The following is a 57671-nucleotide window of genomic DNA, read 5'->3' on the forward strand; positions in this document are numbered from 1 at the left end:
GTCTGATTCAGCGCCTCATCCTGCAAGGTGGTCGTTGAACCATTGGTGCTGGGTGATCGTCCATAGGTTCGTGTGCCGTCCGTTGTGACACGGCTGAGTGATCCCGTGGTGCCATCGGCATTCAGACCGTTGCCGTTGCAGCCGCCTGAATAGGAATAGTTGATGGTTCCGCCCGTTGGCAGAGTGACTGAAGCAAGTCGTCCGGTTACGGCTCCGCTTACACCAGATGTGTTTTCATAACTGAACTGGTAGAAGGTGCCGTCAGCCAGAGTGATGCGGTCAACAAGATCGTTGGCCAGTGGACCGTATTCTCCGATGCCGCTGCACCCGAAGTTTGTCTGCACGGTATATGTGACATAGGAGACGGTCGCATTTGCCGTGGTACTTGAATCAGCTTGCTGGGCAACGTTGTATGTTAATGTCCGAGGGCTGCTCGCTGTACCATTTCCCCCAACAGTTAACGCTGTTGTACCTAAGGTATCGGTAAATACCCCATTTCCATTTGTCGTGATCTGGTTTCCGTTAGTATCTGTAACCTCGCCACCACCGCCGGTTATATTGACGGGAGGGACAATTGTTTTCCCGGTTGGGCCAGTGATAATGATGTCCGTGTAATTCGTAACGGAGATCTTGTATCCAGAACCGTCGGTAGCGGTCGCAGTCAGATTTGGCTGGTTTAGCCCTGACTGTCCGTGACAATCCCGGTTGTCGTTCGTTTGTCCCACAAAAGTATGAGCGACACCGAAGGTGTCCATATACACAAATGGTTGATACGTGTAGTTAGTGCAATTCAAATAGTATTCGTTGCTACCCACTCTGTAGGTGTATACCTCTGGATCATCCTCGGTTTCATACGTTACATATCCCGTCACCGTCGCTGTGTCCGCCAGCCATCCGAAGCTCTGGGCAGGCGTCCACGTTGTCGTTCCAGTAGCACTGGAGGCAGTCCAGAAGAGACTGTCGTATGACAGGTTGTAATGAAACGGCATACCGCGCCCCTGCTTCGACAGAATCGGGACGCTGAAATGAACATTCAGGTTGCCGATGTTGACCGAATCGAATCCACGGTTATCGAAGGAACCGAAGGAATACAGACCAGTAACTTGAGCGGATGCGGAAGTCGCAAAAAATAGAGCGAAAACAGACAGCAAAATAAGCCGACGCATAATCTCTACCTTTTCTGTGGATGGGGCTTAGTTTGTAATGCGCGCTTCGGAGACACGGATTTCTAGCTGCAATGCACCATTGACATACCTCTGTATGAGGAATGGCAGTTGCGTGTCCCCAATTCTTCGATAATCTGAGAACCGAGTCTCGAACGCTATGATCGCAATAGAATTAGAAGCCGGAAGAGAATAGCGATAGCTCAGCGGCAGCAGCGAGTTGGGTTCAAGCTCAAGTTTTACGGGCTTAGCGGATGAGCGTACCGTTGTTGTCGATGCGACTGATGCGTCGACTGTTGAACTGGAGAACTGTATCGCCAGAGTGCGACGCGGGTTATCTCCGCTATTAGTCCCAAGATCAGAAACCGTCAGCCCTTGGCTCAATACATTTGGAGCCTGTAACGTCATCATCGGGAGAAACCAAACCAGCGGTGTCTGGCAATGGCGGCCTCTGGTCTTATGTTCGATCCCATCGGATTTCTGCCAAATACAAGTCATCATCGGCGTAGTGGAATCCTGCGATTCAACGCTCTCGCCCGAGGTACGGAGATTCAGTTTGAGTTCTGTCTTTCCTTTGGTATCGGCAGTGAGCGTGACGCTACCTTCATCTGGAGGCCCACCTTGATGCACTGTTGCTGTTCCAACCAGGTCGATTGAACTAATGGGTTTGTCCGCCGAAAAGGCTTGAATGGCTTGGGAAAGGATCGGGCTTGAAGTTGGTGCCGGAGATTGGGCAATTGCCGTGGCGGTTAGGGCGATACTGGAAAGCCCTATTAGAGCGCCCTTACAAACCCCAAGGCTGAGGCCGCTTGTACTACGAAGTTGGATTGACATCGTACAGTCCCTTTCAGCGGACAGGGACCTGGGGGAAAGAACTTCAGCATCGGTCGGACTCTATTTTTGAATGCCCTCGCAAAGTAAGGCTAATCGGGAATTACGTCAAGAAAAATCTTGTGAATAACGCTTTTCATGGCTCACCATCAAGAGCCGTTATGCCAGTGGACGCCGCTACAATCCCCAAATTACGAAAATCGTCCACTAAGGCCGACCATTTACTTGCAACCATTTAGAGAACGTTGCATCGGCCACGGAGCCTGCGGGCAACTTCCAGCAGAATTCCCCGTGCACTCAGCACAAAGCGAGCTGAAGACTGACCCGCTGATGTTCGCAGCCCTCGCACGGACATAGATATCTAACTTCAAATTAATCTCAGAAATTCAAATAGATAGGATTCCCCAAAACTAGCAGTCTGCCATCCTGAGCCCGAACATTGACGCGCAGCCAGTGCCTACTACCATCTGCAACCTGCACCGCGTGCCATTCCTCATGACCCGACTGAACAGATACGCGGTCGCCAAACGGCAGAACTTCTCCATCGCGAATCAGCTCCACATGCGCTCCTTCGAGATTGTTCAGGGTCAGCGATAGGTTGATGCTGGCGCCGCCGGAGACAGTCATAGGGTCCCCCATCGTTGCCATCTGCGCGCCGGCCTTTGCAACGAAAGCAATCGCACGATCTCGTGTCCCTTCCACATCGACAAAGACATGTCCTGCACGCATACCGTCGAGAATAGCGCGCTCTGAAAGATTCGCCGCGTAGACAACCGTCGTGGGTCTGCCAATGGCCGCTTCGTGATCCGGTTCATAGGACGCATTATGGTTATCGCTTCCACCAATCGCCGTCACACGCAGGCCGTCGTTCAGCCTCTGCTGCCAGAAAGGAACACCTGATAGCGGGCCCTCTGCGTTATCGCCGTTGATTGCCTCGATGACGAGAACGCGTTTGAAGTCGGTGTCCTTCACCGACCAGCCGCATCCCATGCAGGCACTCCCCGTAGGAAGACCGGGATGGTTGATGGAGAGAAGAGCGTGCTTCCTTTCTACCTCGTCCAGCAAAGTAGAAAACGTCGGCACATACTTGCTCGTCAGGCGAAAGTCGATAAACTCTGTCGTGCCGAAGACATTTGCGTGCCCCTGAAAGGTCGTGATCTCCCGGCCCGGTATAAACAACATCCGGTCGAAATAAGGCGCAAGCTCCCGCTCTGCATCGAAGTGCGAGATGGTGTTGTGGTCGGTGATCGCAATGAAGTCGAGACCGCGCGCGGCAGCCGCTTCAACCGTCTTATAGAGCGGGCAGGGGACCTTTTTTCCGGTCTGGCTGTCGCACGAGCCGTCGCTATGCGCATCGTGCATATGAAGGTCGCCACGAAACCATGCCGGCCCTTGACGCACTGGCTCAGCCTCAAAGGTCGAGATCGCAGCAGGTTCGCCAGCGCGGCCGAAGTAGATCTTCGCGACATACTCAGAACGAACACCCTTGCCTACACTCGGCACACCGAGCAGCAGCTTCCACACCCCCGGCCGCACGGGCCCCGGAAGATACGACGGCGTAGCATCGCTCTCCGAAACCGTGAACGCATTCTTGTTGCCTCCGCTCCAGCCGCGGAACCTCTCATTGTCGAGAAGACCAAGATCGATTGTGGTCTGGTGTTCGTGTTCAGTGTAAGCAAACTCTACGCTGACGCGCACGACTCCCGCAGGCACCTTGAACGGAACCTCGACATAGGACTCGCGATTGGCTTCAGTAATCGTCCCGCGAAGAACCAGGTCCGGCCGGCGCGGCTGCTGTGCGCGGCACCGGACCGGCCCAAGCCCCATTGCAAGAGCGACCAGCATCACAACCAACGAAAAGGCAGGTATTCGAATCGCCGGCTCCTTATTTAAGCAAAGAGAATCAGAGTAAATAAACACGCCAACACTAGACACAACATTTGCGACATTGCGGCTAAATCGTCAGATTGCGGACTACGTTGAGGGAACGGCTTCACCCGGCTTCTGCTCTCCGTTGGCTGCTTGTCCCTTCCGTATCTCCTCGCCCAGCAGGATCGCCTCGGAAATCTCAAGCATCGATTTTCGCCGCTGACGGCTCTCTCGTTGCATCATGCGATACGCCTCTTCCTCTCCTATTTGCATATCGCGTTGCAGAATTCCCTTCGCCCGCTCGACTGCTTTGCGCGCCTCAAGCCTGCCCGCAAGCTGCGCATTTTCATTCTCAAGGCGTGCGCGCTCTACCTCTGCGCCTACTAGATACCCGATCGTGGAGAGCAGACGCACCTCATTCACTGTGTGCTGATAGGAGTGACGATGCTGCAGATTGATGACTCCTACCACCCTTCCCGCACACAGGATCGGAGTCGAAAGCAGGGCCTCAAAACGGTCCTCGGGCAGGTTCTTGAAGAGTTTGAAGCGGGAATCCTCCGAGGCATTTGCCGCCAGCGCAACTGGTTCACGATGCTCGGCAACCCAACCAGTAATTCCCTGCCCCAGCTTGATCCCCAGATGATCGATGACATCCGCGTGTGGGTTCTTCGATGCCCTGAGAACAAGTTTTTCCCCTTCGAGCACGTAGATAAAGCACGAATCGCAAGGAACAACTGTAGTCACAAAGTCGACGATCCGTCCCAGTACGGCATGAAAAGAATCGGCCGAAGCAATACGGCTCGTAATCTCATGTAAGAAGTCGATAGGAGCAATCGGGGGAGCAACTGCCGCGGCCGTAGCCACCGGGGGATCCTGTTTTGCCTTCAATGTAATCTCACGTAGTCCGGTCTGGCGCGCGCTCATGCTTCGAGCGGGAGCATTTTTCCTTTCAACCAGGCCCCGTGACTGCTGCGCCGCCTCATTCACCAGGAAACCCATCTTAGGATGCGATGGCTGTATATCGGGAGTTATGCCATGCTGCGACAGCTCCTCAGTCGTGGTCGGCCCAATGGAAGCCACTACCAGGGACCGCAAAGCTGCGCGAAGCTCCTGGACGGAATTCATCTCCGATGCAATCTTGAACAGGTGCACAACCTGTGCTGCCGTCGTGAACAACACAACATCCACGCTACCGTTCATCAACCCAAGCACCGCTTCGCGCAAAGGCCGAGTATCTTCAGGAAGCGCCCACTGATAGACCGGAACCCTGACGACCGCAAGACATCGCCTGGTCAGCGCTTCGAGCATCTCAGGGTTGGGCACCCCATACTCCTGCACAGCGACGCGTAGAGACGATAGGGACTCTCCCAGCTTTTCATCCAACGCGGCTATCATCTCGTGCCAGGTGTTCGGCTCAGGAGCAGCCACTGTGATCGAGACATCGAGTTCTTTCAGCGCGGCAACGGATTTGGAGCCGCGCGCCGCAACCTTCACCTTCCGTAATGCAGCAACGAAGCCTTCGCGCTTGCCTGCCTTCTCTGCGATCGCCAACAGGGCACCAATGCCTACGCCCGTCATGCAGACGAACAGGTCCAACTTGCCCGCAATCAGGTCATCGACAAATTCAACCGCGTGTTTGTTTGACTCAAGCGGCACCTCACGCATCGCCGGTACCACCAACGGCTCTCCGCCGTAGGTGCGGACCAGTTTCGCCATCTCATTCGCCCGCCTTGACTCAAGCGATAAGACTCTTAGCCCATCGAAACCCGCAATTGCCATCCCGTTCTCCAGCGCTTTCGAGCTAAATTGATACGGAAACCATTACCTATTGGCGTAAATGGTCTGATTTTCCTAAGGGAAGTTCGCTTCTGCTTCACATTCTACAGAGGTTGCCGGTCTAACAGAAACCTCATGCTAACGTGTTCCTATACTAGAGCCATCGCCCGGCATTGAGGAGCGGCCTCGCTCTTGCGCAACACCCTTGACGTCATGAGAGAAGTCACGCCACTCCGCTGCCTCCTCGTCATCTGTCTTATTTGGCTGTCTTTGCCTGCTTGTCTCGCCTCAGCACAAAGCATCTCAACCACATGTGCACTCATCCGGGGCAGGGCAAATCCAGGCCCGGTCAACAACGTATCGTCCGGCCTGGTCCCTTCCTTAGGCGGCCCATATGCCGATTCTGAACTGGAGGCCCGCCTGGCCACTGCATACCGCCGGCTTTCTGAACGGCCAGGCTCGGCCACGATGCAAACGCTGAAGAATAGCGTAAACCTGGCGAAAGAGCGCGTAAACCCATGCGCTGAGGCCCTTGCCGCCTATGCCCTTGGGGTTGCAACCCGAAACAACAACGCCCAGGCCTCCCAGATGTGGTTCCAGCAAGCGGAGATCGGATTCCATGCTGCCGGATCCAGCACCGGTCTTGCACATACCCACTTCGAACTCGTCGCTGCCACAAGCAAAGTTCGACCTGTCGCCGAGGTTGCCTCATCCTTCACGGCCGTCGCCGAAGAGTTCGACCGGATCGATGATCCTCGGGATGCGCTTACTGCGCGTATTCTCGCCGTCAACCATCTATCGGCCGATCCCGCAAAGGAGTTGGACCCGTTGCTCGATCAGGCACGAGCGCTGCATAGCACGTCGCTTGAAGGCCGCATCCACCAGGCGTGGGGAGAGATTCTCTTCAACCGCGGCGAGTATGACGGGGCCATGCGTCACTACACAACTTCGGATGAACTGTTTGCTGCATGCAGATGCGACCTCGACCAGCGCGCCTACCTTCAGACAAGCATGGGCAGAATTGAACGCACACAGGGCCGTCCTGAAGCTGCAATCCCACACTACCGGCTTGCTTTGAAGTTGCAGCAGCAAGCGCGGGACGAATCCTTCATCCCGCAAACCCTTAACGCCATCAGCGTTGCCTATCAGACGATGCGCCAATACCCTCTTGCCATTGCATATGTGCAAAAGGCCCTTGTCTTTGCAAGAAAGATCCGTTCTCGGCAATTCACCGATTTCCTTGAAGCCAACCTGGGGGCGTTGTACTCACAATCGGGCCAACCGCAACTCGGCCTTCCACTGTTGCAGCGCGCGACAAAAAACCTTGGCAATGACTATCAGCGATGCACACGCTACTCCCAACTGGCCGACACTTACATCGCGCTGCACAAACTGAATGAAGCAAATACTTCGATCGATGCGTCTATCGATGCCTGTGAGCGCGAAAACGATCGACGCAATCTGGCCGACGGCCTAGAGACACGCGCACGTATCCGCATGAAACGTGGAGATCCGCTTGCCCTTGCACTCGCCGATGCGCGTCGTTCACTGTCGCTGATCGAGGAGATTCGCTCCCATGTCGTTCCTGAGGACGCTCATAAACGCGGTTACAACCAGCAAACCCTTAGTACCTATGAGACGACCATAGCGATCCTGGCACGCATGAATCGATATGCCGAGGCTCTCGACGTTACCGAGCAATCGCGCGCACGAGCGTTTCTCGACCTCCTGAGCAGCCCACGCACCGCATCCCAGGGAACAAGTACGCCGGCGCTTCATCCAGACTCCAGAGGTCGCCGGACCAATCGAGGAACCATCACCCAATCCTCGTCACCCGCAGGCCTTCTGCTTGAAAGCGAGGCCCGCTCCTCCGCCATGCAGGGTCCCGAGATTCTGGAACAGGTGCGTCGTCTTCACACCACCTTGCTAGCCTTCTGGGTAACGCCTGAACGCCTGTACACCTGGGTGGTATCTTCCAACACGGAAAAGGGTGATGACGCCATCTTTGGCATCTCACAGCCCATTCGAGCCTCGGAGATCGAGACGCTCGTTCAGTCGACTGATCCATACAACACCAGCTATCCCGGGCAGCTCCGCGCATGGAGCAAGCTGTATCGGATACTGATCGCTCCCGTGGCCGCGCATCTTCCCACCGAGACGGGATCCCTCATCACTATCGTCCCGCATGGGCCTTTGTTTCGCCTGTCCTTCGCGGCCCTGGCCAATCCAACCCATCATTATCTCGTCGAACGATATGCTCTCAATACGATCCCGGCCGTGGGACTGCTTCGCTATACAAGCAGAAATAAGGCCAAAGCCGAAGCCCTGCCTCCGCACTACACTCTACTCGCCGCTCCACAAGACATGCCTCGACTCGACGGAGCTGCCCTGGCGCCCCTGCCCGGTACCGCTGAAGAGGTCGCAGCGATCGCAAAGACGCTGCCACCTGGCGAAACCAGCCTTCTAGAAGGCGCTCACGCAAATGCTACCGAACTCTTGCGCGAGCTTCCTCATGCCACTGTGGTTCACTTTGCAACCCACGCCATCGTTAGTGGTACAGACCCTTTCGGGTCCTTCCTCGCACTAGACCGGGAGCCTGAAAATAAGGGGCTGGCCTCAGATGGATTGCTCACCTCGGCTTCGATCTACTCGCTTCGTATGCACGCACGTATGGTTGTGCTAAGCGCGTGCCGCACCGGCCGTGGGCCTGTAAGCGCGGATGGCGTCGCTGGCCTTGCCCGCGCCTTCTTCTATGCAGGATCGGAATCGATCGTAAGCACCCTTTGGGATGTAGCCGATCAACCAACTGCCATTCTGATGCCTCTTTTCTATGGACGGCTTGCAAAAGGAGAATCGCGAGCACAGGCCCTGCGGTCGGCCCAACTCGATCTGATCGAGCAGCTACGGACGGGCCGGATACGCGTAAACATCATGGGAACCAGCCGTCGGATACCTGAGCGACCGGCCTACTGGGCCGCATTTTCCCTCGCCGGAGAGCCCTGAATCCGTATTCCCTGTCGAAATCTTTAGCCGGATGATCTACTCTATACCCCGATATACAAACGATCTACGGCCACAGACTCTACAAAGAAGCAATAAGGCTGCAAACCGGTTTATTCTTTTTTCCCGGCCCATACGATGATCTCAGTAGATGAATTTAACAGCATCTATCACCGGCACGTTGATGCCGTCTTTCGCGTTTCGCTGCGCACCGTAAGCCGCCGCGAGATCGCCGAGGAGATCACAAGCGAAGTGTTCCTTACCCTCTTCCAATCCGCCGACGCCATAACGCGGGAACAACTGCCCGCATGGCTGTTTACGGTCGCCAAACGTCGCGCCGCAGATTATTGGCGACGCTGGTATCTCGAACAGCGATGGGCAGACTCGACCGCCGACTCCGATGCCGGGTCACAATCGTTCTCGCAGCCTGAAATTCCGTTCACGGACCTGCTCTCGCGCTGCACAGCATTGAAACCCGTCCATCGCGCCTGCCTCATCCTCCGCTTTGTGCAGGGAATGACCCGCGAAGAGATCGCGTCGCAGACCGGGCTTTCGGAACTACAGGTAAAGGGCCACCTGCAATACGCATTGAAGCTGCTCCGCGACACGATGACAGGGTATCAACAGGACTTTCCCCCCTCTGAGGAGCTTCCTGCAAATGCCTGATCTTAAAGATAAAGAACGGCTACCTGACGGCGTTCGCGCGCAGGCGGAGTGCCCTCCGGTTGCATTGGTTCGCGCATGGCAGGAAGGCGCCCTGCCGGATGAACTGATCCGGGATGTCGCAGCACATATGTCGGACTGTGCGCTATGCCGGACTCTGCTGGCGGACCTTGATCAGATATCGCAGCCGGCCATCACCTCGGCTGAACGTGATCGCATCCGCCGCAGACTTCCTGTGATCGCCTACACTGCAGAACACAGTACCGGTTGGCACTGGTATGCTACCGCCTCGGCAGCGGCTGCACTCGTTATCGCAGGAATCTTCCTTACGGTTCGCCTTGCAGAACGTCCGCACGTGGCGCAGAACGAAATACTGGTAACGCCTCCAGCACGCCAGACAGCAGCCCCGCCTCAAATTCCAGCACAGGTCGACGCGCTCTCTGCCGCTGGAATTCAGATATCCAAACTGGCTCCGCCGCTCGATCTATCTCCGGGGCTCATCTTGAGAGGTGAGGCATCATCGACGGAACCGACGATGATGCAGCTCACACCCGCATTCCGCGCATACAACTCTGGAGACTATGCCCTGGCCACGCAACTCTTCTCGCAGTTGGCAAAACAGTTTCCTCGCTCCGGAAGGCCCTTTCTTTATCTCGGCGTAACCCAGTTATTGACCAATGACAATGCGGCCGCCCTATTCAACCTCAGACGCGCCGAAGAATTTGTTTCTCCATCTGAAAAGGATGCAGCCTCCTGGTATCGCCTTGCCGCCTCCGCCCGTACGCAGGCCTCCGATACGGCGCAGCTTGCGCACGCGCTCTGCAATCGCAATGGCTCAACCTATGCTCAACAGGCGTGCCAACTGGAAAAAGCGCTACCTCGAGGTAACGACTGAGGCTATCCCAGCATCGCGCTCTTCATCGAGCGGCCTGAAGCCTGCCAGCGCTTTACAGTCTCGTAAACAAGCACAGTCGTGAAGGTCACTGTCACCCACAGAACAGTCTCCTCTATGGGGATCCCTGCCCACGCGGTCACTCTCAGCCCAATCATCTGGCGCCCCTGAAAACCCCACCAGCCATAGGGCAGGGCAAGCGTGACCTCCCACATGAGGCTTGTCAGCAGGATCATGTACGCAGCCAGGCTAAACGCCCTCCAGTTCACAAACGCCTTCGCTGAAGAATAGAGGACCGACGATGGAACCAGCGCTCCCAGCACAAGAAAAATCCAATAGCCGGGGAACCCCTCCCTCTCCGCCGAGAATTGATACTTGTACGTCAGCGCGGCCGCGATCAATACAGCACCGAGGACTGCAGAGCTGGGATGAAATCTGAACAGCCGGTCAAATTCCACTCGCTCCGGCGCATCCTCTCCAACGCTGTACGCTTTCAGCCAATACCCATCCAGCCAGATGTAGATCAGAAGTACAGCAACGAATCCCAGAAAATAAAAAAGATACTCTTCGACGGGCACCCCGCCATGGAGCGCAGGCGCTCGCCAACCAAGCGTTGCCTGTGGATTGGGGAAGGTGAAGAACAGATGCGCGAAGAAAAAATCGAGAGCGGCACCGATAGGAAAGAGCAGGCCGATCGTCCACCAGAACGACTTCTTCGAGATGCGGATACCCTCCTCCGGCACAAGCCAGAATGCAATGCCGGCTATTGGCACTGCAAACAAAAGTAAGCTCACTGTATATCCAAACGGAGAAGGGTTTTTCGTTGAAAGGTCGACGACGGACGAGATGCGCACCGTGCGCAAAGTCAGCGCTGTAGGCACCGCCAGCATAGCGATCATGACAGCTACAGTTCCGAAACCAGCCACCGCACGGCTTTTGATCGGACCACGCAAGCTCCACCTCCAAAACGGGGCCCATCGAACCATGGAAAGGATGAGGCAAACCGACGCCTTGAAAGCGATGGCACCTACAGACAGTAGGACCCAGCGCAGTGCAAGTCAAACTGCGGCTTGCTGAAAACCATGCGAAGGCAACCCTCAGGGTCTACAATCGCATTCGGAGCGGCTCGGCCTGCTCCGCGAGGTCTTCGTCCGTGACTGTCAATCCTGTCGCCATTCTTGTCGTCATCGTCCTGCTCTACCTCATCAGCTCCATCAAAATACTCAAGGAATACGAGCGAGGCGTCATCTTCCGGCTCGGCCGCACCTCTCCAGCCAAGGGTCCCGGCATCATCCTTGTCTTCCGCCCGCTCGACCAGATGGTTCGCGTCTCACTTCGCCAGGAAGCGATGGAAGTCCCTCCGCAGGACATCATCACGCGCGACAACGTCACGCTGAAGGTAAACGCTGTTATTACTCTTCGTGTCGTCGACCCAACGAAGGCCGTCATCGAAGTTGCCAACTACATCTACCAGACGTCGCAGTTCTCGCAAACAACTCTCCGCTCCGTACTCGGCGAGGTCGAGCTCGACGAACTCCTTGCCCACCGCGACCGGCTCAACCAGCGCATTCAAACCATCATCGACGGCCACACCGCTCCCTTTGGTGTAAAGGTCGTCTCCGTCGAGGTCAAACAGGTTGACCTCCCCGAATCCATGCTCCGTGCCATGGCGAAGCAAGCCGAGGCGGAACGAGAGCGCCGATCCAAGATCATTCACGCAGAAGGCGAGTACAACGCCGCGCAAAAACTTGTCGATGCCGCCGCCCTTCTGGCCACGCAGCCCATGACCCTGCAACTCCGTTACCTGCAAACTCTGACCGAGATAGGTGTCGAGAAGAATACGACCATCGTTTTTCCGCTTCCCATGGAGCTCATGAACTTGTTAAACAAGAGTCTTAGCCCGCAATCGGCGGCAGAGACGAAACCAACTCCGTGAAGACCCGCTACGAAGACGATGAGTTTGACGAAATTCCACGAGACCGCGAGATATCCCTCGGGGCTCCCACAATTCTTGGCATCTTTTTCCTTATCGCGCTGGTCTGCGCCGTCTTCTTTGGTTTCGGGTATGGCATCGGGCGCAAATCCTCTGTTGCCGTCGGACCGGCAACAAGTACTGTCGAAGCCTCGTCCATAAAGCCATCCAGCGCGGCAAAGCCCGCCCCTGGCCTGACAACACCTGAGGCAACCACCCCTGATTCAGACACAGCCGGAGCAAATGCTCCCCAGCTTCCTCAACCCGATCAGATGGAAGCTCCAGCAGCGGATCCCGCGCCTACGGCAACGGCTAAGTCTTCGCCTTCAAAGAAGATGCCCGCCCCAATCGTCGCGAAGACCGCGCCAACCCCTCCAGTACCAGCTGCCCACGCTCCGGCTGCAACTGCACAGGCTGGCGCCCCTGCTCTCGTTCAGGTGGCTGCAGTCTCGCATCAGGAAGATGCAGACCTTCTACTGAACGCGCTCAAGCGTCGCGGCTACAGCGTGGCAATTCGTCACGAGCCGCAGGACAAACTTCTGCACGTGCAGATCGGCCCTCTCGCCACACGCAAAGATGCCGATGCCATGCGTCAGAGACTGCTCGCCGATGGCTATAACGCCATCGTCAAATAAAACACGCAATCGCTGAGATGAAGCTACTCCAGCGGCTTCATCTCGTCCGGCAACGCCTCTGCAATAGCCCTTCGCACTGCCCTCAACAATTCCTCTCGGTTCTGGAATTCCAAGGGCTCAATAGCTGGCAGCAGCTTTACCTGTGCAATTCCGGGCTTGATCGCCCAACTCCCTTTGCGCATCATCTCCTGCGTTCCCGAGATCACAACCGGGACGACGGGGGCCTTCGTCTCCATCGCAAGAAAGAACGGCCCTTTCTTGAACGCTGCAAGACGCCCATCCCGCGAACGCGTCCCCTCCGGGAAGACGAGGATGTTCAGACCGCTCGCAAGGGCCTCTCCCGCCGCGATAACACTGGCCTGCGCCGCTTCACGGTTGCCGCCACGCTCCACCGGGACAAACTGGCCCATGCGCATTGCACGTCCGAGAATCGGAATGCGCATCAGTTCTTTCTTCAGCAGAACCGAACACCTGCCGGGCAATAACGGCAGCACAACCGGGGGATCGAGATTCGAGACATGGTTGCACATGAATATGCACGGCCGTCCCGCGGGAACATTCTCAAGCCCGGTAAGCTCTGTTTTGATTCCAGCCGCGCGAACTCCGGCGTTTGCAATCCACATAGCCACTCTATAGAGCGGGTTGATATCGCCAACCAGCAGCGTGTAGGGGATCCCGATGATTCCTGCAATCGGGCCTAACGCTGTGTACACAAACAACATCTTAAAAGTCGAAAACATGATCTCAGGAGAACCTAGCCGCAAGCCGGGCAGCAATAACCGACTCTGTAATAGCGCGCGGCAGCTTCTGGTAAATTCCGCCAAACCCGCCGTTCGACAGAATCGCAACCACATCGCCGCTCCTCACTTCAGGAGCAAGCGCCGCTGCAATCGAATCCGCATCCTGATAAACCGCCGCGAGGATTCCACGTTCCTTTAACGCGCGGACAACATGCTCCGGCACCAGCCTCTCGGCCACAGGAATGCTCTCCGATTTGAAGACGCTGGCCATCACCACCTGATCGGCCAGCGCCAGGCTATCGACAAGCGCGCTTTCAAAGACATTTCTTCGCAATGTATTCGACCGCGGCTCAAGCACAGCCAGCAGACGCTGTCCTGGATAACTCTCCCGCAATGCCCGTAAGGTCTCGCGGATCGCCGTCGGGTGGTGAGCGAAGTCATCGATGATCGTCACCCCTTCGGCCACGGCCTTCACCTCTAGCCGCCGCTTGACGCTTCGGAACGTCCGCAACGCCTCTGCAATCGCTTCCACAGGAATACCGCGCCCTGCAGCCAGCGCCGCGGCTGCAGTGGCATTCAACGCATTGTGTTCGCCCGCCATCGGCAAACTCAGCTCGGCAAAACGGTTCTCTCCACGCCACAGCGTCCATTGCGCAAGTGGTCCATCGTGGCGCAAGTCGGAGATCCTCCAATAAGACCCCTCCCTGAACCCATAGCGCTCCACCTCGCAGAATGCTTTCTTGGTGCACTCGTCTACATTCTCGCTGCCGTCATAAGCAATCAGCCTTCCTCGCCTCGGAATCAGGTTGACGAACCGCTTGAATGCCGTCTTTACAGCATCAAGGTCGGAGTAGATATCTGCATGGTCGAACTCCACATGCGTCAGTATGGCGGCAACTGGAAAATAGTGCAGAAACTTTGGGCCTTTATCGAAGAACGCCGTATCGTACTCATCGCCTTCAAGAATGAACGGCGATGTAGGGCGAACCATAAAGCTCGTGCCAAAATTCTCCGCCACACCGCCAATCAAAAACGAAGGTGCCAGGCTGGACTCTCGCTCCGAGGCAACCTCAAAAATCCACGCCAGCATACTCGTCGTCGTCGTCTTGCCGTGCGTTCCTGCAACCACAAGGGGTTCCCTGCCATTGAGGAATTCGTCGTGCAATATCTGCGCCATCGAACAAAAAGGAATCCGCTCATCCAACACGCGCTCCAGCTCAACATTGCCGCGAGAGATCGCATTGCCTACAACAACAAGGTCGGGGCGGCGGTCTAAATTCTTCTCCGCATACGGCTCATGCACCGTAATTCCAATCTCGCGCAGAAGGTCACTCATCGGCGGATAAGCCGCCGCATCCGAGCCAGACACCTCATGGCCCTGCTGCTTCAGCATTCCGGCCAGCGAAGCCATCGCCGTACCGCAGATTCCTATCAGATAGATGTGTTTTTGCATTGCGCCAAAGAAAGACTAACTCGAAACGGCAGGCTCCATAAAGCGTAAGTGAGGATTCTCCGCCTCGCGGAGATCAAGCGTTACTGAAACACCTAGTGGCAGCGACACATTCGCGCCATTTACATGACCGCATCGCAATCCAACCGCTACCGGCCCTTCAAACCCGCGCAGTCCATGTTTAAGTGCGCGTTCCAGCAAAGCCTGCTCCTCTTCACCCACGCACTGCTCCATATCGCCGAAGACAATCCCGCGCACACCATTCAACCTGCCCGAGTAGCGCAGATGCAGCAACAGTCTGTCCCATTGATACGGCTTGGTCCCTATGTCTTCCAGGAAAAGTATGCTCCCCTCCAGATGTGGAGCGTAAGGGGTTCCCAATGCCTCAGCCAGAATGGAGATGCAGCCTCCCATCAGTTCGCCCGTTGCCAATCCAGACTGCATGACACGCAATCCATCCGCAGGCCCGAGTGTCCAGCTATCGTCCCCATAAAAAGCATGTTGCCAGCTCGGAAGATCGACTCCGTGCTCGCGTGCAAGGTCCGAGGCCACCATCGGAGCATAGAAGCTCACGACCCCCACTTCATTCTGTAGCCAGCTATGCAGTGAAGTATGGTCGCTATATCCGATAAACGCCTTTGCATTCGCGCGGACCAGGTCAACATTCAGATGAGGCAACAGCTCTGCGGAACCCCATCCGCCTCGTGTGCAGATAACTCCGTCCACATCCGGATCTGCAAAAGCGCTGTGCAGGTCCTCAAGCCTGTCCCTCAGAGAACCTGCATAGTACAGCGGCCCATTGGCCAATGCATGCCTTCCCAGCTTCACGCGATATCCAAGCGCTTCCAACTCCGCCAGTCCACGCCCAACAAGCTCGCGCTTTGGCGTGCTGGCAGGCGAGATCACTGCCAGAGTCGCGCCACGGCGTAGCGCTGCCGGTTTTGTGAATCCGCGGGCGCTCCTCCGCGTCATACTCCTACGGCCTCGCCGCGGCAGATAATCTCCGCAGGACCCGTCAACTTCATTGCAACTTCATTCGCCGGCCACACCGTCTTTTGAGCGCCGCCTTCAGCTACTGCTCTCAATTCACGGCCTACACCGCGCAAAGCCATCGCTGCCGCTGACGATGCGCAGGTTCCTGTACCGGAAGAAGTCGTCGGGCCGCAGCCGCGCTCATAGATGCGAAAAGCAATCTCATCGTTCGAGACAATCTTCACAAACTCGACGTTCGTCCCATGCGTAAACAACGGGCTGGTGCTGATCTGCGCGCCAAGCACCTGCCAGTTCAACCCGTAGGCGCTGAAGTCGTCTGCATCCGTAAAGATCACAAAGTGAGGGTTGCCAACATTGACCATTGCACCGACGACGTTCCCGACCCCAGGCAATTCGATCGTGCGCGGCATCACCCGGGGAACTCCCATCTCGCTCTCGATCATGTAAACCGGGTCGGCATCCTCGACCACGCGGCAGATACGAGGGCCGCCGTGCGTTCCGAAGATAACGCTATCCATCCCCTCGGAGCTCGCCAGCCACGCGGCGACACAGCGCGTTCCATTGCCCGAAAGCTCGGCCTCGCTGCCATCGGCGTTGAACAGACGAAGAAATAACTCGCCGTTTGGCTTCCGCTCCAGAAATTCAATTCCGTCCGCTCCCACGCTGGTATTGCGGCTGCAAAGCCTCCGCGCCAGGGTTGCATGCTGACGCTTCGCCGCCGCCTCCTCAATCACAAGAAAATCATTGCCGCAGGCATGCGCTTTTACGAACGAAATCATCTCTCTATTCTTCCTCAGAATCGCGAAATGCCACAACCTCACCCGCCAATTCACTCTCGCGCAGTTCCTGTAGTAAGCGAATATGGCGCTTTGCGCTCGTCGAAACCGAAAACGTTATGCGCTCAAGCCCCGCAACGCTGTCACGCTCAATCACGTTGAGGCGAACCCCCATCCGGTCCAACACGCTTAGCGCCGCCATATACATCTTTCCCATGTCCTGCCCACGAACCTCATAGAGCATGGCATAGTGCTTCCAACCCGAAATCGATTCAAGATATCCAACAACCGCCAACGCGATGAGTGTAATGACCGTCGCGAGTACAGCTTCAAGATAGAGCCCGGCACCACAGGCCATGCCAATCGATGCGATAACAAACACAGTCGCCGCACTGGTCAATCCAACCACCCTCGCGCGGGTATGAAGTATGATCCCAGCCCCCAGGAAGCCGATTCCCTGCACGATGTTCGCAGCCACTCTTCCCTTGTCGGGGTTGCTATCGCCGGCAAGCACGGCCGATAGCAATGTAAAAAATGCGCACCCCACACACAGCAGCATATTCGTCCGCAAACCGGACGCCTTGTGCCGCAACTCCCGCTCTAACCCGATGGCGCCCCCCAGGACGCACGCCGTAAAAAGACGGGTCACCGTGCCCTTTGAGAGCAGCTCCTGGTCGATCTGGCTGAAATGAAACTGTGGGACGAACATAGTCTCGCCAGATGGTAGCATCCATCACTGCCACCGTCTCAGCGGGAACTACGGGGAGGAATCAGAATCGATCCGACCTGTAAACCCGCGCACAGGCCTGACCCGTCGTGCAGAGCACCGTCAGCTCCGTCAGCCCCTGCGGGTGCGCCTTGACAGCACCTGTCACTGGATCGCCATCAATGGCAACCACATACGCCGCATGCTCGGCCGGCGCCGCCAGCGCGGCCTTCCAGCTATCGTAGTCGCTCTCGCTCAGTGTCTGCCGCAAAGGAATACCCGCCTGCTGCAACGCACCCACGTGGTCGGAGTTGTACATCAGGATCGGCGCGCCAGGCGGAAACGATCTCAGCTCTCGCGCAAGGGCCGACTCAAACGCTACCCTCGTTGTGGAGTTCACCATCGCCTCTTTCAACACCAGCGGCACACGATACATCATCGCAATGGCATTGCCGGCAATCAGCAACACAACAATGGGCGTCAGCAGCCTGGCGGCAACAGGCTGCGATCTCATCCACCATTGCTGCAACCACGCCAGCGCGAGAAACCCAAAGACCGCAAACGCCGGGAGCATCTCCATTCCGTAGCGCGAGTTGTAGTACGAGTGCGGAGGCAGCGGTGGAATAAAGATCGGAATCGAACCAAACGCAATCGAATAGATATAGAACGGGAGCGGCACCCAGAGCAGCATGGAAGCGAGCTCAAGTCTTCGTCGAATCGCGAGCACAAGCCCGGCGACTGCCAGCCCCGCAACCGCAAACCCGGCCTCCCACGCCGCTACATCAAGCTGCGATGTCCTCAAATACAGGACGGCTGCCCCCACTGGATCGTGCCAGCCCGGATAGTGGTGCGATCCCGGAGGCGAAGTGCGCTTCTCAATCGCCGATGCGGAGTAAGGCCCCCGCATGAAATCCAGTGGATCGTGAAAGAAGTGCTGGTTGTAGGCAAGCCATGCAATCGGCCCGGCCAGCGCTAGAAAAGTAAAGGCCGCAAACCCCGGCAGCGCCCGCCGCTGCATAGCTTGCGAGCGAAGAACGTGCCACGCAACAACGCACCACACCGCCGCACCGAAGATCCAGCCATCGTAACGCGTAAAAACTGCGGCGACGATAAGCAGACCCAACCCAATCAACTTTCGATTGACTCGTCCAGTCCGACCCGCGCGAATGTCCTCAACGCAATCCATCGTCAGCCCGGTGGCCCAGATCAGAATTGCGAGAAACAACGGCTCCGTCATCGCCGTCGTCGACAGATAGAGAAGGTTTGGATTCAACCCATAGAATGCAGTCGCCGCCAATGCCCACTGCGGGGCCATCATGCGTCGCGAAAGCTTGTAGAAACCCGCTACGCTCACCACATAGCAAAACAGCGAAGGCCACGCTCCCGCAAGACCGTTCTGCCACCACTGCATCTTCTGTACAAAGGGCACCATCAGCAGGTGCGGCAGCGGAAGCCACACACCGCCAAGTTGTATCAGGCCAGGATTTCGCGTATCCAGGATGCGCCGCGCAATTCCCAGGTGTGCCACCGCATCACCATAGAGAAGCAGATACCCCCGCGAGATACAAACGAGCAACGCAACCAGCGCAAAAGCTACCGCCGCCAACGCAATCGGCATGAGCTCTTCGCGTCGGGCCGGACGCGCCTCAACGTCAATCGGTGAAAGCCCTTCCGGCCTGCGTTCGCCCGCTGCAACGCTGCGACCGCGGCGCCTACTTGCCCGTGTACTCAAGATGCGATATCTCCTGAAACAGGCAGAAGCGTTCCTCGATCTCCTCGCGTGTCACATTTTGAAGACGCTCTGTGCCAAAGCGCTCAACCGCAAACGACCCCATCACGCCGCCGTAAAACATTGCCTTGCGAAACACCGTCGGCGTCAGTTCAGGCTGCGATGCCAGGTAACCGTAGAATCCGCCGGCAAATGAATCTCCCGCACCCGTCGGATCGACAACCTCCGCCAGCGGAAGCGCCGGCGCGCGGAAGGGATGTAGCGCCTTCACACCGCCCGCAAATGAGTGCTCCCCGAAGAAGGCCGTCGCGCCATACTCGCCATGCTTCACGATCAACGCCTTCGGCCCCATTGACAGCACCTTATTCGCCGCCAGCACCAGGTTATTCTCCTTCGCCAGCATGTGCGCTTCACCATCGTTGATTAGGAGCACATCCAGTTCGCGCAACACCTTCGCCAGGTTCGCGGCATGGTCTGCAATCCAGTAGTTCATCGTATCGCCGCAAACCATGCGGACGTTCTTCATCTGGCTGCGCACTCGACCTTGCAGGACGGGATCGATGTTCGCGAGAAACAGGTACTCGCTGTCCTTATACTTCTCTGGGATCTTGGGCTCGAACGTCTGAAAGACATTCAGATCGGTCCCAAGCGTCTGCGCCTCATTCAGATTGTTGACGTACGACCCTGTCCAGTGAAAACTCAGGCCATCGGCGTGTTCGATCCCCGTCGTATCGATGCCGCGCTTTTTGAAGACAGCTTCGTGTTCGCCTGTGAAATCTTTGCCCACAACCGCGATCACGCGCACGTCGGTAAAATAGCTCGCAGCAAGCGAGAAGTGAGTCGCCGCGCCCCCCAGGCAGTGGTCGACCGAGCCGCTGGGCGTCTGAATGCTATCGAACGCCACTGAACCTACAACAAGAATGGACATGAAACCTCTTTCAAAACTTTTGGGATTCCTTATGCTGAACCGCGATCGCTACAAGTACTTATCCAACAACAAGCCCAGCTTCTGCTTCGTAGCCGTGGGAACCGCCTTGCGGTCGGTCAGGATTGCATACTTCAGGGCATCGCCACAGGCGCAGCTCTTCTCCTTCGGCATCGCCGCAACTGCCGCGCGGACAACCTTCGCTGCGTTCTCCGAGTTCTGGTGCATCACCGCGACAATCTGGTCGACCGTCACATCGTCATGCCCCTCGCGCCAGCAGTCATAATCGGTCACCATCGCCATGGTGGCGTAGCAAATCTCCGCCTCGCGGGCCAGCTTCGCTTCCTGAAGATTGGTCATGCCGATTACATCGGCGCCCCAACTCCGATAGAGATTCGACTCGGCGCGGGTTGAAAACTGCGGGCCCTCCATACATACGTACGTTCCGCCGCTCTTGCCCACGACGCCGTTTGCATCACACGCCTTCTGAAACGTCGCGGAAACAGTCGCGCACACCGGATCGCCAAACGCCACATGTGCAACAATGCCGTCGCCGAAAAACGTTGACGCGCGCGCAAACGTGCGATCGATAAACTGGTCCGGCATCACAAAATCTGTCGGCTTGTGCTCTTCCTTCAACGACCCGACAGCCGAAACGGAAAGTATCCTCTCAACTCCAAGCGTCTTCATCGCATAGATATTTGCGCGAAAATTCAGCTCCGTCGGCAGCAGCCGATGCCCGCGTCCATGTCGAGCCAGAAAAGCGACCTTGCGTCCCTCAAGCTCTCCGAGCACCAGCGCATCCGAAGGATCGCCGAACGGCGTCGCTATCTTCTCTTCTGTGACGTTGGTAAGCCCTGGCATCGCATAAAGTCCGCTGCCGCCGATAATCCCGATCTCTGCCTTCAAATTCTGTCTCCTGCCCGCGGCCCACAGCCGAAGCTATCTGGTGGAACGCCCTTCAGAAGTATACCGTCCAGACACAGCAACCCTCATCATTCCAAACGAACGTATCACCCCTGCCAACGACATCGCAGGCTCATACTGCGCACCTGCCAGGCGCAGCGGGCCTTCGCTCTGCATACCCGCGATGGCGTCTCTCAGCTTGCGCGCCAAAGCAAGTTCAAATCCTTCACTCACAAAAACTGTCGAACCCGTGATCGAAATCAGCACATCGCCTTCGTTCGTCGAAAAGACCTGCTCGTTGTCATCCGCCTCATCTTTCTCGCGACGCGTCACCTTCGAGTACTTCCGCGGAATCTGCGCTGCATAGATTCGCATGAACGTCTTCGCCGAATCAGGGTTCTTCCACCGCGACTCATACAGAAGCCCCAGCGAGGCCGTCGTCTCCTTTTCAGCGGGCGTCGCTCCCTTGCGCTGCGCAGCATAGTAGATGCCGCCATTCCAGTCGGGAGACAGACCGCTCGCCATCTCGCGGCCGCCAAACAACTCCGCCAGAATGCGCACATCCAGCTCGCCCATCACTCCCAGGTCATACGGCTCGTATTCGGTTTCGATCAATGGATGGATATCCGGCAAACGCAGCACAGGAACCGGCGCGTGCGCGATATACGCCTCGGGGTGCAGAATCTCAAAGCTCGACGACGGCGGGTTCGCCAGTACACCGCCAAAAGCCGCTTCTTTACCACCCTTCACCAGCACTGCATGCTCAAAGGCCAAGCCATCGCTATAGGGAAACAACAACGACTCCTGCAACAGCAGCGGAGCACGCGCCATGACAGGCGAATTGCCGTTATCCGCGCTAGCGTCTTTCAACTTGGCCATCTGTTCTGGAGCCACATCCGCAATCGTTCTTCCCGTTGGCTTCAGCGTGTAGTCGACAAACACCGCCATCGCCTGCCCCTCGGCCACGGCCTCGCGCGCTGTCTCCGCCTCATCCACCAGCAGGTGCTTATTGTCGTCCTTCACGTTGCGCGACGTGTCGTTCAGGCTCACGTCCGACCACTTCGTCAGGTTGACCTTCTGGTCCTGCAGCGCATGAGTCAGTTCGTGCGCCAGCACCGACTTCTGCTCATCCGGCTCAATCCAATCCAGCAGATTCACCGTCTTCGTCTTGTTGTCGTAAAAGCCCGCAATCTGTTCCGTCAGCAGCGAGAGCATAAACGGCCGCAGGTGAAAGTCTCTGTCCAGCAGCCCAAACTTCTTCAGCACCAGTCCGGCGCGCTGCATTCGCTTCACGCTCTCGTCTTCATCGAACTTCTTCGTCAGATACTTCGTGACCTCATCGCGCGAGATCAGCTTGCGCTTCACGCTGTGCTCAATCGGCAGCTTCGTATCCGAGCTGACAAAGCCAAGGATCTCGTCGACCGAACGGAACAGCTCCTTCGCCTGTTCCTTCGTCATCGGGGCCTGCGGCTTGGTGGAGGCCTTCTCTCCTGAAGCCGTCTGACACGCACCGACACCGCTCCCCATGAGCGTGCAGCCCATCAACAGCGCTACGGTTACAACCCATCGTTCGAATCGCCCCACCCTGCCTTCACCCATTCGCCGCCGCACTCCACCTCTCCATCAACCGCTATAATCAAGTGTACGCAGAGTTTCTCTGCGCCGTCCTACGACAATGGCCGCGACCTCCAATCCGACGCAGGAAGCCGCCTCGACATCCCAGCCCCAGCTTGCGGCGTTACTCCAAAGAGCAGGCACTGCCCCGCTCGACCGGATTGGCTGGCTCCGCGTCACCGGCTCCGACCGAGTGCGCTGGCTCAACGGCATGGTCACCAACTCCGTGCAGCAGCTCACCCCGGGCCAGGGTACGTACAACTTCTTTCTCAACGCGCAGGGACGTATCCAGGGCGACGGCTACATCTTCGCTTCGCCCGAATCGCTCCTCGTCGAGACAACGCGCCAGCAGATCGCCACGCTCATCCCCTATCTCGACCACTACATCATCATGGACGACGTCGAGCTGGCCGACGTCAGCGAGACACGCCGCGGCCTCACCATCATCGGCCCTCAGGCCCCCACGCTCCTTGCAAAGCTCGGCCTTGCGGCAGACCGACTCGCTGAACTCGAAACTGCCACGGTGCCGTGGAATACAACAACCGTCACCGTCATCCACGCCTTCAGCCCGCTCGTTCCTCGCTTCGAGCTCTGGGTCGATGCGGCTGCCGACGCTGACCCATTGCTCGACACACTGAAGAATTTCGGGGCAATCGCTGTCGAAGCCGTCGCGCTCGAAGCGCTCCGCATCATCGAAGGCACTCCGCTCTACGGCGTCGATATTCGTGATCGTGACCTGCCGCAGGAGACCAACCAGACCCGCGCCCTGCACTTCGCCAAGGGCTGCTACCTGGGTCAGGAGATCGTCGAGCGCATCCGCTCGCGCGGCAACGTGCACCGCAGCTTTACCTCCTTCCGCATCGAAGGTGTTCTTCCCACTCCAGGTACTGCGCTTGAGGCCGCCGGCAAAGCAGCGGGCGAACTCACAAGCATCGTCTCGCTGGTCGACAATCAAAATCAGCCGGTGACTCTCGCCCTCGGCTACGCCCGTCGCGAGGCCATCGAGCGCAATGAACCGTTAAGCTATCCCGGCGGCACCGCACACCCTGTTACTGCTCCCGCCACAGCGGAGATCAATCTCTCACGCTGAGCATCTGATCTACTGAGAAAGAGCCTTCGACTATGTCCGAACAAAACAAACCCTTCGTCGTCACCGATCGCCGCAAGTTCACCCTCGACGGAGAAGCCCGTCCCGACGCCGATCCTTCACCCGAGCGCGACGAGCGCGAAGCCGTCCAGGCCTCCGCTCCCATCGACGTCGCACCTCCGGCTCCCGTGGAGACTGCCGAAGAAGAGATCGCCGACGCCGAACTCCCGGCTCCCACAGAGGAGCAACTCGAACGTGCGCGTGTCGCCTACGAGGCCACCGCCGAGCGCCTCGATACCGCCATTCGCGCCGCCAATCCCGGCATGGACCACCCGCCCGTCATGAGCTTCTCGACCCTCGTGCAGTCCGTCTACATGTCCGCCATCGTGCAGCTAGGCGGAGCCACCCCCGAGGGCCAGCAGCCCCAGGTCGACATCATCGGCGCGCGCCAGAGCATCGACATGCTCGCCGTCCTCGCAGGCAAAACCAAAGGCAATCTCGACCCCACCGAGCAACGTCTGCTCGACAGCGCTCTCTTCGAGCTGCGCATGGCCTTCCTCGAGATCACCCAGGCCCTCGCCCGCTCCGCAGCACCCAGGGTCCCCGGAACTCCAACCCCCGGCAAACCGAGCATCGTTCGCTAATGCCAATGAGAGCACGCTAACGGATGGAGGCCACCCTCACATTTCTCGGCACCGGCACCTCCATGGGGGTGCCCACGCTAGGCTGCGACTGCGCCGTCTGCGCCTCCGCTGTCAGCGCAAAAGGCGATCCGCGTAACCGCCGCACGCGTCCTTCGCTTCGCCTCGCATACAACCGCCACATTGTCATCGTCGATACCGGGCCTGACTTCCACGCGCAGGCCATTCGCGAAGACATCCGCCACGTCGATGCCATCCTCTACACCCACGGCCACGCCGACCACATCCTCGGCTTCGACGACCTGCGCCCGCTCAGCTTTCAGCTCAAGAGCCATCTTCCCCTCTACGCCGACCAGGAAACCACCGATACCATCCGCCGCGTCTTCGACTACACCTTCCGGACACAGGATCGCTACTCTACCGCGGCTCGCGTCGATCTCCATCCGCTCGACGAGACCACCCCGGGCGCAGGCATCGATCTCTTCGGTGCCTGCTTCCAGCGCATTCCGGTCACCCACGGACGCCAGACCATCACCGGCTTCCGTTTCGGCTCCGCCGCCTATCTCACCGACATGAGCGATATCCCGCCCGAAAGCATTCCCCTGCTTCAGAACCTGGACATTCTCATCCTCGATGCTCTGCGGCGCCAGCCCCACCCCAGCCACTCCCACCTCGAGCGCTCACTCGCCTACGTCGAAAAGCTCAACCCCAAACGCGCTTACTTCACCCACATCAGCCACGACCTCGACCACGAGGCCACTGAGGCTGAACTGCCACCCAACGTTCGTCTCGCCTACGACGGCCTTCAACTCACCTTTGACATCGCTTGAACATGAACGTCTACCGCTCCCTCTCCGATCTCCCCGCCGGCTTCGGCCCCACCGTCGCCACCATTGGCAACTTCGACGGTGTTCACCTCGGCCATCGCTGGGTACTCGGTGAAGTCATCCATCGCGCACACGCCCTCAATGCCCGCTCGCTCGCCATCACCTTCGACCCACATCCCGCGCGCGTCCTTCGCCCACAGACACCTCTTCCGCTCATTACGCCTCTCGCCCAAAAGCTCACCCTGCTCGAAGCTACCGGCGTCGATGCCACGCTCGTGCTCCCCTTCACTGCCGAGTTGTCGCAAATGACCGCGCGCGACTTCGCCGCGCACATCCTTCACGACAAGCTGGGAATCGTTGAGCTTCACGAAGGAGAAAACTTTCGCTTCGGTCACAACGCCGAAGCCGGCGTCGATTCGCTCGAAGCACTCGGCCGCGAGCTAGGCTTCGCAGTCTCCATCTATACGCCGCGCTCGACTCACGGCCTCGCCGTCTCCTCCAGCCTCATTCGCAAACTCATCGCAGCAGGCAATGCCAGCCGCGCCCGCGCCCTCCTGGGGCGTCCCTTCGCCATTCACAGCACGCCCGCCTCAGGCCGTGGCTACGGAACCAGATACACCGTGCCCACCATCAACCTCGCACCCTATGCAGAATTGATTCCCGCCATCGGCGTCTACATCACCACGCTCACGGTCAACGGCGAAACCTTCGACGCCGTAACGAACATCGGCAATCGCCCCACCTTCGGTGCAGACTCCTTCACCATCGAATCGCACCTGCTCAACTTCCACCCCATCGACTTGCACGAAGATACCCCCCTCACCCTCACCTTCCTGCATCGTCTCCGCGACGAGACTCGCTGGCCCTCACCCGAAGCCCTGCGCGAGCAGATAGGCCGCGACGTCCGCCGCGCTCAGCGCTACTTCAGCGTGTGCCGTTTGCTGACCTCCCATAATCTCCCCAAAAACTTGTCATCCTGAGCGAAGCGCAGCGAAGTCCAATGACCTGCATTTTTGTGGATATCTGAGCCGCCGGTAAACCAGCAACCACCACCTAAGGCGTTGTTGTGGCATGCTGTGCCGCTGATGAGGAAGCCTTCGGTGCCGTAGGCTTCGGCGGCGTCTCGGGCTCATCCTCATCGTCATCTCTCGGCAACGGCTTTGGCGGTGCCTCCGTCGAAGCACCCGGCTTCGCAACCGGCACGTCCAGCTCCTTCTTCGGAGCGCCCGCCGCCGGGAACGTCTCACCCGGCTTGCCCGCAATCGCCGCGCGCATGAAGTCCATCCAGATCGGCAGCGCGGCGCGCGCACCCGTCTCCTTCTCTCCCAGCGACTCGCGGTCGTCATACCCGACCCACGTCCCGCACGTCACCGAGGGCGAAAAGCCAATGAACCACGCATCCGTATAGTCGTTCGTCGTGCCCGTCTTGCCGCCCAGCGGATGCTTCAGCTCCGACGCTCTCGCCGCAGTGCCCATCCGCACCACGGCCTGCAGCAGTTCCATCATCGTCCGCGCCGTATCCACCGAGATCACCTCGCGCACATCGGGCGGGGACTCATCGAGCGGCAGCCCATCCGCCTGCGTCACCTTGCGGATGTAGTGCGGCTCAATGCGAATCCCATCGTTTGGAAACACGCTGTACGCACCTACCTGTTCGTAGAGCGTTATGTCGGCTGCGCCAATGGCCACCGGCAGAAACGGCTGAAGGTCGCTCGTCACCCCAAAGCGGTGCGCCGTCTCGATCACTTTGCGAATTCCCTCGCGCGCCGCCAGCTTCAGCGCCGGAATGTTCCGCGACTCCGCGAACGCATAGAGCAACGTCATCGGCCCCTTGTAGTTGCCCTCGTAATTGTGCGGCGTATACGGGCCACTTGGACTAGGAAACGTCGTTGGCCCATCCACGATAATGTCCGTCGGCTTGGCCCCATCCTCCACAGCAGTCGTGTACACATACGGCTTGAACGACGATCCCACCTGCCGCTGCGCCTGGGTCGCGCGATTGAACTGCGACAGCGCAAAATCGCGGCCGCCCACCATCGCCAGCACCTCGCCGCTCGCATTGTCCACCGCCATCAGCGAAGCCTGCGCTCCCGAATCCTGCTCGAGCGAGGCCTTCCACACCCCATCCGCCTGCCCGGCGAGCTTCACATACACCACATCGCCATTGCGCAGAAAGCTGTCGGCGTCCATATTCTGCGTCCACTTCCAGTCGTCGGGAGTCAGCACCGCCTGCTGCGATCCCAGCCTCACCACCACACGCTTTGGCGCGACCGAGGTCACAACGCCGTGAACATAGGCATCCCTGGCCAGGGGCTGCGACCAGTCAGGATGAACATAGCTCTCGACATCCTGCCCTTCGAGTACAACGTTCTCCAGCCGCGCCTTCCATCCATGCCTGCGCTCATAGGCCGCGGCGCCATCCAGCACCGCCTTGTTCGCCACCCGCTGCAGATCGAGATCGAGCGTCGTATACACCCTCAACCCCGCGCCATGCACCTCTTCCACACCGAACTGTTTCTCAAGCTGTCGCCGCACCTCTTCCACAAAGTACGGAGCTTCGCTGTTCGCCGGCGGCTCGATGTGCAACCCCAGCGGGGCCGCCTTCGCCGCGTCGGCCTGCGCCCGCGTAATCTTGCGGTCCTCCAGCATCTCGTTCAGCACAAGGTTGCGCCGCCGCAACGCCCTGTCCGGGTGCCGTACCGGCGAGTAATACTCCGGTCCCTTCGGCAGCCCCGCCAGCAGCGCCGCCTCCGCCAGTGTCAGGTCCTTGGCATGTTTGCTGAAGTAGTACTCCGAACCGGCCTCAAAACCATAGGTCCCGCGCCCCAGGTAGATCTGGTTCGCATACAGCTCAAAGATCTGGTCCTTCGTAAAACGCCTCTCGATCTGCATCGAGAGGATGACCTCCTGAAACTTGCGGCCGAAGGTCTTCTCATTCGACAGAAACAGGTTGCGCGCCAACTGCATCGTGATCGTCGACGACCCCTGCGTGCGCCGCTGATCGTGCAAGTCGCGATACGCCGCACCGATCGCGCGAACCAGGTTCACGCCCCAGTTGCTTTCAAAGCTCTTGTCTTCGATCGAGATGATCGCCTGCTTCAGCAGCGGAGAAAAGCCCGTATACGGCACCACAATCCGGCGCTCCAGCGCAAACGATCCGAAGACCCTGCCGTGCACATCGAGCAGCTCCGTCGTCGTGCTCGGCCTGTAGCGCGTCAGGTCGTCCATCTGCGGCAGGTCGATCGAGTAGACCAGCATCAGCCCGCACATCGCGCCAAAGACTGCCGAGAGCCCCAGCAACGTGTAAAAGGTAAACTTGCGCGCAATCCTGCGGCTGGGATACTCCGGCCCCTCAATGATGCGGCGCACCAGGCGCTGCCACTTTGGCTCGGGTTCAACGACCGGGGGAGGGTCTTCGCGACTGAAAAGACTCGGCACTGCCCTTCACCATAGCACGATCTTCACACCGGAAAACCGTCCCAGGGTTGCGCTTGAAAGCACTTGAGTATGAAGGAAAAACGAAAGATTTCGTGAAGGTGTAACACAAAACCCAGGGCCAACGGCTCGCAACATATCAGCCTGGGCCGAAAGCCAGATAAGCAAGACGAAATGATCGAATAGCCGAAAGCGCGAAACAACTGAGGAATGCTACCGCCTCAGGCGGCCTTGCTCTTCAACAGATCCAGCGCCTTCGTCAACTGGTCATCGACGGTTACAGCAGACTTCTTTGGCGCCGACGGCTCATGCTCCTTCGTCGCAGCTACATCATCGCCTGTATCGTCACCGTCTCCGCTGCCATCGTCGACGTTCGAGGCCACAAGCACACCCGGCGTAACACCTTCATCCTCAAGCTTCTTTCCTGAAGGCGACTCGTACTTGGCAACCGACAGAATCAGCGCCGAGCCATCCGGCAGCTCAAATGTCTTCTGCTGCGCTCCTTCGCCAAACGTCTTTTCGCCCACCAGGTCCGCACGCTTGTTATCCAGCAACGCCGCGGCAACAAGCTCTCCGGGTCCCGCCGTCCCCCGGTTCACCAGCACTACCACCGGCGAAGTAGCATTGACCGCCTTCGACGACTCGGCGGTAAACGTCTGCTTTTCCACCTTCTGCCCTTCCAACGCCGCAATCGTGCCAGTCTTCAGGAACATGTTTGCCAGCCGCATCGCTTCCGTCATGTCTCCTGCGGCCACATCGCGAAGATCGAGCAGGACCTTCTTATTGCCCGCCTTCTGCATCCCCTTCAACTTGGCCTCAACCTGCTGCACATGGTCGTGGTCCAGAACACCCGGCTTGAGATACAGGATCGACGAGTTCTCATACATCGTCTCCCCCACAGGTGGCAGCGACGGAAGCACGCGCGTCATCGTGATCTTTTCAGGAGCCGCCTTGCGAGGACGCACCACCGCAACCGTCAGTTCGCTACCCGGTGCGCCTTCCAGCATCATCCGGATCATCGCCAGCGACATGTCCCGCGTGTCCTGCGTTCCGATCGCCTCGATAATGTCTCCGTCGTTCAGGTTCGCCTTGTCCGCAGGGCTCCCCGGAACAACCGAGACCACCGCAGCATAGCCAAACCGCTTCGACACATTCAGGCCAACCTGCGCCTTGCCGCCCTTGTCCGCCTTGAAAGCCTTGTAATCCTCGGGAGACAGATAACTCGAGTCCGCATCCAGCGACTCCAGCAGGCCGCGCAGTGCGCCACTGGTCACGGCGCTCATATTCGGCTCTTCCACATAGTCCGTCTGGATATGCCGCAGCACCTCGCTGTATACGTTGATCTGCCGGTAGGCACCCTCCTGCGCGTCAGTAGCAGCGCTCACGCCGCTCGAGTTGACGCCCAGAAACACGGCCAGTACCAGCACAACGGACACAGCAAGAAGCAGGATCTTTGTAATCTTCGGCATAGAAACAGAAATCTCCCGGCACACCTCTGGGTGTACCCTGACAGCGGTTAGACGAACACCGCTGCCAAAATGATACTCTCGTACCGGGATTCAGCGGTACGGCCGGGATAACACTTTTGGTGGCGGCGGGCAGAATCGAACTGCCGACCTACGGGTTATGAGTCCGTCGCTCTAACCATCTGAGCTACGCCGCCGATGTGGTGAGACTGCGCCTTTATGTACCTTTTACGCGGTCAAGCAGGAAGCCAACCGCCACAGCACAGCCATCTCCAATCATACTTCATTCCACCTCATCGGCAAAGCTAACCTACTGCCCGTCTTCTACAGAAAGCCTTGTTCCACACCACGGGCAAAAATTAATTTCGATTTCAGAATGCCCGCCGTCATGAATAATCAAGCCATATCCCTGTCCCAAATGACTAATCAGTGCATCTGGGCAATCAAAACGGTCAGCATGGATTTCACATACTTGACTAAGGTCCTATTTCATTCTTTCGCAACAAGTATCCATTGACCTGATGATCATTCAAAAGACGCGATCGGTCTATAAATTCGATATCTAGCCCGACCGCTTACGCGAATGTAACAATCATTCCTCAGGAGCACCAAAGCCATTCCGACCGAACATCCAACCACCCTCGGCGTCATTCCTGCCCGACTCGCCTCAACCCGCCTGCCGCGTAAGGTTCTGCGCACCATCGCGGGCCGCCCCATGCTCGCCTGGGTCTACGAAGCCGCGCACGCCTGCCCCCAGCTCGACCAGGTAGTCATCGCCACCGATTCCAACGAGATCGTCGACCTCTGCCGCGCCAACAACTGGCCCGTCCAGCTCACCTCGCCCGAGCTGACCAGCGGCTCAGACCGTGTTCACGCCGTCTCCCAGCTCATCGACGCCGACATCTACGTCAACATCCAGGGCGACGAGCCGCTCCTCAAGCCCGAGCACCTCACCGCGCTCCTCCGCCCCTTCAGCAATCCCGACGTCGAGGTCTCCACGCTCAAGGTGCCCTGCACCCCCATCAACATCCACAATCCCAACGCCGTCAAGGTCGTCACCGCCGCCGACGGACGCGCTCTCTACTTCTCACGCGCCACCATGCCCTACAACCGCGACGGCGGCCCCGCTCAATACTGGAAGCACATCGGCCTCTACGGCTATCGCAAATCCGCGCTCGAGCGCTTCCCCACCCTGCCCGCCCGCACACTCGAGCACACCGAACGCCTCGAACAACTCCGCTTCCTCGAAAACGGCATCACCCTCTACGTCGAACCCACCGAGTTCGACACGATAGGCGTCGACACCGAAGAAGACCTCAAGCTGGTCGAATCGATCCTTCTCTCTCTCCATCACGCTGACGCTTAAAGGTCGCCAGCCGGGTGCCCCATCTTCGACGCCGAAGGCGGCTAAGGTGGGCATTCGAGCGAAGCTCGAACCGCCCTCTACCGAACAGCCGGAAACTGTAGCTCCATCCCCGCCCCAGAACTCACCACTGCAAGCCCTTCCAGCGAACTCACGACCCAATCCGCCTGGTGCAACTCTTCCAGCGTGTGTGTGCCGGTCACCCCCAACACGCGCGATCCCGCAGCCTTCCCCGCGCCCACGCCAGAAGGAGCATCCTCCACCACGACGCACTCGGCGCTCGAAAAGCCCAGCAATGCCGCCCCGCGTATATAAGGCTCAGGATCGGGCTTGCCCCGCTCCACCATGTCCGCCGTAATCAACCGCTCCGGCAGCGGCAAACCCGCCACCTTCAGCCGCTCCACCGTCAAACGCTTCGTCGCCGAGGTCACAATCGCCCACCGATCCGGAGGCAGGCTCTCCAGCAACGCCTTCACTCCCGGCAACACCTTCAAATCATCCGTATCGTCGACCTCAATGTCTTCGACGACCCGCAGACCTTCCTCGGCGTCGATATCAGGCCGCAGACTCTTTACAATCTCGATCGCCCGCATCCCATGCGGCACTTCATAGTTGTCGGCATCGGGAATGCCATACATCTTCGCCCACTTCCTCCAGCTCCGCCGCACCGACCCGATCGAGCTGATCAGCACACCATCCATGTCGAACAGCAGACCCTTCGCCTCCACCACCATCGACTGACTCAAGCATTCCCCTTCATCACAAACTCCGTTGCGGCCTTCAGCACCTTCTCCACCGACTCCTTCGAGCAGCTTTCCGAGTACACGCGCAGAAGCGGCTCCGTCCCCGAGGCCCGCAGCAGCAGCCAGGTATCTGCGGCGTTCTTCTTCCCCGCGCACTCCGGGTTGTCGAGGAAGAACTTGATCCCGTCCATCGTCTCCACCCGCAGCACCTTCATTCCCGCAAAGCTGTCCACTCCAGCCTTCGCCCGCGCAATCGCTGACTGCTTCAGCTCCTCAGCGATGTGCATGTCGATGCGCCCATACTGGTGCTCGCCAAACTCATCCTGCAACGCAGCCACCAGCTCGCCCAGCGTCTTCTTCTCATCGGCCATCACATTGGCGATCAGCAGGCTGTTCAGCAGACCATCGCGCTCCGGAAGATGCCTGCTGATCCCCATGCCGCCCGACTCCTCGCCGCCGATCAAAATTTCCTTTTCCAGCATCAGGTCGGCGACATACTTGAATCCAATCCCGTGCTCATTCAACCTGCGGCCATACTTCGCCGCAATGCGGTCCATCATCTTCGTCGTGTTGAACGCGCGCGTCAGCTCGCCCGGCCACTTCTTCCGCTCCAGCAGCCACCAAGCCAGCAGACTAAGAATCTTGTGCGCGTCCACCACATTGCCATACTCGTCCACCGCGCCGATGCGGTCGGCATCGCCGTCTGTGATCAGACCGGCATCGCAGCGCTCTCCCACCACCGCAACCTGCGTCTCCGCGATGTGCGGCAAAATCGGCTCCGGATTGATCCCCGGAAACGCCGGGTTCACCTCGTTGCGAATCTCCGTAAACGGAATTTCCGCCTTGGCGAATATCCCGGCTACCACCCCGCGTCCGGCCCCATACATCGCATCCAGCAGAAATTTGAAGCCCGAAGCCTTGATCGCCTTCAGGTCGACGAACTTCGCAATCGCCGCAACATACTCCGGGTTGAAGTCCACCTCGACGATCGGCGCCGGCGAAGCAGCCTTTACCAAAGGCTTATCCAGATAGCTCTCGATCGACGTCATGATCGAGGGCTTGCCCGAGCCGCCATAGCTCGCCTTGTACTTCACGCCGTTCCACTCCGCCGGATTGTGGCTCGACGTAATCATCACGCCGCCCGCGGCCTTGCGCTCGCGCACCGCATACGACAACGCCGGCGTCGGCGTAATCACGCTCGCAAGCTGCACAGGAATCCCCGCGCCAGCCAGCACCTCCGCCGCCACACGCGCAAACGAACGCGACCCGAACCGCGTGTCCCAGCCGATGCACACCCCGGCCTTCGCGTCCTCGTGCGCCAACACATAGTTGGCAATCGCCCGAACGGCCACGCGCACATTCGCATACGTAAAGTCATCGGCAATCACGCCGCGCCATCCGTCCGTCCCAAACTTCACTACCGTCTTCTCTGCCATAGGAATCTCTCTTCGTTCCCTCTTCTAAAACCTGTCATTCCGACCGAAGCGCAGCGAAGTGGAGGAATCCGCTTCTCTACCACGCCCCCAACATCCGCTACACCAGATCTTCCCGGCCCGCCTGCTTCAACTCCGCCACAACCTTGCCCACATCCTGCGAGCGCTCCCGTGTCGTAATCAGCAGCGCATCGTCCGTCTCCACGACAACGAGATCGCTCACGCCAACCAGCGCCACCGCCTTGCCCGGCGCAAACACATAGTTCCCATGCGAATCGATGTTCACGCACGGCTGGTTCGTCTTGTCGAAGATATTTCTCTCCGCCAGGTCTTCCGGCCCGCAGTGCGCCACATGCTCGTGCAGCGCCGACCAGCAGCCCAGGTCGTTCCAGCAGAAATCCCCAGGCAGACAATAAATCTCCGAGGCCTCTTCGCCCTTCGCCGACCGCGGTTCCAGCACCGCGTAGTCGATCGAGATGTTCTCGCACTGCGGATACACCTCCGCGAAGACCTCCGCAAACTCAGGCGTCCCGTAAGCCTTCGCGATCTTCTCCATCAGCGGAGCCATTGCCGGGCTGTGCTCTCTGATCGCGCCTGCCAGCGTCCTCGCGCTCCACAGAAACATGCCGCTGTTCCATGCGTAGTTCCCCGAAGCCACAAACGCCTCCGCCAGCGCCTTGTGCGGCTTCTCCGTGAATCTCTTCACACGGCGAACCTCGATCCCTTCCACAATCGATGTCGCTCCGCCCGACTCCTCGCCGCGCTCGATGTATCCGTAGCCCGTCTCGGCCTTCGTCGCCGGAACCCCGAGTACGACGATCTTCTCTCCGCTCGCGGCCAGCTTCACACCGGCCTGCACAACGACGGCAAATCTCTCAGCGTCTTCCACAACATGGTCCGAAGGAAAGATCCCGATCACCACCTCGGAATCGCTCTTCTCCAAAAGGAACGCGGCCAGAGCACAAGCGGGAGCAGTATTCCTCGCCGCCGGCTCGCTCAGAATCTTCGCTGCATCGAGTTCTGGAAGCTGCCGCGCAATCTCCTCGCACAGCAGGCCGTTCGTAATCACCCAGATATCGCCCGCATCGGCCACCCGCAGCAGGCGGTCGACCGTCTGCTGAATCATCGTCCGCTCGCCATCGAGGGCCAGCACCTGCTTTGCTCTCGATCTGCGGCTGCGCGGCCAGAAGCGCGTTCCGCTCCCACCCGCAAGAATGACCGGCGCAAAACGCAATTCTTTCCCCGTAACTGAACTGCTCATCGAACCTCACTCCAAAGGAAAAACCGCATCGGCAAACCCGATGCGGTTCTCTTACTGAACTCTTTAGCCAAGCGATGCAAAATACTCTCGCATCCTCTTCACGCCCTCATCCACAACATCGTGGGAGACCGCATACGACAACCGTATGTGCTCGGCCGTCCCGAACGCCTCGCCCGGAACCACCACCACATGCGCCTCGCTCAGCAACTTCGCCGCCAGGTCCGTCGCCGACTTCACGCCGCCCTTGCCGATGAACTTGCTGATGTTCGGATACACATAAAACGCTCCCTCAGGCACCGTGCACGTCAGTCCTGGAATCGTCTTGAATCCTTCCAGAATGCGGTCGCGCAGCCTTATGTAGTCCGCGCGCATCTCCGCAACGCACTCCTGCGAAGCACTCACCGCTGCAATCGACGCCTGCTGCACCATGCTCGCCGTGTTCGAGGTCGACTGCGACTGTAGCTTGCTCATCGCCGCAATAATCGGCTTCGGCCCCAGGGCATAGCCCGCGCGCCAGCCCGTCATCGCATACGTCTTCGACAGCGACCCCAGCACCACAACGTGCTCCTTGCAGTCCAGAAAGCTGCCGCCCGAAACGATCTTGCCCGTAAAGTTCAGGTACACATAGCACTCATCCAGCAGCACGAAGATGTCGCGCTTGTGCGCCATGCGAACGATCGCTTCCAGATCCTCCGGCGAAACCACCGCTCCAGAAGGATTCGAAGGCGTGTTCAAAACGATCGCCTTTGTCTTCGGCGTGATTGCGTTCTCGATCATCTTCGCGGTCACGCGGAAGTTCTCCGCCTCATTCGTCTCGAGGAACACCGGCTTGCCACCGGCGTACTGAATGATGTCCTTGAACGACACCCAGTACGGCACCGGCAGAATCACCTCGTCGCCGTGGTCCACCAGCACCTGAATCGCATTGAACAGTGCCAGCTTGCCGCCCGTCGTAAACACACACTCGTCGGCAGCATAGTCTGAACCAAAGTCGGCCTTGTGCCGGTCCACAATCGCCTGACGCACGCTAGGCGTTCCCGCCACGTTCGTGTAACGGGTAAAGTTCTTCTCGATCGCCTCAATCGCGGCGTCCTTAATATGACGCGGAGTGTTGAAGTGGGGCTCGCCTGCGCCAAAGTCCGCCAGGTTCACACCCTCGGACTTCAGCTTCAGCGCCGCCGCTGTAATCGCCATCGTCGCCGAAACTTCAATGCGGCCAATACGGTCCGCAAAAACCTTGGTTGCCGTTGCTGTGCTCATGTATCTAGTTTGGCAGATTTGTCCAGCAAGCGAAAGCCAGTCAAACTCCTTGATAACATCATTCGGAATGAGCCGGCGACTACTTATCGCTCTCCTTGTGACTGCTGCACTTCTGTGTATCGTCACTCTAGTGTTTCTAGGCAGCCTGGGAATGGACATTCATTGGGTTGGATTCCATTAGCCTTAAATCCCATTTGGACCAAGACTTGCTTCATCGCCTCGGAGTCATCAATGAAACGCGCACTTCCCGCCATCTTACTTATCAGTACCTTAGCCGCCCCCCTCGCCCACGCCCAGGTCAAGACCACCCGCGACCAGATCCTCTTCTACACCTCCGACTGGCACGGCGAGCGCTTCCCCGATGGCCGCCCCAAGCTCCCCGACTCGCTCCTCACCCGCGCCCTCGACGTCTCCCTCGAAGACGTCTGGGACTTCCTCCGCGGCCACAAGTACAACAACCAGTTCGAGGGCAACTGGCAGTCCCTCCACCCCGACCAGCCCTTCGCCGGACGCGCCCTCACCGCCCAGTACATGCCCTCGCGTCCCGACATGTCCAAGGCCATCGAAGCCGAAGGCAAGGCCGAGAAGCGCCAGAGCTTCAACAACAGCTGGCCCATCAACGACCTTCAGATGGGTGACGTCTACGTCGCCGACGGCAACGGCAAGGTCTTCGAAGGAACCCTCATCGGCTCCAACCTCGGCTCCGGCATCGCTGCCCACACCCACTCCGGCTTCGTCTTCGACGCCGGCATCCGCGACGCCGAAGAAAACCGCGAGATCGCCAACCTCAACGGCGTCTATCGAGGCTACGACCCATCCTTCCTCATCGGTATGACCCTCACCGCGATCAACGCCCCCATCCGCATCGGCCACGCCACCGTACTGCCCGGCGACCTCGTCCTCGCCAAGCGCGACGGCGTCATCTTCATCCCCGCCGTCCTCGCCGAACAGGCCATCTCCTCCGCCGAGTTCACCAACCTTCAGGACGCCTTCAACTTCGAGCTCAACAGATCCGGCGCCAATAAAGGCGAGTTCGAAGGCGGCTGGACCAACGCCAAGTACGACGCCTTCACCAAATGGATCGACGCCCACCCCGACAAGCTCAAGATGCCCCGCAGCGAGTTCGACTCACTCCTCAAACAGCACCGCCACGAGTAGAACCGAACGCCTGAGCAGAGCCGCGCCCCTCTGGAAATACCTGCAACCCTTCGGTAGTGCCTCAGTTTGAAATCAAACTGAGACACTACCAACCCTTCAATCCACTTGATTTTCATAGGATGTTCGTCATATGCTCACCCCCGCTTATTTTCCCGGGTTTCAGTGCCACATCTCTGGGGACGCAAACACTGCACTGCATGAAGGCAGAAAATGGCGCGTACGGACGGTCGAGGGACGAAAGCGACGATCATCGAGGGGTCCTTCGACTCCCGAGCTGCCGGTTCATCAGGGCCCCACCCCAAGAGACGCAGCCGGCCGGCAGTCAAGATCGCTGCGGTGTGCGTAGGGCTGGTGCTCCTCGCCCTTCTGGCTCTTTTTGTTATTCACAACCTCCGCTCGGGCAATACCTTCTATGTCTCGCCGGCGGGAAGCGATTCCGCTCCTTGCAGCCAGGCCAGCCCCTGCGCGACGCCCGATCACGCCTTCAACCGCGCCGCCCCGGGCGATACCGTCAAGGTCGCCGCAGGCATATACGACTACGGCGGCAACGCGGCGCAATTTACAAACTCGGGAACGGCGGAAAAGTACATCACCGTCACCTGTACCACCCGGGGCGCGTGCAGAATCCAGAACGCGGTGACCGACAATACCACCGTGGTTGTGCTAGCTGGCAGCTATATCGCCTTCGACGGCTTCGAGGTAACCAACACCAATGCAACAGGCAATAACCTCGGCGTGTATGTGACGGCGTCGTTCGTCAACATTACCCACAACACCATTCACCATATCGAGACCGACTGCGGCCCGAGGGGCGGCGGAGGCGTCAAGATCGCCGAGAGCGACTCCAACAACTACCTTCACGACATCACCATCGATGGCAACCTGATCTACGACATCAGCTACCGCGACGGAAAGCCCAGTTGTCCGGCAACTACCGTCCAGACCGACGGAATCCTTGCCCAGACCGCTGGAACGGCCATTCGCGTGACCAACAACATCGTTCACCACACCTCGGGCGGCTGGGGCATCTTCGTCGGAAACTCGAATGCAGCCAACAATGGCTACAACGTCAATTCGGTGATCTCGAACAACACCGTCTTCTCGACAGCGATGGGCGGAATCATCGTCATGAGCGGCAACGGCACCACCATCAGCAACAACATCGTCGTCGACACAGGCAGGTTGAGCGGCCGATGCGGGATCAACGCTCCCGACGGAGTTATCATCACCTATCTGAACAATGACCTCTGGAACAACGCCGGGGGGAACTACTGTATCGAATGGGGCACCAGCGATCAAAAGGTGCGGCCCGGCGATATCTCCGTGGATCCGGCACTGGGAACAACCTTCGTCAACTGGCATGAGGACGGCTCCGGCGACTATCACCTGAAACCGGGTTCGCCTGCGATCGGCGCCGGCAACTCCACCGTGGGTCCGCCCCCAACCTCCGACTTCGATGGCAACCCGCGTCCTAAAGGCCCCACACACGATATCGGAGCGTACGAGTACCAGGACTAGCGCATTTATGTTTCCTTATAGGTGTAGTTCGTGCTTTCAGAGCCGAAGGCCCGCCAACATGCCAGCCTGGGCCGAAGGCCTGGGTTCACACAGGCCGAGATCGACCAGAGCGCTGAAGGCGCGACACATTCGTTCTCAGAGATGAGCTAGACCTCAAGGGAAATGCTTTAGCCTTTAGCCGCCGAGGGGAAGGCCAACTTCAAATCAGAGGTCACCATACATCCATCAGGGGATGGCCCAATCGCCATCGCATACCCCAATCTAGCCATATGAGTACCGGAGAAACCGGCTTTCGCAGCGTCGCAGCTCGTGTCATCGCCGAGCACCAGGGGGCCTTGCTCTTGCGGCGCAAGGATGAGGGATATGAATTTACCGGCCTCTATGAAAGAACAAATATCGTCTGCAAGACATGGCCTGAAGCCGAGCGCGTCCTGATTCGGATGAAGGTGCCGCCCCATAAGATCGAGGCCGTCATCAACCTCATAGAAGCTGGAAACGATGTTGTCATCCGTTCCGAGGTGAAATCTCAGGATGCCCCCTCATAAATCGGCTCATTAGCGCGCGAGCCCAAAACATCCGTTATGATTTCGCCGTGATGAGATCGATGAATTTACGGAAGATCGCGCGCCCACTCACACTCCTGCTCTGCCCCCTGCTCTTTGCCATCCCGTCTCTCGCACAGCAGTCCACGCAGAACAACTGGCCCAGCATGGGTGCTACCCCCGGCAACTCGCACTACTCCACCCTTCGCCAGATCAATCGCGCCAACGTCTCCACCCTCAAGGAGTCCTGGCGCTTCGACACTGGCGAATCCGGCGGTCTTGAGACCACTCCCACTGTCATCGACGGGGTCCTCTACGGACTCACCCCCAGCAAAAAAATCTTCGCCCTCAACGCCGCCACCGGCAAAACTCTCTGGAGCTTCGACTCTGGAGTCAAAGCCGGCGCTCCCAGCCGAGGCGTTACCTGGTGGGCCAGCGGCAAAGAACGCCGTCTGCTCGCCGGCATCGGCAACTACCTCTACGCCCTCGATCCCGCCACCGGCAAACCAATCGCCTCCTTCGGAACTGGTGGCCGCGTCGACCTCCGCGAGAACCTCGGCCGCGATCCCGAGAAGCAGTCCATCTCGCTGAACACCCCCGGCGTCATCTACAAGGACCTCATCATCGTCGGCGGCGCCGTTCCAGAGACGATCCCCGCTCCACCCGGCGACATTCGCGCGTACGACGTTCGCACCGGCAAGCTCCGCTGGAGCTTCCACACCATCCCTCACCCCGGCGAGCCCGGCTACGAAACCTGGTCCCCTGACTCCTGGAAGACCTCCGGCTCGGCCAATAACTGGTGCGGCATGGCCATCGACCTCGAGCGGGGAATTGTTTACGTCCCAACCGGATCGGCCGTGCCCGACTTCTACGGGACCGGCCGCCTCGGCGACAACCTCTACGCCAACACCCTCCTCGCCCTCGACGCCGCCACCGGAAAACTGATCTGGCACTTCCAGGGCATCCACCACGACATCTGGGATCGCGACTTCCCCGCTCCGCCGCTTCTGCTCAACGTCCGCCGCGACGGCAAGACCATCCCCGCCGTTGTGCAGACCACCAAGCAGGGAATCCTCTACGTCTTCGACCGCACCAACGGCAAACCGCTCTTCCCCATCGAAGAGCGCCCCGCGCTCCCGAGCGATGTCCCCGGAGAGGTCGCTGCGAAGACCCAGCCCCACCCCCTCGGTCCCGGCCCCTTCGCGCCTCAGGCCGTAACTGAGTCCACACTCACCAATCGCACCCCCGCCGCTCACTCCTGGGCGGTCGAACGGCTCAAGGAGCTTCGCAACGACGGTCTCTACGTCCCTCTCTCCGTCGGCAAAGACACCCTCATCACCCCCAGCTTCGAGGGAGGGGGGGAGTGGGGCGGCCCGGCGCTCGACCCCGAGACGGGCCTGATCTACATCAATGCCAACATGCACGCCTCCATCGCGACGCTCATCTCCAGCGCCTCCGACCTGCCCGGCCGGGCCACCTATCTGGCCCAGTGCAGTGTCTGCCACGGCGATCACCGGCAGGGGGATCCCCCCTCTTTCCCCACACTCAACGGCGTCGGCAAAAAGCTGAGCGCCGCCGAGATTGCCTCCACCATCCACTCGGGCAAGGGGCGCATGCCCGCCTTCCCTCTCGCGGGCAAGCAACTCAACGACCTGCTCGCCTACCTCGAAACACCCTCCGATGCCGCCCTCGAAAAAGCTGCCAGCGAACAGCAGGCATCCCCCGAGGCGGCAGCCGCTCCCTCTCACAGGGCGCAGTACACCATGACCGGCTACCGCCGCTTCAACGATCCCGAAGGCTACCCGGCCACCGCTCCCCCCTGGGGGACACTGAATGCGCTCGATCTCTCGACAGGCAAATATCTCTGGAAGCTCCCCCTGGGCGAGTTCCCGGAGCTCGCCGCCAAGGGCGTGGCCGACACTGGCAGCGAGAACTACGGCGGAGCCAGCGTCACCGCCGGAGGCCTGATCTTCATCGCCGCCACCAACTTCGACCACAAGATTCGCGCCTTCGACAAGAGCACCGGCAAGCTACTCTGGCAATCCACTCTGCCCTTCGCAGGAAACGCCACCCCCGTCACCTATATGGCGGGCGGGCGGCAGTACGTCGTGATCGCAGCCGGAGGCACCAGCCTGAATCCGCGCGGCCCTACGGGTGGCGTCTATGTGGCCTTCGCCTTGCCGTAGGCTGATCGACAAATCTCATTGTGCGATTTCATTGTGACCCAGGATGACACCGGCAATGAACCGAACTTTAGAAACAAGACGCTAGTCAATACGTCTCTTCAACCGCGGCATGCAGACCTCTGAAAATGGGTTGATGAGAAACGTTCCCGGCATCCCTGAGACCAGCACGTTGCCGTCTGCATCGAAGTGCGCCGTCCTGTACTCGCCCTCAGGGAGCGAGTTGATTCTGCGCCAGGTCACGCCTTTGTCGTCGCTCAGGTAGACCCCGGTGATTGAGGTCACGATCGCCCGGTTCAACCGTGCCGGGTCCACATCCACCGAGTAGGCGCGCACGTTCGGCCCCGCCTCGTCCGAGTAGACGTGATAGAGAAACGAGGGGCTCGTCACCTTGGCCACCATCCCCGGCCCCACCGGGTTATACACTCCCCAGCAAGCGGCGATGTGCAGCCCACCGACGACAGTCATGCCGTGGATCGCTGAGTCTGCGCCCACACCATCCACGCGGCTCCATCGCATCGTGTGAAGGTTCAGCAGATACGCCTGGTCGCCGGTTCCAACGTACATGAAGCGCGGATCGGGCGGCCGGGGATCGTCGAACTGAATGGAGAGCAGGTCCATCTCCGAGGGCAGCCCCTGAATCTCCCTCTCCCGCACCCACTGACCCCCCTCCCCCCTGCGGTAGCGATAGAGCTGCGGCGTAAGGTCGAAGTACCCGAACCCGAGGTAGAGCGTGTTGCCATCCGAGGTCATCGCCGCCACATTCGCCCGGACCGGCTCGCCGGGCCTCTTGGTCAACGGCACCTTCGCCGGTCCCTCCTGCACATGAGGGCCGTCGATGGGACGAATGATGGCCGAGAGATCCTTCCCGGTTGGAATCACCTCGAAGGCGCCCTTCTGCGTCGTGAGCACGAACGACCTGCCACCGGGGGCCACAATGAATCCGTTGCGCAGCCCCTCCCCGATCTGTGCCTCAAAGTAGCTTGGGCCGACTCGGGCTACTGGTGCCCATGTCTCGCCACCGTCGGTCGTCTTCGAGATGTACATGGCGCGCTTGTCGGCGGGAACCGTCTCGCTGAGGTCGGCTGACAGCGCCCAGAAGGTGTCCTGGTCGCCGCCTCCCGGCTCCATGGTGGTTGCTTCGATAAAGTCGGCGGCGTAACCGTGGCTGCCGGGAAGCCCGGTAACCTTTTGAACGGCACATTCTGGCGGCTCTTCCACATCTTCTCCGCGGCGCGTCTCGATCACAGGGTGTCGCTTGCGCACTTCAGCGCCGCCTCCCTGCCTCTTCGTGGCGGAGACCTTTCCCGCAGGTGTTTGAGGAGCCACGGATTTTCTAGCCTGCCCTGCAACAGACGACGGCAAGATCAGCAGCAGACCTGCGCCAGCTATCGCCAGACAATGGTTTATGTCGAAACGGAGGCTGCGACGGTACGGCGCGAGGTCCAGCGTCTCGCCCCGCCCGCTCTGCCCACCCCAACCCATAACCAACACCCTACACCCGGCTGGGCACCTTCACCTTCAATCGCTCCACCACCAGTGGGGGAACCAGCGCCGAGACATCGCCGCCTAGCTCAAAGACGCCCTTGATGAGCCGCGAGCTGACGTAGGTGTACTTCTCCGCAGGCATCATAAACAGCGTCTCCAGCTCCGGGTCGAGCTTGCGGTTCATCATGGCCATCTGGAACTCGTACTCATAGTCGGAGATTGCGCGAATACCGCGCAGAACGGCCTTGGCCCCCTGCTCCCGGCAGAAATCGACCAGCAGACCATCAAATGTCGCCACGGTAACGTTACTAAACCCGGCGACAGCCTCGGTAATCATCTCGACGCGCTCCGGCACTGTAAACAAAGGCGTTCCCTTCTCGCTGTTGCGCAGGATCGCTACCACCAGTTCATCGACAATCTTCGATCCGCGTGCGATCAGGTCGAGGTGTCCGTTGGTCAGAGGGTCGAAGGTGCCGGGATAGATTGCCTTTACCGTATGCATGACTTCAGCAGCATACCCTCTTTTCGGGCAAAATGACCCGGACCGTAGTCCTATGCCGGACGATGCCCGTCTCTTGAAGTAGCCGGTAAGAGAGTTCGATTGAGGGCTTTCCCCGCCAGGAACCGCATGTCCATCGACGCCACCGCATCGAACCTCATTCCCGACGTTGAAGCCGTTCCAGCACCGGCTGCGACACCCTTCGACGACATCGACCAGGTAGTGACGACGCACCAGAAGCGCATCTTCCGCTTTCTGTTCTCGTCGGTGCACGATGCCGACCTGGCGCACACGCTTACCCAGGAGACCTTTCTGCGCGCATGGAGCTCGCGCGCGGCCTTTCGCGGCGAATGCTCGGTGACCACCTGGCTTACGCGCATCGCCCTCAACCTGCTTCGCGACCATACGCGCACCGGCCGGTTTCGCTTCTGGCGGCGTGTGGCCTCAAGCTCAGTCGATGCCTCGGAGATCGCGCCGTTTCTTCCCAACTCCGACTCGCCGCTGGAGTCGCGCATGATCGCCAGCGAGCAGATGTCGCTGATCTGGAAGACGGTCAATGAACTGTCCCCGCGGCAACGCACTGTCTTTCTGCTCCGCTTCGTCGACGACATGGAACTGACGGAGATCTCCGCCTCGACGGGCCTTCCTTTAAGCACCGTCAAGAGCCACCTTTACCGCGCCCTTGCTGCCGTGCGCACGCGCCACGCCAACTCTTCTCCATCGGAGTCCTTATGAAGAATCACCTTAACCATGAACAGCTCTGCGACCTGCTGCTTACCAGCCGTTCCGGCTCGCTGCCTGTTGTCTCGATCGAGATCGAGAACTCGCGCGAACACGTTCGCGACTGCCACCTCTGCGCGGCCGAGCTCTCCACGCTCGACCAGTCGCTGCTGCTCTTTCGCTCTACAGCCGACGCCTGGGCCAATCACGAGTGGCACAGCCATCACTCGCTGCTTCAGAGCCGCAACATGAAGCCCGCCAGTACCGGCCTGCTGGCCTTCCTGGCGCGACCTGTCATCTGGGCTTCGGCGGCTGCCATCGCGCTGTTTGCCGCAGCGCTTCCAGTCACGCTGCACTATCTTCCTGGCGCGAAGACAAATGCTCCAACAGCAGTGGCGATACAGACAACGAACACAACGCAATCCGACGAAGCCTTGCTGGAGGAGATCGACCAGACGCTCTCCTCCACAGTCCCAACACCGATGCAGCCTCTGGCCGATCCGACCACGGGCCAGTCGAACACACAAAGGAAGAACTGACCATGACACTCCATCGCTTGATGACGACCATCTCGCTTGCCGTTCTCTGTGGCTCATCTGCCCTGGCCCAGCAAACTGCTCCCGACCCAGCCCCCGAGGCCCAGCCGATGCAACACAGGGTCATCGTTCGCGATATTCAGTTTCGCGGACCGGGTGAGTCCGGTCCCCGCACCGACTTGCGCATAGGGCCGCCCGGAATGTGGTGGAAGAACCCGGACATCGTGCAGAAGCTCTCGCTGACCGCAGACCAGCAGAAGCGCATGGACGACATCTTCCAGCAGAGCCGTCTTCAGTTGATCGACCTGAAGGCCAACGTGGAAAAGCAGGAGCTGCTGCTGGAACCGATGCTCGCGGCCAACCCGCCGGACACCAACAAGGTGCTCGCGCAGATCGACCATGTCGCCAGCGCAAGGGCCGAGTTGGAGAAGGCAAACGCACGCATGCTGCTCGGCATACGCGGCGTGCTCTCGGCAGACCAGTGGACCAAATTGCAGACGGAAAAGCAGGAGATGCACCAGAGGTTCATGCGCAGGCCCAGCGGACCCGGTGGCCCCGGCGGGCCGGGATTCGGCTCCGGAGGTCCACGGCCTCCAAGCGGCCCCAGTGCTTCAAACAGCCTCTACAGGGTATTTCCCGGCGAACAGGGGCCGGCGATCATCGCATCCGTCGCAGGTCCGACCGACGACGACGTTGAGTTTCAGGCGGCAGCCGACGATCTGAATATGTAAACCTCCACAGCACATTCGCAAAACAAAGAGACCCGGCACCTGATCGCCGGGTCTTTTCATGTTCCATGGCCTGAAAAATCAATCGGAGTATGACGGTGCTGGAGTTGAGTCGATAAGATAGTGCGCACTCTACAAACTCATCTTTCCGGGAGAAGAAACCAGCCCTATGGCAACCGCAGCTATCGTCAAAAACCAACCTGCCGCAAACCCCGCACCACTTGGACTCGCGGGCTTCGGACTTACCACCATCGTCCTCAGCGCCATCAATGCCGGCCTTCTGCCTCATGAAGCTGTTGCCGTTGTCGTACCCCTGGCCTTCGCTTACGGCGGCGTTGCGCAGATCATCGCGGGCATCCTCGAGTTCCGCACCGGCAACACCTTCGGCATGGTCGCCTTCACCTCGTACGGCCTCTTCTGGTGGTGGTTTGCCTTCCTGCAGTGGACCATCGGCGCGGGCTGGCTCAAGGCCCCACCGGCCTCCGCCGTCGCCGTCACGCTGCTGGCCTGGGGCGCGTTCACCTTCCTGCTCTGGGTGGTCACCTTCCGCTCCAGCCGCGCCGTCTGGAGCATCTTCCTTCTGCTCTGGATCACCTTCCTCTTCCTGGGCCTCGGCGACTTCGGCCTGACCCTCGGCGGCGTTCGCATGGGAGCCATCGGAGGTTATCTCGGACTGCTCACCGGTATCGATGCCCTTCTGGTTGCCTTCATCGAGGTACTCAACGCGGTCGCAGGTCGCACAGTGGTTCCACTCGGCGATCCGATCATTCGCTAACGGCGAGGCCTTAAACCGCAGAGGCCACGCATCCTGTGCATGGCCTTCGCAATTCCCTTACTTTTTACGTTACGAGCGCCGTCCCTTGACGGCTTCGGTCGCCGCAGCCGCGCCGTTCGCAGGAACGGCGGGGACCTCGGCGGCTGCGTTGGCAGCCGCGATTCCCAGCTTCTTCCTCAGCTCGACATCGATCTTCGCGAAGGTGTCCTTGTTCTCCTTCAGGAAGTTGCGGACGTTCTCGCGTCCCTGCCCAATGCGCTCGCCGGAGTAGCTGTACCATGCTCCGCTCTTCTCCACGATGTTGTGCAGCACCGCGAGGTCGAGCACATCGCCCTCGCGCGAGATGCCCTCGCCATACAGGATGTCGAACTCGGCGTCGCGGAACGGCGCCGCAACCTTGTTCTTGACGATCTTGGTCTTGGTGCGCGAACCCACTACAACGTCGCCGTCCTTGACCGCGCCGATGCGGCGAATGTCGATGCGAACGGAGGAGTAGAACTTCAGCGCGCGTCCGCCGGTCGTCGTCTCCGGGTTACCGAACATGACGCCGATCTTGTCGCGAATCTGGTTGATGAAGATGAGGCAGGTGCGCGACTTGGCCACCGTGCCGGTGAGTTTGCGCAATGCCTGAGACATCAAGCGAGCCTGCAAGCCCATGTGCGAGTCGCCCATCTCGCCGTCGATCTCGGCCTTGGGAACCAGCGCCGCCACTGAGTCCACCACCAGCACGTCGATCGCTCCCGACTTCACCAGCGCATCCACGATCTCAAGCGCCTGCTCGCCATAGTCCGGCTGGCTCACCAGCAGGTTATCGACATCAACGCCAAGCTTCTTCGCATAGGCAGGGTCCAGCGCATGTTCAGCGTCCACAAACGCCGCCAGACCGCCGGCCTTCTGCGCCTCGGCGATGATTTGCAGGGTAATCGTTGTCTTACCCGAGGACTCAGGTCCAAAGATCTCCACCACACGACCGCGCGGCACACCACCTACACCCAGCGCAGCGTCGAACGAGATCGAACCCGTCGAGATGACCGAGATCGGGACAATCGCCTCCTTGGCTCCGAGCCTCATGATCGAGCCCTTGCCAAACTGCTTCTCAAGCTGTGAAAGCGCTGTCTCTATAGCCTTGTTCCGGTCATCTGCCACGTCGTGGGTCTCCTCTGAGTAACGTCAAAACGGATTCTAGCAGTTAAAAACAGAAAGGCAAATAAAAAGCGAAATGGCCATCGTTCTTTTGGCCGCAATGCGCTTATAAACCAAGTGCCAGTTTGCGGTGGAATACCGCGAGCATCATGCTCTTGAGCTGGAGTTCGAGCTCCGGGTCGTAGCGGTAGCCTTCGTCGCGCATAAAGGCGTGGGCGCCGTTGACCTCGAGCCACTGATAGTTGGCCCCTACCTCGTCGAGGCGCGCGAGAATCCTGCGTCGGCCTTCGAGAGGGACGTGCGGGTCCTGGCGTCCCCAGATGTGGAGCAGCTCGCCCTTGATCTCCCCGGCGCGGGCCAGCGAGTCGTCTTTCTTGCCTGCGCCGAGTGTGCCGGAGTGGATATCAGTTGCGTAGAAGCAGACGGCGGCGCGGACCTCGGGGTTCATCGCTGCGCGGAAGGCGAGATGGCCGCCAAGACAGATGCCGACCACGCCCAGCCGCCCGTTGCACTGCGGCATCGCAGCCATATATTTCAGCAGCGAACGAGCATCGTCGTCGTAGGCAGAGAGCTGCTTCGCATACTTGTCGTAGTTGCCCTTGTCAGAGCCAGCCTGATCGTAGGCGAGCACGGTCCCCGCAGGCTCAAGCTCGTGATAGACCTCGGGGACAGCGACCAGGTATCCATGCCCCGCCAAAAACGAGGCGAAGCGGCGAATGGGCCCGGTCATCTGAAAGATCTCCGAGTAAAGGATGATGCCGGGGAACTTCGCGCCTTCAACGGCGGGGTGAAAGAAATACGTCCGCATGGGGCCGTTGGCGGTGGGGATGCCCTGAACGAGGTCGTCTTTGAGAATCATGTGGCTCCTTATTTACGAATTCGTCTCCGTCAACATAACGACGTTTATGAGGACGAATGATCCGAGAGCGATACGGCCTTGGTCGATGAGTGCATTGCCCTGTTATCGCCAAGTTACCGAAAACGCGACTTTCGAGGAAGTATCTCCTGGCGACAAGCGTAGATGTAGGATAGGTCGGCCGCGCACACATGTCAGTGCTGATCAGATCGTGCCCTGGGCACACGGGATGTCCTCGATGTGGTTACCTCGATGACCAACCAGAAACGCCAGCTAAGTGCCAGAAGTCGGGGTGGAGGTTCAGGACGCCGAGAGCAACCCGCAAGATCCTGTGCCTATATGCCCCTAAATCTTTACACCTTTCGTGGGAGGAGACAGATCCCATGATCGGGTTCAATAATGCAGAGAGGGCCTGCCCATGAGGAAACTAATCGGTACTTATCTGCTCGGCGCTATTTGGACCGTCGGTGCGCTGGGTAACGCCAGCGCCCAATCCCGGGAAGCCAGACAGTTGATGGAAGCGACCAACACAGACCGCGCCCAACAGGGCCTTGGCCCGCTCAAGTGGAACCCAGCTCTGGCGCGAGCCGCGCAAAAACACGCTGAGCTGATGGTGGGGCAGCGCACGCTGTTACACCAGTATGGAGGAGAAGCGGATGTGGATACGCGCGTGAGGCAGGAGGGCGCGCACTTTCACGTGGCCGCCGAAAATCTGGCCGCTGCACAGACTCCCGCGGCGCTGGAGACGGCGTGGATGCACTCGCCCCGGCACCGCGCAAATATTCTCGATCCGCGACTGAATGAGATAGGCATAGGGATTGTGCGCCAGGGAGGATATTTGTGGGCGGTGGAGGATTTCTCCGCCGCCGCCGCTGTGTTGGGCTCCTCGCAGATTGAACGTACCATCGGCCAGTTGCTGAACAAGCGTGGCCTCGGGCCGGCAGGTGACGTGGCTGCAGCCCGGGAGACATGTGCAATGGACCATGGTGCTGCGGGAGGTCTGCGGCCGAAATTCGTTATGCGCTGGGAAGCTTCCAGTTTAAACAGGCTGCCCGATGTGCTGGAGCAGAAGATCAGTACAGGGCGCTACCGCACCGCAGCAGTAGGCTCATGCAATATCGGTAACGAGGGGCCAGGATTTACGACATACCACCTTGCTGTACTGCTCTTCTAGGCAGGAACAGATAGGCTTTTGCATCATGCACACTGCCTTCCGAGTATCCCGGTTCTCGAAGAGCGATAAATCGCCAATGCACTTAGCGAGTCGGATTAGTACCGACAAGTCGGCTTATCGGTAGTGATCGCTTGCATTCGCGCCTGACTACTGGACCATCACCGCTTCAGCAAATCCACCGGCTCATTCACATCCTCAATCCTGAAGTGCTTCGCCAGCGCGGGGTGCCGCGCCTCGACGGCCTTGTACATCTCCCAGGCCACGCGGCGGTAGCTGAAGTGTCCCGCCACGCCTGACCGCAGCTCGGAGATGTAGAGGGCTTCGGCGAAGTCCATCTTGAACATGGAGCGGCAGCGCGTTCCCAGCGGCAGCACATACTGTGCCGACTGCGCGGCCTCGGGCACTCCTGAGTCGCGCAGTGAGCGGTAGGCGGCGAAGGCGGCGTCCATTGCGACTTTGTACTCGCTGGCAAGACCGGCCTCGGCGAGCGTGGGCTGGCCGGGGCAGGTGGGTTCGTCGTAGCCGTGCACGTCAGTGTAGCCCTGGAGCAACTGGATGCAGCGGCGGTGGCGGTGCATGTCGCGGAAGCCGCCGATGTCCATGAGGATATCGAAACGGAAGCCCTGTCCTGCGCTGAAACTACGCAGAAGCTCATCGTGGCGGCCGCGGTGCTTCGTGCCTAAGTCAATCAACTCGTCGTGTCGTGCTGCGGTCAACGCCGCGACGTTAGCGCGTAGCTGGCGGTACGGATAATGGCAGTGCGGGTAGAGCAGCGAGGTGGCAAGTTCGACTTCCAGCGGCTCGGAGTCATCCAGCAGGTCGACCACCGGAGCGGGATCGATCGCCTGTCCCTTCATCAGCTCCGTTGCTGCCGCGGCAAGCTCTTTGCGGCTTTCAGCCTGATACACATTTGGCGTGGCGTACTTCACCAGCGTGGGGGCCGTCTTTACCGGACGCATCAGCATCTCTGTCGCGCGCTCGGCGCAGTTGCCGTCGACCGAGCCGATCTCCTCGCAGAGCACCTTTACATCGGCGTGCGCGACGTTCCAGGCTGGCTCGGTTGCGGCCTTGCGCAGCTTCTCGGCGATCTGGCGTATCTCGGCGAACTCGCTGGTCAGCAGGCGCGAGACCTGTGTTTCCAGCGTGCGCGCGTTGACGATCTGGCCTAGCGAGGTGTTGGTCGCAAGAGGAAGAAGATAGCGCGCGACATCGAAGGCCCGTGCCTTGAGCGTGCGTGTGTAGGAGTCTTCCTTCATCTCCTCAGGGCGCGGAATGGCGCGCTTGAGGGCGTCGAGCATCTCCGCGCCGAGCTTCTGGTAGCTGGCGAAGAGCGACTCTATCGCCGCCGTGTACTCCGGGGTCTTCGCGCCGAGGTCCGGGGTGTACCAGCCGGAGCGGCGGAAGTCCTGGTAGCGTGTGGAGCGCTCCTGGCCGTCCCAGCGCTGTTCATCCACCAGGTCTATCGCTGCAAGCAGCGACAGACGTTCCACCGCGAATGGAATATGCGCGAGGTCGGCGATGGAGCGGTGGCCGTACTGAAAATAAAACGTATTGAGGAACTGCTCGGCGCGCTGCGAGCTGATCTCCGCCAGCGACTCCTTCATGCTCAGCGCGGAGCGCGAGTACTTGGCCATGGCATAGGCGAGCACCTCGGGGTCGGCACCGTGGATGGCGTAGACGTCGGTTTCGTTTGGCGCGGCGGCCCTGGCATGGTGGTGGGCCGCGGGGAGCTTGTTCTCGTTCTCAGGCATCGTGGAACTCAGAATACGTCATTCTCCTTCGTATAATGAGACGGGTTTTCCACGGAGGTTCATGAGCACACTCAGCGGTCGTATTGCATTGGTTACAGGAGCTTCGCAGGGCATTGGACGCGCCTGCGCACTTGAGCTGGCTCGTCGCGGGGCGCACGTCGCACTGGCTGCACGCAACGCCGGCAAACTGGCTGAGGTCGCCAACGAGATCGCCGCCGCCGGAGGCACCGCAAAAGCCTTCACGCTCGACGTCTCCAATGAAGAGTCGATCAAGTCGGGCGCCAAGGCCGTCGTCGCCGAGTTCGGCAAGGTCGAGATCCTGGTCAACAACGCCGGTATCACCCGCGACATCCTCTCGATGCGCATGAAGAAGGCCGACTGGGACGATGTGCTGACCACCAACCTTACCGGGGCCTTTCTGCTGACGCAGGCGCTGATGATGCAGATGGTCAAAAACCGCTGGGGGCGTGTCATCAACATCACCTCAGTCGTCGGCGAGACCGGACAGGCGGGGCAGGCAAACTACGCCGCATCGAAGGCGGGATTGATCGGGCTCACCAAGTCGCTCGCCCGCGAGCTGGCCAGCCGGACGATCACCGTTAACGCCGTCGCCCCCGGCTACATCGAGACAGCCATGACCGCCATCCTGACCGATGAGCAGAAGAACGCTATGACGCAGCACATTCCGCTGGGTCGCGTGGGTACGGATATGGACATCGCGCACGCCGTCGCCTTCCTCGCGTCGGAGGAGGCGAGCTACATCACCGGACACACGCTCGACGTGAACGGCGGCATGTACATGGGCTGAGTCACTCGTGCCGCGTATACCCCCTTCGGGTCGCGGCTCCCGTTGGTCGCTGGATAAATGCTTGCGCCGACCAGCGGGAGGCCCGAGGCAAAGCAGTACACAAGTCACGAAGTGACCGCCGTCCGCGCAGGACGCCCGCGCGGCAGCGCATGTTCTTTTGCGACGCTCCCAGGCATCTCAGCATCCTGAATCGTGTCCCTATGTCGAAGATCACCATCCGGGAAGCCAGCAGCGCCGAAGACCTCTCCGCCGCGCGCCGCCTGATGCGCGAGTACGGCGAGTTCCTCGTCAACAATCCCTCGGGCGCAGCAAGCATCTGTCTGACCGGCTACGAGCAGGAGTTGCAACAGCTTCCGAATGGCTACTCTGTCATCCTCCTCGCCGAGGCCGACGGCGTGCCTGCCGGCTGCATCGCTTTGCGCGAGATAAGCAGGCCGGAGCGCGCCTGCGAGATGAAGCGGCTGTGGGTTGGCGATCGGTTTCGTGGCCTGCGGCTGGGTCGCAGGCTGATCGAAGACGCTCTCACCTGGGCGCAGAGCAAAGGATTCGAGAGCATGTATCTCGACACCGTACCCGCGGCCATGCCGGAGGCAAACCGGCTCTATGCGAGTATGGGCTTCAGGCCCGCCGAGCGCTACAACACGAACCCGGTCGCCGGGGTGGAGTTCTTCTTCCGGCCAATCGGGAATGTCCGATAACCCGAAAAAGTCTGTTGCCGTAAGAGGTTCCATCGGGCCCTGGGGTTCAAGTAAGGCTTCAAGTCGTGAGGGGCATCTAGCTGGTGATGAACCTCGGGTGGTACGGAAGTGTCACATCTTTACCAACTTAGGCATTGACCGCAACTCCGGACCTGTTTACTTTGTGGCTAATGGCCGTCATGCAAACACTTCCTGCCGAAATCGAGAACGAGTCCGCCGAGGCTCTTTCCATTGCAATGAACATTGGAGCAACCATCCGCGACTATCGCCTGCAGAAGGGTATGTCGCAGGGCGACATCGAGAAGCGCACGGGGCTGCTGCGCTGCTATCTGTCGCGCGTGGAAAACGGCCACACCGTCCCCTCGCTGGAGACGCTACAGAAGATCGCCCGCGCGCTCGATCTTCAGCTCTCCGAGTTTTTCGCGGAAGAGATGGTCGGCAAGGAGATGTCGTCCCTCCACCTGAACGAGGAGGAGATCCGCTTCCTCACGCAGGTCCAGCGCTACTCCGCCCACCTGGGCGACAGCGACCGCAGGCTGCTGCTGGCCATGGTCAGGAAGTTCGCCCAGACGACCCTGAGCTAGGACAGTAGCTCTCTCGCGGCTTCACAGAAAATGCAGGTCCTTCGACTCCGCTACGCTTCGCTCAGGATGATATTTCATTGAGTTGTCATCTTTTGCGGACGTTTGCGATCAGCCTGTCTTCACCAGGCTTGCTAACAGATAGCCAAACAGCGACAAGATGAACGCCGCCGTGAGGAACGTCAGCTTCTGCCGCTGGAGATATCGCGCCCGTCCGCTGGTCATGCGTGGGATCAGTGGGACTCCCAGCGCGAGGCCGGACAGGAAGCCACCCACGTGGGCCGAGTTGTCGATACGGATCAGCGGGACCGCGATGGTTGCGAGACCGATGATCAGATTCAGTCCAGCGAACTGGATCACCGACTTGCGCAGGCGTTTCAGCTCAAACGCGGGTATTGGCAGCTTGTGATTCGAGAGCAGAACGATCAGGATTCCTGCAAGACCGAAGACGGCCCCGGAGGCCCCGGCCCCGACAGAAAAGATATCGTGCCAGAGGAAGGTATTCACTCCCATGCTGAGCAGGTTTCCCGCAACGCCCGTCAGCATGTAGACGGCGATCATGCCCCAGCGCCCGAGCAGCGGCTCGCCCAGCAGGCCCAGGTTCCAGAGACACCACATGTTGGTCAGCAGATGGATCAGCCCGACGTGAACGAAGGTCGCCGTCAGCAGGCGGTACCACTGGCCGTGGAGCACCAGCGCGGGAACGTTCGCGCCGAAGTGAATCAGTTGGATCGGCGTCGGCGAGGCAGGGTCGACGCCGTGCAGCACCATCCAGAGATACACGGCGCAGTTGATCCCCACCAGCACGTAGGTTCCCGGGGCGGAGAGGATGCTGCGCGTCTGACGTCGCGACGGAGCGACGTTCTCGGCCGAATACGCTGCCTCCGATCCGTCCGGCGGCAGAATCTCGCCCTGCGATTGTGGAGAGGAGGACATTAAGTACAGGGGGTAGGGCTTAGGAAATAAGGAACGACCACATGCAGATTATCTCCGAATGGGATTTGCTCCAGCAAGACAGAACCATTGTTAAGGGCAATTTTTATCTGGTAGCGGCCACGAGGTGGAGTCGTTTCTATTCCCTGTCTCTTCAGGCCGCTTTGCTGAAGCGCTCGCGCAGGTCGGCGGGGATACGCTCCTGTACGATGCCGCCGAGGAACTTCGGCAGCGGCGTTGCGATGGCGACCAGAACCCAGAGTAGTGTGGAAAGTATGATTCCCGTGATGGCGACTGCTTCCAGCGAGATGGCTACAGCGTGAGCCTGGGTGACGTGCACATGCAGCTTGCCGATATGGGTAATCAGCTCAAACCTGTGGATGAGGATCGCTGCCAGCAGGAAAGCCGCAATGGAAAGCGTACTCACCGAGATCAGCAGAACGTCGACGGTGCGGGAGACACGCTGGCGATGACGGCAGTATCCGCACTCCGAGAAGTGCTGCTCGTAGTCGGTGCGCATGGCCGGTGAGAGGCCCGAGATGTCGTAACGCCAACCGGAGAGAATGTCGCCTACCACCTGATCGGTGCAGGTGGCCGAACGCTCGCGGCGGTTAACGGCATGTCTTGCAACAGTTTTATCCATGGGCCTGTGTAAATCCATTCTACCTTGTTTGACTCTCCTCGCAGGCAAAAGATTCCAATTGGTCTGGTCGAAGTAGTAACCGCTGTAATACGGCATTCAAAGACGCAAACGCTCTCTACTGCGGGTAAACCATTCCTCTACAGGCAGATAGGTTCAAGCGGTGCAGCCTGCTCCGCCAGCAGGATTCGATTGCCGAGCAACGTGGGGCGCCCCGAGAGCGCCTGTTCCGCTGCCAGGCGGGCAAGCTCAGGGGCGTTATTGGACTCGGAGAGGTGTCCAAGAACGATGAAGCTGGCCGATCCGTCGTAGTCCTGCTCCAGAAACTCCGCCGTCGCCAGGTTCGAGAGATGTCCTACGCGCGAGAGCACGCGCTGTTTGACTGACCATGGGTAGGGGCCGTCCTTCAGCATCTCCAGGTCGTGGTTCGACTCCAGCAGCAGCGCATCGATGCGCTTGAGCGCGATCTTTACATTCGGCGGCATGTAGCCGAGGTCCGTGGCGATTGCCATGCGCGCTCCCTCGGCGCTGAAGACGAAGCCGCAGGGGTCGGCGGCGTCGTGAGGAATCGTAAACGGCGTAATCTCGATGTCGCCGATAGAGAACTGCCGCCCGGAGTGGAAGTACTCGACCGCAGGCAGGAAGGCCGGGTCGACCTTCGCGCGCTCTTTTTGCTCCGCCTCCGGCTCGTCCGGATCCGCGATCTCTTCCGCAGAACTGGCTGCGTTCTCCACCGCCGCCGACATGCTGTCGCAGACTCCCGGTTCCGCGCCAGCGGCGTCAAGTGCGGCGGCCTGCGCCCGCGCCTCCTTCTCCTTCTGCACCTTGTCGAGCCACGCTGCATAGGTCATCGTCTGGCGGGGCGTGATCATGCGCACCCAGGCGCGATGGGTCGGCTCGGTGAAGTAGACCGGGATTCCCAGTTTGCGCGCCAGCACGCCCAGTCCGGCGACGTGGTCCTGGTGCTCGTGGGTAATAAGAATGGCATCGAGCGACGCGGGGTTCTCCCCAGCGATCGTCATGCGCTTGATCAACTCGCGGCAGGAGAGCCCTGCGTCCACCAGGACGCGCGTCCGCGAAGAAGAGATGACGGTGCTGTTGCCCTTGGAGCCGGAGGCGAGCACAGTCATACGCATCATTTCGCCAGAATACGCTGGTTCACTGTGGAGATACGGCCGAATGTGTACAAAGTAGTTACCTGCTCTTCCATGAGCCGTTTCATTGCCACGTAGAGCGAAAAACTGGAAGATGTTTTCCCTCGATCAGAGCCAATCTTTTTCCACTTTTACCGGAGTTGGAAGCTACGTCTTTCCCCACAACCCCTCACATTTTTTGAAAATGTGCATTTTTTTGCATATTTTCGGGATTTGGCGTCTCAGTTGCTTCATCCCTTGCGTTGAAACATCTTGCCGAAAGGGTTTTAGGTAAATGAAGAAATCAATTCTCCTGGGTTCTCTTGCAGTGATCTTTGGGCTTGCACCTTTGACAGCCTGTGCGGATACGATCTTTAGTCTCAACTACAGTGCCTGCTCGTCAGGCTGCTCGGTTCTCCCGGCCGGTACGGTGGAACTTCAGCAGAACGGCGCCAACAGCGTTAATGTCTCAGTGTCTCTGGCCTCGGACTACAGCTTCCGGCAGGCTCCGGACAACAACCACCACTCCCTGGTCTTTGATCTGAGCGGCGTATCAGGGGTAAGCGCAACCAACATTGCCAGCGGCCCCACATCGCAGACCTTCAGCTTTCTCGGGCTTGGTTCGTACAAGGATGCCGGACTGGGAAGCAACTTCCAGTACGCCTTCGATTGCACAACCTGCGCGAAAGGAGCTACCGGCACGCCGACTCAGTCACTGACGTTTACGTTGACGGGCACCGGCCTTACGGAGTCCAGCTTCGTCTCGAATGGTTCGTATTACTTCGGGGTCGATGTCGTAGGACTGGATTCGGCTGCGGGCATTGGACTTACGGGCAACATCGGCGCAACCGGGCCGGGCTCCCCTGTCGCTCCCCCTGCCGTTCCCGAGCCGTCCTCGTTACTGCTGTTCGGAACCGGTCTGACTGCCATCGGCGGCATGATCCGTAAGCGGATGACAGGAGCTTTCACCCGGTAGTAAGCGCGACCGAGCGCATACTCTTATCCCGAAAGGCCCTGCACCTCTGGTTCAGGGCCTTTTTCACAGCGATGGAGCCGGTGTAACGCTCGCAATATCGGCCAGCAGGATAGAGTGCCCCGTCGCACCCTTCTGCACGTAGCCGCTGGGCGTGGGCTCCACTTCGAGGCAGAACAGGTCCGGCGTATCGCCCTCGTCGAAGACCACGAGAAGCCGCGCGAGCATGTGGCCGCCGTCTTCCGTCTCCAGCAGGACGACCTCGTCAATCTGCGTCTTCAGGAATTTGAGTTCGGCGTCAGTCACGGCTTTTGGGGGTGACGCAGAGGTGCGAGAAAGTTGACCGTGGAGCGCATGACGACCTCGTTGCGCTGGTTGTAGGCGAGCGTTCGCGTGCGCACCACGCCGTAGTCCTTGCGCGAGTTCGACTGGCGTACGCCGACGACCTCAATCTCGGTGCGGAGGGTGTCGCCGGGGCGGACGGGCATCGTCCAGCGCATCTCCTCGACGCCGGCGCCGATCATTCCCCCGGCAACCGGGACCGACTGCACCCGCAGGCGCATGACGATCGCTGCGGTCAGCCACCCCGACGCTGCCAGCCCCTTGAAGAAGGACCCCTCGCCCGCGGCCTCGTCCAGGTGGAAGGGCTGGGGATCGTATTTCTGGCCAAACTCCTTG

The 57671-nt window shown here is 59.5% G+C and carries 53 protein-coding genes and 1 tRNA gene (1 of these 54 running past the window's edge); 23 read left to right on the forward strand and 31 right to left on the reverse strand.

All coding sequences use genetic code 11. The annotated features are described in order from the left end of the window. The 4 genes from JSS95_13555 to JSS95_13570 form a co-directional block, all read right to left on the reverse strand. The coding region (locus JSS95_13555) for a hypothetical protein (protein MBS1800836.1) at positions 1-1166 on the reverse strand (1166 nt) is incomplete at its 3' end. A 27-nt stretch (positions 1167-1193) separates the two neighbouring features. Then, complete coding sequence (locus JSS95_13560; GenBank protein MBS1800837.1) at positions 1194-1997, reverse strand: hypothetical protein; 804 nt, start codon at positions 1995-1997, stop codon at positions 1194-1196. 375 nt (positions 1998-2372) lie between these two features. Continuing rightward, a complete protein-coding gene (locus JSS95_13565; GenBank protein MBS1800838.1) occupies positions 2373-3821 on the reverse strand; it encodes a PHP domain-containing protein in 1449 nt (482 codons plus the stop codon). Between the two features lie 147 nt (positions 3822-3968). Beyond that, a complete protein-coding gene (locus tag JSS95_13570; GenBank protein MBS1800839.1) occupies positions 3969-5642 on the reverse strand; it encodes a uroporphyrinogen-III synthase in 1674 nt (557 codons plus the stop codon). 465 nt (positions 5643-6107) lie between these two features. Here JSS95_13570 and JSS95_13575 point away from each other — a divergent pair, with 465 nt between their 5' ends. The 3 genes from JSS95_13575 to JSS95_13585 all read left to right on the forward strand — a co-directional run bounded on the left by JSS95_13575 (position 6108) and on the right by JSS95_13585 (position 10197). Continuing rightward, positions 6108-8642, forward strand: a complete 2535-nt coding sequence (locus tag JSS95_13575; protein MBS1800840.1) for a CHAT domain-containing protein — start codon at positions 6108-6110, stop codon at positions 8640-8642. Between the two features lie 135 nt (positions 8643-8777). Continuing rightward, positions 8778-9305: a sigma-70 family RNA polymerase sigma factor gene (locus JSS95_13580; protein ID MBS1800841.1), complete on the forward strand. Its 528-nt coding sequence runs from the start codon at positions 8778-8780 to the stop codon at positions 9303-9305. Then, on the forward strand, positions 9298-10197 hold the full coding sequence (locus JSS95_13585) for a hypothetical protein (protein ID MBS1800842.1): 900 nt from the start codon (positions 9298-9300) through the stop codon (positions 10195-10197). The genes JSS95_13580 and JSS95_13585 overlap by 8 nt, the downstream gene beginning before the upstream one ends. 2 nt (positions 10198-10199) lie before the next feature. Here JSS95_13585 and JSS95_13590 read toward each other — a convergent pair whose 3' ends face one another. Then, complete coding sequence (locus JSS95_13590; GenBank protein ID MBS1800843.1) at positions 10200-11093, reverse strand: hypothetical protein; 894 nt, start codon at positions 11091-11093, stop codon at positions 10200-10202. 254 nt (positions 11094-11347) lie between these two features. On the opposite strand from JSS95_13590, the gene JSS95_13595 reads away from it, so the two are divergent. Together JSS95_13595 and JSS95_13600 are read left to right on the forward strand one after the other, a co-directional pair. Next, positions 11348-12130 carry a slipin family protein gene (locus JSS95_13595; GenBank protein ID MBS1800844.1) on the forward strand — a complete coding sequence of 261 codons (783 nt, stop codon included), beginning with the start codon at positions 11348-11350 and terminating at the stop codon, positions 12128-12130. After that, complete coding sequence (locus JSS95_13600) at positions 12127-12801, forward strand: SPOR domain-containing protein (GenBank protein MBS1800845.1); 675 nt, start codon at positions 12127-12129, stop codon at positions 12799-12801. Before JSS95_13595 ends, JSS95_13600 begins: the two co-directional genes overlap by 4 nt. 23 nt (positions 12802-12824) lie before the next feature. Here JSS95_13600 and JSS95_13605 read toward each other — a convergent pair whose 3' ends face one another. The 9 genes from JSS95_13605 to JSS95_13645 all read right to left on the reverse strand — a co-directional run bounded on the left by JSS95_13605 (position 12825) and on the right by JSS95_13645 (position 22625). Next, complete coding sequence (locus JSS95_13605; GenBank protein ID MBS1800846.1) at positions 12825-13541, reverse strand: 1-acyl-sn-glycerol-3-phosphate acyltransferase; 717 nt, start codon at positions 13539-13541, stop codon at positions 12825-12827. A gap of 4 nt (positions 13542-13545) precedes the next feature. Further along, positions 13546-14994, reverse strand: a complete 1449-nt coding sequence (gene mpl / locus JSS95_13610) for a UDP-N-acetylmuramate:L-alanyl-gamma-D-glutamyl-meso-diaminopimelate ligase (GenBank protein ID MBS1800847.1) — start codon at positions 14992-14994, stop codon at positions 13546-13548. Positions 14995-15009: 15 nt separating this feature from the next. Continuing rightward, positions 15010-15963, reverse strand: coding sequence for an LD-carboxypeptidase (locus JSS95_13615; GenBank protein MBS1800848.1), 954 nt, complete (start codon positions 15961-15963; stop codon positions 15010-15012). Beyond that, positions 15960-16763 carry a diaminopimelate epimerase gene (gene dapF / locus JSS95_13620; GenBank protein MBS1800849.1) on the reverse strand — a complete coding sequence of 268 codons (804 nt, stop codon included), beginning with the start codon at positions 16761-16763 and terminating at the stop codon, positions 15960-15962. The genes JSS95_13615 and dapF overlap by 4 nt, the downstream gene beginning before the upstream one ends. A 4-nt stretch (positions 16764-16767) precedes the next feature. After that, complete coding sequence (locus JSS95_13625; GenBank protein MBS1800850.1) at positions 16768-17469, reverse strand: MgtC/SapB family protein; 702 nt, start codon at positions 17467-17469, stop codon at positions 16768-16770. A gap of 61 nt (positions 17470-17530) precedes the next feature. Then, on the reverse strand, positions 17531-19084 hold the full coding sequence (locus JSS95_13630) for a glycosyltransferase family 39 protein (protein ID MBS1800851.1): 1554 nt from the start codon (positions 19082-19084) through the stop codon (positions 17531-17533). A gap of 94 nt (positions 19085-19178) precedes the next feature. Then, positions 19179-20123, reverse strand: a complete 945-nt coding sequence (locus tag JSS95_13635) for a sugar kinase (protein MBS1800852.1) — start codon at positions 20121-20123, stop codon at positions 19179-19181. Between the two features lie 48 nt (positions 20124-20171). Beyond that, positions 20172-21029, reverse strand: coding sequence for an S-methyl-5'-thioadenosine phosphorylase (gene mtnP, locus JSS95_13640; GenBank protein MBS1800853.1), 858 nt, complete (start codon positions 21027-21029; stop codon positions 20172-20174). Between the two features lie 33 nt (positions 21030-21062). After that, complete coding sequence (locus tag JSS95_13645; GenBank protein MBS1800854.1) at positions 21063-22625, reverse strand: hypothetical protein; 1563 nt, start codon at positions 22623-22625, stop codon at positions 21063-21065. Between the two features lie 76 nt (positions 22626-22701). Here JSS95_13645 and JSS95_13650 point away from each other — a divergent pair, with 76 nt between their 5' ends. The 4 genes from JSS95_13650 to ribF are packed head-to-tail and all read left to right on the forward strand — an operon-like array spanning position 22702 to position 26175. Continuing rightward, positions 22702-23730 (forward strand): folate-binding protein YgfZ, encoded by a 1029-nt coding sequence (locus tag JSS95_13650; GenBank protein MBS1800855.1) that lies wholly within the window; start codon positions 22702-22704, stop codon positions 23728-23730. 32 nt (positions 23731-23762) lie between these two features. Then, positions 23763-24371, forward strand: coding sequence for a DUF1844 domain-containing protein (locus JSS95_13655; GenBank protein MBS1800856.1), 609 nt, complete (start codon positions 23763-23765; stop codon positions 24369-24371). 23 nt (positions 24372-24394) lie between these two features. Then, entirely contained in the window at positions 24395-25198 is an 804-nt protein-coding gene (locus JSS95_13660; GenBank protein ID MBS1800857.1) for an MBL fold metallo-hydrolase, read from the forward strand. Positions 25199-25200: 2 nt separating this feature from the next. Next, on the forward strand, positions 25201-26175 hold the full coding sequence (gene ribF / locus JSS95_13665) for a riboflavin biosynthesis protein RibF (GenBank protein MBS1800858.1): 975 nt from the start codon (positions 25201-25203) through the stop codon (positions 26173-26175). Between the two features lie 73 nt (positions 26176-26248). Here ribF and JSS95_13670 read toward each other — a convergent pair whose 3' ends face one another. The 3 genes from JSS95_13670 to JSS95_13680 form a co-directional block, all read right to left on the reverse strand. Further along, positions 26249-28465, reverse strand: coding sequence for a PBP1A family penicillin-binding protein (locus JSS95_13670; protein ID MBS1800859.1), 2217 nt, complete (start codon positions 28463-28465; stop codon positions 26249-26251). 386 nt (positions 28466-28851) lie between these two features. After that, positions 28852-30099, reverse strand: a complete 1248-nt coding sequence (locus JSS95_13675) for a PDZ domain-containing protein (GenBank protein ID MBS1800860.1) — start codon at positions 30097-30099, stop codon at positions 28852-28854. Positions 30100-30216: 117 nt separating this feature from the next. Continuing rightward, a tRNA-Met gene (locus tag JSS95_13680) sits at positions 30217-30293 on the reverse strand. Positions 30294-30712: 419 nt separating this feature from the next. Between JSS95_13680 and kdsB the strand changes: the two genes are divergently transcribed. Continuing rightward, positions 30713-31462 carry a 3-deoxy-manno-octulosonate cytidylyltransferase gene (gene kdsB / locus JSS95_13685; protein MBS1800861.1) on the forward strand — a complete coding sequence of 250 codons (750 nt, stop codon included), beginning with the start codon at positions 30713-30715 and terminating at the stop codon, positions 31460-31462. Between the two features lie 77 nt (positions 31463-31539). On the opposite strand, the gene JSS95_13690 is transcribed toward kdsB, so the two are convergent. The 4 genes from JSS95_13690 to JSS95_13705 all read right to left on the reverse strand — a co-directional run bounded on the left by JSS95_13690 (position 31540) and on the right by JSS95_13705 (position 36156). After that, positions 31540-32193, reverse strand: coding sequence for an HAD-IA family hydrolase (locus JSS95_13690; GenBank protein ID MBS1800862.1), 654 nt, complete (start codon positions 32191-32193; stop codon positions 31540-31542). A gap of 8 nt (positions 32194-32201) precedes the next feature. Beyond that, entirely contained in the window at positions 32202-33638 is a 1437-nt protein-coding gene (locus JSS95_13695; GenBank protein MBS1800863.1) for a phosphoglucomutase/phosphomannomutase family protein, read from the reverse strand. A gap of 97 nt (positions 33639-33735) precedes the next feature. Continuing rightward, positions 33736-34896 (reverse strand): mannose-1-phosphate guanylyltransferase, encoded by a 1161-nt coding sequence (locus tag JSS95_13700; GenBank protein MBS1800864.1) that lies wholly within the window; start codon positions 34894-34896, stop codon positions 33736-33738. 63 nt (positions 34897-34959) lie between these two features. Next, positions 34960-36156, reverse strand: coding sequence for a pyridoxal phosphate-dependent aminotransferase (locus JSS95_13705; protein MBS1800865.1), 1197 nt, complete (start codon positions 36154-36156; stop codon positions 34960-34962). Between the two features lie 231 nt (positions 36157-36387). On the opposite strand from JSS95_13705, the gene JSS95_13710 reads away from it, so the two are divergent. The 4 genes from JSS95_13710 to JSS95_13725 all read left to right on the forward strand — a co-directional run bounded on the left by JSS95_13710 (position 36388) and on the right by JSS95_13725 (position 41560). Beyond that, positions 36388-37314 (forward strand): RraA family protein, encoded by a 927-nt coding sequence (locus JSS95_13710; protein ID MBS1800866.1) that lies wholly within the window; start codon positions 36388-36390, stop codon positions 37312-37314. A gap of 210 nt (positions 37315-37524) precedes the next feature. Beyond that, a complete protein-coding gene (locus tag JSS95_13715; protein MBS1800867.1) occupies positions 37525-38832 on the forward strand; it encodes a hypothetical protein in 1308 nt (435 codons plus the stop codon). Between the two features lie 269 nt (positions 38833-39101). Continuing rightward, entirely contained in the window at positions 39102-39377 is a 276-nt protein-coding gene (locus JSS95_13720) for a hypothetical protein (protein MBS1800868.1), read from the forward strand. A 59-nt stretch (positions 39378-39436) separates the two neighbouring features. After that, positions 39437-41560 (forward strand): PQQ-binding-like beta-propeller repeat protein, encoded by a 2124-nt coding sequence (locus JSS95_13725; GenBank protein MBS1800869.1) that lies wholly within the window; start codon positions 39437-39439, stop codon positions 41558-41560. A gap of 81 nt (positions 41561-41641) precedes the next feature. Here JSS95_13725 and JSS95_13730 read toward each other — a convergent pair whose 3' ends face one another. Together JSS95_13730 and coaD are read right to left on the reverse strand one after the other, a co-directional pair. Next, positions 41642-43042 carry a hypothetical protein gene (locus JSS95_13730; GenBank protein MBS1800870.1) on the reverse strand — a complete coding sequence of 467 codons (1401 nt, stop codon included), beginning with the start codon at positions 43040-43042 and terminating at the stop codon, positions 41642-41644. A gap of 10 nt (positions 43043-43052) precedes the next feature. Beyond that, the gene (gene coaD, locus JSS95_13735; protein ID MBS1800871.1) at positions 43053-43547 is read right to left on the reverse strand and encodes a pantetheine-phosphate adenylyltransferase; all 495 of its coding nucleotides are present in this window, start codon (positions 43545-43547) and stop codon (positions 43053-43055) included. Between the two features lie 126 nt (positions 43548-43673). On the opposite strand from coaD, the gene JSS95_13740 reads away from it, so the two are divergent. From JSS95_13740 to JSS95_13755, 4 genes are all read left to right on the forward strand, one after another. Further along, a complete protein-coding gene (locus JSS95_13740) occupies positions 43674-44279 on the forward strand; it encodes an RNA polymerase sigma factor (GenBank protein ID MBS1800872.1) in 606 nt (201 codons plus the stop codon). Next, positions 44276-44803: a hypothetical protein gene (locus JSS95_13745; protein MBS1800873.1), complete on the forward strand. Its 528-nt coding sequence runs from the start codon at positions 44276-44278 to the stop codon at positions 44801-44803. Before JSS95_13740 ends, JSS95_13745 begins: the two co-directional genes overlap by 4 nt. Positions 44804-44805: 2 nt before the next feature. Continuing rightward, on the forward strand, positions 44806-45531 hold the full coding sequence (locus tag JSS95_13750) for a Spy/CpxP family protein refolding chaperone (protein ID MBS1800874.1): 726 nt from the start codon (positions 44806-44808) through the stop codon (positions 45529-45531). A 166-nt stretch (positions 45532-45697) separates the two neighbouring features. After that, on the forward strand, positions 45698-46303 hold the full coding sequence (locus JSS95_13755; GenBank protein ID MBS1800875.1) for an acetate uptake transporter: 606 nt from the start codon (positions 45698-45700) through the stop codon (positions 46301-46303). Positions 46304-46372: 69 nt separating this feature from the next. Here JSS95_13755 and recA read toward each other — a convergent pair whose 3' ends face one another. Both recA and JSS95_13765 read right to left on the reverse strand, forming a co-directional pair. Further along, positions 46373-47449, reverse strand: coding sequence for a recombinase RecA (gene recA / locus JSS95_13760; GenBank protein MBS1800876.1), 1077 nt, complete (start codon positions 47447-47449; stop codon positions 46373-46375). Positions 47450-47552: 103 nt separating this feature from the next. After that, positions 47553-48305, reverse strand: a complete 753-nt coding sequence (locus tag JSS95_13765) for a dienelactone hydrolase family protein (protein MBS1800877.1) — start codon at positions 48303-48305, stop codon at positions 47553-47555. A 415-nt stretch (positions 48306-48720) separates the two neighbouring features. Between JSS95_13765 and JSS95_13770 the strand changes: the two genes are divergently transcribed. After that, positions 48721-49476 carry a hypothetical protein gene (locus JSS95_13770; protein ID MBS1800878.1) on the forward strand — a complete coding sequence of 252 codons (756 nt, stop codon included), beginning with the start codon at positions 48721-48723 and terminating at the stop codon, positions 49474-49476. 158 nt (positions 49477-49634) lie between these two features. Here JSS95_13770 and JSS95_13775 read toward each other — a convergent pair whose 3' ends face one another. Continuing rightward, positions 49635-51227, reverse strand: a complete 1593-nt coding sequence (locus JSS95_13775) for an FAD-dependent thymidylate synthase (protein ID MBS1800879.1) — start codon at positions 51225-51227, stop codon at positions 49635-49637. Positions 51228-51288: 61 nt separating this feature from the next. On the opposite strand from JSS95_13775, the gene fabG reads away from it, so the two are divergent. From fabG to JSS95_13790, 3 genes are all read left to right on the forward strand, one after another. After that, complete coding sequence (fabG, locus tag JSS95_13780; GenBank protein MBS1800880.1) at positions 51289-52035, forward strand: 3-oxoacyl-[acyl-carrier-protein] reductase; 747 nt, start codon at positions 51289-51291, stop codon at positions 52033-52035. A gap of 200 nt (positions 52036-52235) precedes the next feature. Continuing rightward, positions 52236-52733 (forward strand): GNAT family N-acetyltransferase, encoded by a 498-nt coding sequence (locus JSS95_13785; GenBank protein MBS1800881.1) that lies wholly within the window; start codon positions 52236-52238, stop codon positions 52731-52733. A 170-nt stretch (positions 52734-52903) separates the two neighbouring features. Continuing rightward, a complete protein-coding gene (locus JSS95_13790; protein MBS1800882.1) occupies positions 52904-53317 on the forward strand; it encodes a helix-turn-helix transcriptional regulator in 414 nt (137 codons plus the stop codon). Between the two features lie 108 nt (positions 53318-53425). Here JSS95_13790 and JSS95_13795 read toward each other — a convergent pair whose 3' ends face one another. The 3 genes from JSS95_13795 to JSS95_13805 all read right to left on the reverse strand — a co-directional run bounded on the left by JSS95_13795 (position 53426) and on the right by JSS95_13805 (position 56026). Further along, a complete protein-coding gene (locus JSS95_13795; protein MBS1800883.1) occupies positions 53426-54250 on the reverse strand; it encodes a rhomboid family intramembrane serine protease in 825 nt (274 codons plus the stop codon). Between the two features lie 151 nt (positions 54251-54401). Next, positions 54402-54890 (reverse strand): hypothetical protein, encoded by a 489-nt coding sequence (locus JSS95_13800; GenBank protein ID MBS1800884.1) that lies wholly within the window; start codon positions 54888-54890, stop codon positions 54402-54404. A gap of 137 nt (positions 54891-55027) precedes the next feature. Next, positions 55028-56026, reverse strand: coding sequence for an MBL fold metallo-hydrolase (locus tag JSS95_13805; protein ID MBS1800885.1), 999 nt, complete (start codon positions 56024-56026; stop codon positions 55028-55030). A 289-nt stretch (positions 56027-56315) separates the two neighbouring features. Between JSS95_13805 and JSS95_13810 the strand changes: the two genes are divergently transcribed. Next, on the forward strand, positions 56316-56996 hold the full coding sequence (locus tag JSS95_13810) for a PEP-CTERM sorting domain-containing protein (GenBank protein MBS1800886.1): 681 nt from the start codon (positions 56316-56318) through the stop codon (positions 56994-56996). A 63-nt stretch (positions 56997-57059) separates the two neighbouring features. Here the strand turns inward: JSS95_13810 and JSS95_13815 are convergent, their stop codons facing one another. Together JSS95_13815 and JSS95_13820 are read right to left on the reverse strand one after the other, a co-directional pair. Continuing rightward, positions 57060-57299, reverse strand: coding sequence for a hypothetical protein (locus JSS95_13815; GenBank protein ID MBS1800887.1), 240 nt, complete (start codon positions 57297-57299; stop codon positions 57060-57062). After that, a protein-coding gene (locus JSS95_13820) for a MaoC family dehydratase (GenBank protein MBS1800888.1) crosses the window boundary here: on the reverse strand, positions 57296-57671 show its 3' portion. It continues 86 nt past the right edge of the window; 376 of the gene's 462 nt are visible here — the last part of the coding sequence; its start codon lies beyond the right edge, outside the window — the gene reads right to left on this strand; it ends in the stop codon at positions 57296-57298. Before JSS95_13820 ends, JSS95_13815 begins: the two co-directional genes overlap by 4 nt.

It is taken from the genome of Acidobacteriota bacterium (assembly GCA_018268895.1).
Lineage (GTDB): Bacteria > Acidobacteriota > Terriglobia > Terriglobales > Acidobacteriaceae > Edaphobacter.

Coding starts and splice junctions, on each gene's coding strand:
- JSS95_13770 (MBS1800878.1), top strand. CDS start 48,721: ATGAGGAAACTAATCGGTACTTATCTGCTCGGCGCTATTTGGACCGTC.
- JSS95_13605 (MBS1800846.1), bottom strand. CDS start 13,541: ATGTTTTCGACTTTTAAGATGTTGTTTGTGTACACAGCGTTAGGCCCG.
- JSS95_13645 (MBS1800854.1), bottom strand. CDS start 22,625: ATGGGTGAAGGCAGGGTGGGGCGATTCGAACGATGGGTTGTAACCGTA.
- JSS95_13580 (MBS1800841.1), top strand. CDS start 8,778: ATGATCTCAGTAGATGAATTTAACAGCATCTATCACCGGCACGTTGAT.
- JSS95_13630 (MBS1800851.1), bottom strand. CDS start 19,084: ATGCCGATTGCGTTGGCGGCGGTAGCTTTTGCGCTGGTTGCGTTGCTC.
- JSS95_13565 (MBS1800838.1), bottom strand. CDS start 3,821: ATGGGGCTTGGGCCGGTCCGGTGCCGCGCACAGCAGCCGCGCCGGCCG.
- JSS95_13725 (MBS1800869.1), top strand. CDS start 39,437: ATGAATTTACGGAAGATCGCGCGCCCACTCACACTCCTGCTCTGCCCC.
- JSS95_13790 (MBS1800882.1), top strand. CDS start 52,904: ATGGCCGTCATGCAAACACTTCCTGCCGAAATCGAGAACGAGTCCGCC.
- JSS95_13585 (MBS1800842.1), top strand. CDS start 9,298: ATGCCTGATCTTAAAGATAAAGAACGGCTACCTGACGGCGTTCGCGCG.
- JSS95_13705 (MBS1800865.1), bottom strand. CDS start 36,156: ATGAGCACAGCAACGGCAACCAAGGTTTTTGCGGACCGTATTGGCCGC.
- JSS95_13775 (MBS1800879.1), bottom strand. CDS start 51,227: ATGCCTGAGAACGAGAACAAGCTCCCCGCGGCCCACCACCATGCCAGG.
- JSS95_13660 (MBS1800857.1), top strand. CDS start 24,395: ATGGAGGCCACCCTCACATTTCTCGGCACCGGCACCTCCATGGGGGTG.
- JSS95_13650 (MBS1800855.1), top strand. CDS start 22,702: ATGGCCGCGACCTCCAATCCGACGCAGGAAGCCGCCTCGACATCCCAG.
- JSS95_13700 (MBS1800864.1), bottom strand. CDS start 34,896: ATGAGCAGTTCAGTTACGGGGAAAGAATTGCGTTTTGCGCCGGTCATT.
- JSS95_13690 (MBS1800862.1), bottom strand. CDS start 32,193: ATGGTGGTGGAGGCGAAGGGTCTGCTGTTCGACATGGATGGTGTGCTG.
- JSS95_13560 (MBS1800837.1), bottom strand. CDS start 1,997: ATGTCAATCCAACTTCGTAGTACAAGCGGCCTCAGCCTTGGGGTTTGT.
- dapF (MBS1800849.1), bottom strand. CDS start 16,763: ATGATTTCGTTCGTAAAAGCGCATGCCTGCGGCAATGATTTTCTTGTG.
- JSS95_13670 (MBS1800859.1), bottom strand. CDS start 28,465: ATGTGCGGGCTGATGCTGGTCTACTCGATCGACCTGCCGCAGATGGAC.
- JSS95_13710 (MBS1800866.1), top strand. CDS start 36,388: ATGAAACGCGCACTTCCCGCCATCTTACTTATCAGTACCTTAGCCGCC.
- JSS95_13575 (MBS1800840.1), top strand. CDS start 6,108: ATGCAAACGCTGAAGAATAGCGTAAACCTGGCGAAAGAGCGCGTAAAC.
- JSS95_13695 (MBS1800863.1), bottom strand. CDS start 33,638: ATGGCAGAGAAGACGGTAGTGAAGTTTGGGACGGACGGATGGCGCGGC.
- JSS95_13675 (MBS1800860.1), bottom strand. CDS start 30,099: ATGCCGAAGATTACAAAGATCCTGCTTCTTGCTGTGTCCGTTGTGCTG.
- JSS95_13750 (MBS1800874.1), top strand. CDS start 44,806: ATGACACTCCATCGCTTGATGACGACCATCTCGCTTGCCGTTCTCTGT.
- JSS95_13795 (MBS1800883.1), bottom strand. CDS start 54,250: ATGTCCTCCTCTCCACAATCGCAGGGCGAGATTCTGCCGCCGGACGGA.
- JSS95_13755 (MBS1800875.1), top strand. CDS start 45,698: ATGGCAACCGCAGCTATCGTCAAAAACCAACCTGCCGCAAACCCCGCA.
- JSS95_13625 (MBS1800850.1), bottom strand. CDS start 17,469: ATGTTCGTCCCACAGTTTCATTTCAGCCAGATCGACCAGGAGCTGCTC.
- JSS95_13785 (MBS1800881.1), top strand. CDS start 52,236: ATGTCGAAGATCACCATCCGGGAAGCCAGCAGCGCCGAAGACCTCTCC.
- JSS95_13805 (MBS1800885.1), bottom strand. CDS start 56,026: ATGATGCGTATGACTGTGCTCGCCTCCGGCTCCAAGGGCAACAGCACC.
- JSS95_13800 (MBS1800884.1), bottom strand. CDS start 54,890: ATGGATAAAACTGTTGCAAGACATGCCGTTAACCGCCGCGAGCGTTCG.
- JSS95_13810 (MBS1800886.1), top strand. CDS start 56,316: ATGAAGAAATCAATTCTCCTGGGTTCTCTTGCAGTGATCTTTGGGCTT.
- JSS95_13615 (MBS1800848.1), bottom strand. CDS start 15,963: ATGACGCGGAGGAGCGCCCGCGGATTCACAAAACCGGCAGCGCTACGC.
- fabG (MBS1800880.1), top strand. CDS start 51,289: ATGAGCACACTCAGCGGTCGTATTGCATTGGTTACAGGAGCTTCGCAG.
- mpl (MBS1800847.1), bottom strand. CDS start 14,994: ATGCAAAAACACATCTATCTGATAGGAATCTGCGGTACGGCGATGGCT.
- JSS95_13765 (MBS1800877.1), bottom strand. CDS start 48,305: ATGATTCTCAAAGACGACCTCGTTCAGGGCATCCCCACCGCCAACGGC.
- coaD (MBS1800871.1), bottom strand. CDS start 43,547: ATGCATACGGTAAAGGCAATCTATCCCGGCACCTTCGACCCTCTGACC.
- JSS95_13745 (MBS1800873.1), top strand. CDS start 44,276: ATGAAGAATCACCTTAACCATGAACAGCTCTGCGACCTGCTGCTTACC.
- JSS95_13635 (MBS1800852.1), bottom strand. CDS start 20,123: ATGTCCATTCTTGTTGTAGGTTCAGTGGCGTTCGATAGCATTCAGACG.
- JSS95_13590 (MBS1800843.1), bottom strand. CDS start 11,093: ATGATCGCTATGCTGGCGGTGCCTACAGCGCTGACTTTGCGCACGGTG.
- JSS95_13730 (MBS1800870.1), bottom strand. CDS start 43,042: ATGGGTTGGGGTGGGCAGAGCGGGCGGGGCGAGACGCTGGACCTCGCG.
- JSS95_13720 (MBS1800868.1), top strand. CDS start 39,102: ATGAGTACCGGAGAAACCGGCTTTCGCAGCGTCGCAGCTCGTGTCATC.
- JSS95_13655 (MBS1800856.1), top strand. CDS start 23,763: ATGTCCGAACAAAACAAACCCTTCGTCGTCACCGATCGCCGCAAGTTC.
- JSS95_13740 (MBS1800872.1), top strand. CDS start 43,674: ATGTCCATCGACGCCACCGCATCGAACCTCATTCCCGACGTTGAAGCC.
- JSS95_13715 (MBS1800867.1), top strand. CDS start 37,525: ATGGCGCGTACGGACGGTCGAGGGACGAAAGCGACGATCATCGAGGGG.
- JSS95_13570 (MBS1800839.1), bottom strand. CDS start 5,642: ATGGCAATTGCGGGTTTCGATGGGCTAAGAGTCTTATCGCTTGAGTCA.
- ribF (MBS1800858.1), top strand. CDS start 25,201: ATGAACGTCTACCGCTCCCTCTCCGATCTCCCCGCCGGCTTCGGCCCC.